This window comes from Candidatus Pantoea carbekii, assembly GCF_000971765.1.
GTDB lineage: Bacteria > Pseudomonadota > Gammaproteobacteria > Enterobacterales > Enterobacteriaceae > Pantoea_A > Pantoea_A carbekii.
Window position 1 is genome coordinate 461,374 of sequence record NZ_CP010907.1, and the last position, 57,671, is coordinate 519,044.

40 protein-coding genes and 4 tRNA genes (1 of these 44 running past the window's edge) are annotated in these 57,671 nt (G+C 29.3%); 16 read left to right on the plus strand and 28 right to left on the minus strand.

Features of this window, described 5'->3' with window-relative positions:
• A protein-coding gene (gene rne, locus BMSBPS_RS04565; protein WP_046201116.1) for a ribonuclease E crosses the window boundary here: on the plus strand, positions 1-713 show its 3' end. It extends 2,374 nt beyond the left edge of the window; only the last 713 of its 3,087 coding nucleotides appear in the window; the start codon falls outside the window, past its left edge; it ends in the stop codon at positions 711-713.
• Between the two features lie 271 nt (positions 714-984).
• On the opposite strand, the gene murJ is transcribed toward rne, so the two are convergent.
• A complete protein-coding gene (murJ, locus tag BMSBPS_RS01615) occupies positions 985-2,523 on the minus strand; it encodes a murein biosynthesis integral membrane protein MurJ (protein WP_044170021.1) in 1,539 nt (512 codons plus the stop codon).
• A gap of 680 nt (positions 2,524-3,203) precedes the next feature.
• Here murJ and pyrC point away from each other — a divergent pair.
• Positions 3,204-4,244: a dihydroorotase gene (gene pyrC / locus BMSBPS_RS01620; protein ID WP_022564685.1), complete on the plus strand. Its 1,041-nt coding sequence runs from the start codon at positions 3,204-3,206 to the stop codon at positions 4,242-4,244.
• Between the two features lie 789 nt (positions 4,245-5,033).
• Entirely contained in the window at positions 5,034-5,288 is a 255-nt protein-coding gene (bssS, locus tag BMSBPS_RS01625) for a biofilm formation regulator BssS (RefSeq protein ID WP_022564686.1), read from the plus strand.
• 209 nt (positions 5,289-5,497) lie between these two features.
• Here the strand turns inward: bssS and trhO are convergent, their stop codons facing one another.
• The 6 genes from trhO to uvrC form a co-directional block, all read right to left on the minus strand.
• Complete coding sequence (gene trhO, locus BMSBPS_RS01630; RefSeq protein ID WP_082085723.1) at positions 5,498-6,445, minus strand: oxygen-dependent tRNA uridine(34) hydroxylase TrhO; 948 nt, start codon at positions 6,443-6,445, stop codon at positions 5,498-5,500.
• 405 nt (positions 6,446-6,850) lie between these two features.
• Positions 6,851-6,934, minus strand: a tRNA-Leu gene (locus BMSBPS_RS01635).
• Positions 6,935-6,952: 18 nt separating this feature from the next.
• Positions 6,953-7,023 (minus strand) — tRNA-Cys (locus BMSBPS_RS01640).
• Between the two features lie 31 nt (positions 7,024-7,054).
• Positions 7,055-7,127, minus strand: a tRNA-Gly gene (locus BMSBPS_RS01645).
• A 236-nt stretch (positions 7,128-7,363) separates the two neighbouring features.
• A complete protein-coding gene (pgsA, locus tag BMSBPS_RS01650) occupies positions 7,364-7,930 on the minus strand; it encodes a CDP-diacylglycerol--glycerol-3-phosphate 3-phosphatidyltransferase (protein WP_046201117.1) in 567 nt (188 codons plus the stop codon).
• Positions 7,931-8,012: 82 nt separating this feature from the next.
• A complete protein-coding gene (gene uvrC, locus BMSBPS_RS01655) occupies positions 8,013-9,863 on the minus strand; it encodes an excinuclease ABC subunit UvrC (protein ID WP_046201118.1) in 1,851 nt (616 codons plus the stop codon).
• A gap of 884 nt (positions 9,864-10,747) precedes the next feature.
• On the opposite strand from uvrC, the gene BMSBPS_RS01660 reads away from it, so the two are divergent.
• Positions 10,748-10,972 carry a DUF2594 family protein gene (locus BMSBPS_RS01660; RefSeq protein WP_022564690.1) on the plus strand — a complete coding sequence of 75 codons (225 nt, stop codon included), beginning with the start codon at positions 10,748-10,750 and terminating at the stop codon, positions 10,970-10,972.
• A gap of 1,154 nt (positions 10,973-12,126) precedes the next feature.
• Here the strand turns inward: BMSBPS_RS01660 and BMSBPS_RS01665 are convergent.
• Positions 12,127-12,214, minus strand: a tRNA-Ser gene (locus tag BMSBPS_RS01665).
• A 361-nt stretch (positions 12,215-12,575) separates the two neighbouring features.
• Here BMSBPS_RS01665 and yccA point away from each other — a divergent pair.
• The 7 genes from yccA (at position 12,576) to BMSBPS_RS01700 (ending at position 20,961) form a co-directional block, all read left to right on the plus strand.
• Positions 12,576-13,226, plus strand: a complete 651-nt coding sequence (yccA, locus tag BMSBPS_RS01670; protein ID WP_022564692.1) for an FtsH protease modulator YccA — start codon at positions 12,576-12,578, stop codon at positions 13,224-13,226.
• 79 nt (positions 13,227-13,305) lie between these two features.
• A complete protein-coding gene (locus BMSBPS_RS01675; RefSeq protein WP_022564693.1) occupies positions 13,306-13,635 on the plus strand; it encodes a TusE/DsrC/DsvC family sulfur relay protein in 330 nt (109 codons plus the stop codon).
• Between the two features lie 283 nt (positions 13,636-13,918).
• The gene (gene hspQ / locus BMSBPS_RS01680; RefSeq protein ID WP_022564694.1) at positions 13,919-14,236 is read left to right on the plus strand and encodes a heat shock protein HspQ; all 318 of its coding nucleotides are present in this window, start codon (positions 13,919-13,921) and stop codon (positions 14,234-14,236) included.
• A gap of 1,467 nt (positions 14,237-15,703) precedes the next feature.
• Positions 15,704-16,777, plus strand: a complete 1,074-nt coding sequence (gene ompA / locus BMSBPS_RS01685) for a porin OmpA (RefSeq protein ID WP_046201119.1) — start codon at positions 15,704-15,706, stop codon at positions 16,775-16,777.
• A gap of 300 nt (positions 16,778-17,077) precedes the next feature.
• Positions 17,078-18,844: an AAA family ATPase gene (locus BMSBPS_RS01690; RefSeq protein WP_070097429.1), complete on the plus strand. Its 1,767-nt coding sequence runs from the start codon at positions 17,078-17,080 to the stop codon at positions 18,842-18,844.
• A gap of 74 nt (positions 18,845-18,918) precedes the next feature.
• Positions 18,919-19,437 (plus strand): bifunctional 3-hydroxydecanoyl-ACP dehydratase/trans-2-decenoyl-ACP isomerase, encoded by a 519-nt coding sequence (gene fabA / locus BMSBPS_RS01695; RefSeq protein WP_022564697.1) that lies wholly within the window; start codon positions 18,919-18,921, stop codon positions 19,435-19,437.
• 888 nt (positions 19,438-20,325) lie between these two features.
• The gene (locus BMSBPS_RS01700) at positions 20,326-20,961 is read left to right on the plus strand and encodes an MBL fold metallo-hydrolase (protein WP_022564698.1); all 636 of its coding nucleotides are present in this window, start codon (positions 20,326-20,328) and stop codon (positions 20,959-20,961) included.
• Between the two features lie 58 nt (positions 20,962-21,019).
• Here the strand turns inward: BMSBPS_RS01700 and BMSBPS_RS01705 are convergent, their stop codons facing one another.
• Entirely contained in the window at positions 21,020-22,210 is a 1,191-nt protein-coding gene (locus BMSBPS_RS01705) for an amino acid aminotransferase (RefSeq protein WP_046201120.1), read from the minus strand.
• 213 nt (positions 22,211-22,423) lie between these two features.
• Positions 22,424-23,821 carry an asparagine--tRNA ligase gene (asnS, locus tag BMSBPS_RS01710; RefSeq protein WP_022564700.1) on the minus strand — a complete coding sequence of 466 codons (1,398 nt, stop codon included), beginning with the start codon at positions 23,819-23,821 and terminating at the stop codon, positions 22,424-22,426.
• 619 nt (positions 23,822-24,440) lie between these two features.
• Between asnS and pyrD the strand changes: the two genes are divergently transcribed.
• Entirely contained in the window at positions 24,441-25,451 is a 1,011-nt protein-coding gene (gene pyrD / locus BMSBPS_RS01715) for a quinone-dependent dihydroorotate dehydrogenase (protein WP_022564701.1), read from the plus strand.
• 81 nt (positions 25,452-25,532) lie between these two features.
• On the opposite strand, the gene BMSBPS_RS01720 is transcribed toward pyrD, so the two are convergent.
• The 13 genes from BMSBPS_RS01720 to lrp form a co-directional block, all read right to left on the minus strand.
• Positions 25,533-25,772 (minus strand): 2Fe-2S iron-sulfur cluster-binding protein, encoded by a 240-nt coding sequence (locus BMSBPS_RS01720; RefSeq protein WP_022564702.1) that lies wholly within the window; start codon positions 25,770-25,772, stop codon positions 25,533-25,535.
• Between the two features lie 213 nt (positions 25,773-25,985).
• Positions 25,986-26,741: a 3-deoxy-manno-octulosonate cytidylyltransferase gene (kdsB, locus tag BMSBPS_RS01725; protein WP_022564703.1), complete on the minus strand. Its 756-nt coding sequence runs from the start codon at positions 26,739-26,741 to the stop codon at positions 25,986-25,988.
• Positions 26,742-27,028: 287 nt separating this feature from the next.
• On the minus strand, positions 27,029-28,045 hold the full coding sequence (lpxK, locus tag BMSBPS_RS01730) for a tetraacyldisaccharide 4'-kinase (protein ID WP_046201121.1): 1,017 nt from the start codon (positions 28,043-28,045) through the stop codon (positions 27,029-27,031).
• Entirely contained in the window at positions 28,045-29,796 is a 1,752-nt protein-coding gene (gene msbA / locus BMSBPS_RS01735; protein ID WP_022564705.1) for a lipid A ABC transporter ATP-binding protein/permease MsbA, read from the minus strand. The genes lpxK and msbA overlap by 1 nt, the downstream gene beginning before the upstream one ends.
• Before the next feature lie 581 nt (positions 29,797-30,377).
• Entirely contained in the window at positions 30,378-30,662 is a 285-nt protein-coding gene (gene ihfB, locus BMSBPS_RS01740; protein WP_022564706.1) for an integration host factor subunit beta, read from the minus strand.
• 93 nt (positions 30,663-30,755) lie between these two features.
• A complete protein-coding gene (gene rpsA, locus BMSBPS_RS01745; RefSeq protein WP_022564707.1) occupies positions 30,756-32,435 on the minus strand; it encodes a 30S ribosomal protein S1 in 1,680 nt (559 codons plus the stop codon).
• A 124-nt stretch (positions 32,436-32,559) separates the two neighbouring features.
• A complete protein-coding gene (gene cmk, locus BMSBPS_RS01750; protein ID WP_022564708.1) occupies positions 32,560-33,240 on the minus strand; it encodes a (d)CMP kinase in 681 nt (226 codons plus the stop codon).
• 157 nt (positions 33,241-33,397) lie between these two features.
• Positions 33,398-34,684 (minus strand): 3-phosphoshikimate 1-carboxyvinyltransferase, encoded by a 1,287-nt coding sequence (gene aroA, locus BMSBPS_RS01755; RefSeq protein WP_022564709.1) that lies wholly within the window; start codon positions 34,682-34,684, stop codon positions 33,398-33,400.
• Between the two features lie 81 nt (positions 34,685-34,765).
• The gene (serC, locus tag BMSBPS_RS01760) at positions 34,766-35,851 is read right to left on the minus strand and encodes a 3-phosphoserine/phosphohydroxythreonine transaminase (protein WP_046201122.1); all 1,086 of its coding nucleotides are present in this window, start codon (positions 35,849-35,851) and stop codon (positions 34,766-34,768) included.
• A gap of 349 nt (positions 35,852-36,200) precedes the next feature.
• Positions 36,201-37,490, minus strand: coding sequence for a serine--tRNA ligase (gene serS / locus BMSBPS_RS01765; RefSeq protein ID WP_022564711.1), 1,290 nt, complete (start codon positions 37,488-37,490; stop codon positions 36,201-36,203).
• Positions 37,491-37,942: 452 nt separating this feature from the next.
• Positions 37,943-38,578, minus strand: a complete 636-nt coding sequence (gene lolA, locus BMSBPS_RS01770) for an outer membrane lipoprotein chaperone LolA (protein ID WP_022564712.1) — start codon at positions 38,576-38,578, stop codon at positions 37,943-37,945.
• A 277-nt stretch (positions 38,579-38,855) separates the two neighbouring features.
• Positions 38,856-41,660: a DNA translocase FtsK gene (locus tag BMSBPS_RS04800; protein WP_200895190.1), complete on the minus strand. Its 2,805-nt coding sequence runs from the start codon at positions 41,658-41,660 to the stop codon at positions 38,856-38,858.
• A 133-nt stretch (positions 41,661-41,793) separates the two neighbouring features.
• The gene (gene lrp / locus BMSBPS_RS01780; RefSeq protein ID WP_022564714.1) at positions 41,794-42,291 is read right to left on the minus strand and encodes a leucine-responsive transcriptional regulator Lrp; all 498 of its coding nucleotides are present in this window, start codon (positions 42,289-42,291) and stop codon (positions 41,794-41,796) included.
• Between the two features lie 475 nt (positions 42,292-42,766).
• Here lrp and trxB point away from each other — a divergent pair, with 475 nt between their 5' ends.
• Complete coding sequence (trxB, locus tag BMSBPS_RS01785; RefSeq protein WP_022564715.1) at positions 42,767-43,735, plus strand: thioredoxin-disulfide reductase; 969 nt, start codon at positions 42,767-42,769, stop codon at positions 43,733-43,735.
• A 710-nt stretch (positions 43,736-44,445) separates the two neighbouring features.
• Entirely contained in the window at positions 44,446-44,664 is a 219-nt protein-coding gene (infA, locus tag BMSBPS_RS01790; RefSeq protein WP_022564716.1) for a translation initiation factor IF-1, read from the plus strand.
• A gap of 105 nt (positions 44,665-44,769) precedes the next feature.
• Here the strand turns inward: infA and clpA are convergent, their stop codons facing one another.
• A complete protein-coding gene (clpA, locus tag BMSBPS_RS01795) occupies positions 44,770-47,010 on the minus strand; it encodes an ATP-dependent Clp protease ATP-binding subunit ClpA (protein ID WP_022564717.1) in 2,241 nt (746 codons plus the stop codon).
• 713 nt (positions 47,011-47,723) lie between these two features.
• Here clpA and moeA point away from each other — a divergent pair.
• Entirely contained in the window at positions 47,724-48,959 is a 1,236-nt protein-coding gene (moeA, locus tag BMSBPS_RS01800; protein WP_044170026.1) for a molybdopterin molybdotransferase MoeA, read from the plus strand.
• 4 nt (positions 48,960-48,963) lie between these two features.
• Entirely contained in the window at positions 48,964-49,710 is a 747-nt protein-coding gene (locus BMSBPS_RS01805; RefSeq protein WP_022564719.1) for a molybdopterin-synthase adenylyltransferase MoeB, read from the plus strand.
• A 698-nt stretch (positions 49,711-50,408) separates the two neighbouring features.
• Here BMSBPS_RS01805 and BMSBPS_RS01810 read toward each other — a convergent pair.
• The 4 genes from BMSBPS_RS01810 to ybiB form a co-directional block, all read right to left on the minus strand.
• Positions 50,409-50,810, minus strand: a complete 402-nt coding sequence (locus BMSBPS_RS01810; RefSeq protein ID WP_022564720.1) for an H-NS family histone-like protein — start codon at positions 50,808-50,810, stop codon at positions 50,409-50,411.
• Between the two features lie 2,442 nt (positions 50,811-53,252).
• A complete protein-coding gene (mntR, locus tag BMSBPS_RS01815; protein ID WP_022564721.1) occupies positions 53,253-53,708 on the minus strand; it encodes a manganese-binding transcriptional regulator MntR in 456 nt (151 codons plus the stop codon).
• A 483-nt stretch (positions 53,709-54,191) separates the two neighbouring features.
• The gene (gene ompX, locus BMSBPS_RS01820) at positions 54,192-54,710 is read right to left on the minus strand and encodes an outer membrane protein OmpX (protein WP_022564722.1); all 519 of its coding nucleotides are present in this window, start codon (positions 54,708-54,710) and stop codon (positions 54,192-54,194) included.
• A gap of 1,892 nt (positions 54,711-56,602) precedes the next feature.
• Complete coding sequence (gene ybiB / locus BMSBPS_RS01825; RefSeq protein ID WP_022564723.1) at positions 56,603-57,571, minus strand: DNA-binding protein YbiB; 969 nt, start codon at positions 57,569-57,571, stop codon at positions 56,603-56,605.
• Positions 57,572-57,671: the final 100 nt, after the last annotated feature.

Sequence of the window (57,671 nt, forward strand, 5' to 3'; positions counted from 1 at the left end):
ATCTTCGCATTAGTGGACATCGTCGCCGTAACTATTATGGCTATTATTATAACCAAAAAGAGAATCATTCAATTTCTACGATGTCCTTAGAAACTGCTTCTGCTTTATCTGAAATTGCGTCAGCGAAAATCTTGATTCATTATTCCATTAATCAATGTTTAGCAAAAACGGCATTAGTAAAAAATTCCTCGATACAAGAAGTAGTTAATCGCGTTAATAAAAAATATGCATTAATTAATTCAACTACTGCATTAACATCTACTAATAGAATAGTACATAAAGCACAGCTAAAAATTAAGGCAAAAAAAATACAATCTAATTTTGCAAATGTAGTATTAGATAACAAAAATCTAATATTAACTAATTTAGCTGAATCTAATGCTAATGTAATTATTTCGAAAGTTAACACTCAAATTGAAATTGAAAATCTTTTTTGTTTTATTAGATCTCCTATGCAGGAAAAAATTGCTGTTAGTAAATCAAATGCACCTTTTCAATTATTTGATGTAAGAATGTACTTTAATCATTATGCTTGTGCACCTACTACTAGAGTGACTAGTCCTGTTGTTTGGACATCAGAACCAATGCGCTATAGTATTTGTAATTGGGTACGTGTTCCCTTTAATTTTGAAGGACGAGGTTCCGCCGGAGGCCATAGTGCTACTCATCATGTTACTGCACCAATTAGTAAGCCAGAAAGTATAAATTATTAATAAAAAATATATTATACAAAACAACTAAGCAGGCTTTATGTATTCGAGCCTGCTGCAGTTTTTAAGAAGTTAATATTTAACATTGAGAAAAAGCAATTAAATTTAAATCTGTTTAATTAAATACAACTAAAAAATTTAATTTAATAAGTATAGTAGAACTAGTAATATGATTAATTTAAATTAATAATAATAGCCATTGGGACATAAAATTTAATAATGTACTATTATTTTTAATAATGCAATTTTCATACTTTAAAATTATAGTCTATTTCTACATAGACGTACGATAAATAAAATCTTTTGTGCGGAAACCTAGTATAGCTAAGGTTGAAAAATAAACACTAATACCAACAATACACACTATTGCTAATCGTAGTAAACGCCAAGTCATTTGTCCTTCTTGCCAAGAAGGTATAAATTGTAATATGCCCAATAAAACTAAAGCCATAACTATTACTGCTATGACTAACTGTTTTAAAAATCTGAACCAACCGGCTTGCGGTCGAAAAATATTTTTTCTACGTAATTCCCAATAAAGTAGCATCGCATTAAAACAGGCAGCTAAACCAATTGAAAGTGAGAGACCTATATGTTTTAGTGGCATGATCAATGCTAAGTTCATGATTTGTGTTGCTATAAACGTAATAATAGCAGTTTTCGCTGGTGTTTTGATATCCTGTCTAGAATAAAAACCTGGCGCAAGAACTTTCACTACGATTATACCGATCAATCCGACTGAATAAGCAATTAGTGCACTTTGTGTCATTATAACATCAAAAGAAGTAAATTTACCGTATTGAAATAACGTTATAATCAGTGGACCCGATAAAATTGCTAATGCAACTGCACTAGGTAAAACTAATAGAAAGCACAGGCGTAACCCCCAATCTATTAAACGAGAATATTCGTTATTATTCCCGTTAGCAAAACTTTTTGCTAATGAAGGTAATAAGATAGTACTTAATGTAACACCTAAAACCCCACAGGGAAATTCCATTATTCGGTCAGCATAATACATCCAGGACAGTGAACCTGATATAAGAAAAGAGGCGAAAATCGTATTAATAGTTAACGAAATCTGTGTAATAGACGTGCCTAGTATAGCTGAGCCCATCTGACGTATCACTCGCCAAACGCCAGTATTATATAAATTAATACGCGGTAGTACTAACATATCAATTTTTTTGAGGTATGGTAGCTGGAAAAAAAGTTGCAAAATACCACCAACTAAAACTGCCCAAGCTAGTGCCATGATCGGTGGATAAAAATATGATGAAAGAAAGAATGTAAAATCAATTATGCTAATATTAAGAAATATTGGAGTAAATGCTGGTATTGAAAAATAGTTCCAGATATTGAGAATAGATCCCGCTAATGAAGCCAGAGAAATAAATAAAATGTAAGGAAATGTTATACGTAGTAAAGAACTAGTTAAATTAAATTTATCCGCAGTATCAACAAATCCAGGAGCTGTGATCATAATAATCTGTGGTGCAATAATGATTCCTAATATACTAACTAGGGTAAGTACTGAAATCAATAATCCAGAAATAGATGCAATGAATAAGCGAGTTGCTTTATTTCCTTTTTTGCTTTTATATTCAGTTAAAATTGGTATAAAAGCTTGTGAAAATGCGCCTTCAGCAAAGATACGGCGTAGTAAATTAGGTAGTTTAAAAGCTACAAGAAAAGCATCTGTTGCTATACTGGCTCCAAAAAAATAAGCAATAGTTGTATCACGCATAAATCCTAATACGCGGGAACACAAAGTTATTGAGCTAATCGCAACTAGAGGTTTCAGTAGATTCATAATTAAGAGGTATTCCTGCAAATATATTTGTAATACAGAAGTAATATATCGATTATCAAATATCTAGTTATTTAACTCAATATACATAACAATTAGATTCTTAATTTTTGATTTAATTTGTATAATTTAAAGCAATGTTATATTCATTAACAATGTTAATAATTAATTAAATTAAAATTATATAATATACTATAATCAATAATGTTAGTACGTATTGATACGTTAATTCCAGGATAATTATTAGGCATTCTCAGTGTTAACCTTTAAAATTTGCTGTACATGTTTTTTAAACATATAGCAAATATATTATAAATCTCTGTTTATTATTAACATGATGATACATATTAATAATAATAAATATTTTATTTACAATAAATAGATTATTTAATTCACACTTACTAGCTATATACAAAAAATTTTATGTGTTCTGTTTGTAAGTATTGTTTTATTATTTAAGTTATAATAGTATTAATGTATATTTTTTATATGAGCATTTTCTTCCAGAAGGTAACAAATTAGCACATTTTTTGAGTTTAAAATTTTTATTTAAAATAATACAATACTAAAATAGTATATGGCATTTAAATTTATTGGAAATAGGTATATGCTATGTCTGCATAACCTTTTAATATTATTGACAATTATTAACATTGCATCTAAAAAATAGACTGTCATCTAAAATGATAGATCAGCCTCAAGAAATTATTATCCGTCGTCCTGATGATTGGCATGTTCATCTACGAGATGGCGATGTGCTTGCTGCTGTTTTGCCTTATACTAGTGCTATCAATAGTCGTGCAATTATTATGCCAAATTTATTACCGCCTGTAAGTAATATAAAAACTGCAATAGAATATCGTGATCGTATTTTAAGTTTAGTGCCTAAAGGACATACTTTTACGCCTTTAATGACATGTTATCTTACTGATTCGCTTAGTCCTAATGAACTTGAGGAAGGTTATAGAAACGGCATTTTTATAGCTGCTAAACTTTATCCAGCGCAGAGTACTACTAATTCTAACCATGGTGTTACTGATATTACTTTAATCACAAAAATACTAGAGCGTATGCAAAAAATTGGTATGCCAATATTGATACACGGTGAAGTTGTTGATTTGAGTGTTGATATTTTTGATCGCGAAGCTCGTTTTATTGAGACTATTTTGGAACCTATTCGTAATAGTTTTCCGGGTTTAAAAGTAATTATGGAACATATTACCACTAAAGAAGCTGCTGAATATATAGCTTCAGGCAATGAATTATTAGGTGCAACAATTACACCACAACATTTGATGTTTAATCGTAATGATATGCTAGTAGGTGGTATACGTCCACATCTTTATTGTTTACCAGTTTTAAAACGCAATATTCATCAAAATGCATTACGCAAATTAGTTGCTAGCGGTCATTGCCGTGTATTTCTTGGTAGTGATACAGCGCCTCATCTACGTTCTTTCAAAGAAACTAGTTGTGGGTGTGCAGGTATATTCAGTGCTCCTAATGCGTTAGTGGCGTATGCTACTATATTTGAGGAATTAAATGCATTGAATTATTTTGAAAGTTTTTGTTCGGAGAATGGTCCGAATTTTTATGGTTTACCATTAAATAGCGGGACATTAAGATTAATACGTAAACCATGGAAAGTAAAAAAAAATTTATTAAATAATACATTAGTTCCTTTTCTTTCTGGTCAAATTTTGAATTGGTGTGTTATAACATAGTGTTTATTGTTTTATGAAAGAATACAATTTCCAAATTCATGCTATCTTATATAAGAATTGTTGATCGCTTAAGAGTAACTATGTTGAAATTTAATTCAAATCCATTTAGATTCATAGAGAAGAGGTGTGATTGTATGTATGATATATACACCTTTGTAGATTAGTACAGCAGAAATAAAAAATATCAGCACAGCATATATAATTGAAAAAATTAATTTAAATAACTTGCTGTTGGTCAATTTATTTTCTGTTTGTTATGTTGATTTCATATGTAAATATGTTTTTGATGAAGGTATTTTGTCTTTTTTGTAGGTGATATTCACAGTGTTAGTGATACATTTAGATGATATTTATGACAAAATTTAATTAATATCAGCAAATAATGATCTTGCCAGTATTTTCTTTGTATTTTTTGTTTTATATTAGGTATGCATATATTTTAAAATGTATTTGTAAATATATATTAAAAAAAATTATTTCCTATTTATAAATTGCATTTAGTTAAAATTTAATTTTTAATATGTTCAAAGTGTTAATTATTTTATAATTGGCTTAGTAATTTGTTATCTATTATTAGATATAGATTATTAGTAATTCTTTTATATTAGTAAACTAATATAAATTAATACATGACATTTTAAAATATATGTTACTGTATATTTTTTGTATATGCTATTAATATGATATCCATTTTTTCTTTGTGTTACAATGTTCTTATTATTACATATATGACAACCGCATTAAACCTTGGGGAGTACTGTGTTTAACGGGTAATTTAAGGAGGTTGTAATGGATCAAAATAATGATGTTATTCAAGCTCATCCGTTAGTTGGATGGGATATTAGTACTGTAGATAGTTATGATGCTATGATGATTCGTCTTCATTCGTTATCATCACATGATCAAAGAAGAGAAGAAGCTGATATCGGTCCAACTTATTGGTTGACTACAGACGTAGCGAGACAGTTTATTTCAATACTTGAGGCTGGTATTGCAAAAATAGAATCTACAGAACATTATTTACATGATAATCGTAAGCATTAATTTAGCATAGAATACTAAATAGCACTGTATGAAAAAGGCACCTCAAAGTGCCTTTTTCATACAGTGCTATTTAGTATTCTATTTAAATCCACTTTCTAGATTTCAAATTAAATTTAATATAAAACACCACCTATCATTCTAAACAGACAAATAAATACAATTATATTAATTTGTATAATAAAATTCTTACATAATATTGATGACACTATTCAGACTATAGAAGTAATTTTTTGATAACATGGTAAACAACAACAACCATTATATTTTTGGGCACACACCAAACATTGAATAAATAATAAATGGCAGTTATTATTTTTACAATTTGTATAGACATCACAAGGTAAAGAACATTGATAACAATACGACAAAACATCATCGGAGATACGTTCACTCATCCGTTCATCGAAAACAAAATTCTTTCCTTTAAAACGCACGGGTAAACCTTTCTGCCATGCACTCCGTGTATAACCAATAATCCCTCCTTCAATATGATTAACATCATTAAACCCATTATATTTCATCCAAGCGGTTGCCTTTTCGCAACGAATTCCTCCCGTACAATACATTACTATTTTTTTATTTTTATAATGTTGTAACATATTGACTGCCATACGTAGCTGATTGCGAAATGTAGAAGCAGGTACAACAATAGCATTATCAAAATGGCCAATCATATATTCATAGTAGTTACGCATATCAACAAATAATATACTAGGATCGTCTAACATACTATTCACTTCTGAAGCACTAAGATATTTACCTACATTGCTTGGATCAAAATCTTTATCATCTATACCATCCGCAACAATACGATTTCGGACTTTTATACGTAAAACCCAAAACGATTTTCCATTATCTTCTAACGCAATATTCATTCGTAGATTATGAAGTGCTGGATCAAAAGTATATAAAATCTGCCTCATTGATTCATATAAATTCGCCGGTACACTAATCTGCGCATTAATTCCTTCAGAGGATATGTAGATCCGACCAAATACCCTATATTTATTTAAAAAAACATATAAAGAATCACGAAATACATTAGGATTAATAATCTGAAAGTATTTATAAAAAGAAACAGTAATGCGTGTTTCAGTTTCATCTAACATGCGCTGCTTCAATTTTTTATTACAAATAAGATTATGTAATACTGACATGATATCTATTCCTGCTTATCATTTCTAGATCTTATCTATGTACCTTAATTTTTGTGTTTTTATGTGATCAACTTTGTTTTTTGTGATGATTTTGATTAATAAATTACAATTATATATTCAATAAAAATTGAAACTTCTAATTTAAAACAAAATTTTATACTTAAAAAACAGCATTTAATCGAATATTATTTATCATATAATTCTGCTTATAATATATCAATTTTTAATAAATAAAATTGAAAAAAAATTTTGATTATATTTAAATAAAATCTAGTAAGATTATATGGAGTAATAACAATGTAACTTCAACGCAAAAAACTAAATAGAATCTAAAGTTTTTTAAAACTATATTCTTCTACCTAGAAAATTTAAAACACGTACTAACAAGTATTAAATATCCGTATATGCCCGAGGCGGGACTTGAACCCGCATAGCTATAAAGCTGAGGGATTTTAAGTCCCTTGTGTCTACCAATTTCACCACTCGGGCAAAATTATAAGAATGAATAGGCGCATCCCGGAATCGAACCGAGGTAAACGGATTTGCAATCCGCTGCATAACCACTCTGCCAACACGCCTTAGTGTTACATGAGATAAAATTTGAAATGAAGCGGGAAACGAGACTCGAACTCGCGACCGCGACCTTGGCAAGGTCGTGCTCTACCAACTGAGCTATTCCCGCACATAATATAAAAATTTATTATTGTATACGACTAAAACCACTGATTTATTTTAAAAAATTAAATGCACCTAAGATTATATCTTCTTGTATATATTTGATATTCTTATCCCAAAGCATTAAATTTCTTTATTCTGAAAAGAATCTCACTGTACTATTTTAGATAGTTTACTAATATCTAACAATGAGTCAACAAATTTATTCATAAATTTCAAAAATTATTATCTTTACCTTCTAATTCAGCGTATATTTCTAAAAAGTATAGTTAATAAATCATTACATACTGCTCTAAAATATCGAAACATCGACAAAAAAGTTAATGTTGTAGCAACGTAAAATATGATGACACCAATTACTATAAAAATAGTAGTAGGATGCCATAATAATACAAACAACGACAACATTTGTAATATTGTTTTTACCTTTGCAATCCATAAAACTGCTACGTTATTACGATATCCAATTACTGCCATCCACTGACGTAATGCTGAAATAATAATTTCACGAGTAATTATAATAGCTGTAGGCAATGTTATCCACCAAATATGAAAATATTCAACGATTACAACTAATGCTGCACTTACCATGATCTTATCAGCAACCGGATCTAAGAATGCACCAAAACGTGAAGTTTGTTTCCAACGTCGAGCTAGAAAACCATCTAACCAATCAGTAATAGCTGCAAGCATAAAAATTAATGCAGTAAGAAATGATGACCAATAAAATGGTAAATAAAATGTAAATACAAAAAAAGGAATCAAGAAAATTCGAAACAAGGTAAGATAAATTGGAATGTTGAATTGCATATGCCATAATACCTTGTCTAAATATAGTGAAAGAAAGCAAAACATATATAATATTACTCAATTTATCTATTGATAATTTCAATTAAGACTTAAATGATGTATGTATTCTTTTCGCTAGAGCCAATGAGATGGTTGGAACTTGAGCAATATCCTCAATACTTGCACTCATCAACAATCGAAGCCCTCCCATATGCTTAAGCAAATACTGTCGACGTTTTGGGCCTATTCCTTTGATTTTTTCTAATAAACTACTATTTTTTACTTTTTCTTGTTTTTTTCGATGTCCGGAAATAGCGTGCTGATGCGCTTGATCTCGAATATATTGTATGAGATGTAGTACAGAAGAATGACATGGTAAACATAACCCCTTTGGTTTAGCTTCAAAAAATAGAGTTTCTAATCCTTTTTTTCCATTTCTATTACGAGCTTTTGCTACTGCTATCAGAAAAGGATGACCTTTATCACGAAATATATTTAATTTATTAAATGTTTGTTTTGCTTTTGAAAATTGACTTTTCCCTCCATCAATAATGATAACATCAGGAATATTATTTACTTTTATTTTATTATATCTACGATTTAATGCTTGCTCTATTGCTGCACAGTCATCACCTGGAGTAATATTTACAATATTGTAACGACGATAAGCAGATCGTAAAGGACCCTTTTCGTCAAATACTATACAAGATGCTATTGTTTGTTGTCCATTATTATGACTAACATCAAAACACTCTATGCGTTTAATAGCAGCAATCTTAAAAAAAGTACTCATTTCGACAAGACGCTTCTGAATAGTAAAATACTTTGCAAGATAACTTTTTAATGCACTAACAGAGTTAGTACGTGCTAATTTAAGATAATTTGCATTATTACCAGAAGGCTTTACTTGAATATTAATCTTACGACCTAATAAATGTTTTATTCTATTTATTAATAGATATCGTTGCGTTAAATTAAAGTCCAATAAAATGTCAGTTGGTAAATGATCAATATCATTACTTTGTAAATTAGAATCTCCTTGTAAATATAATTGACTAATAAAAGTATGCACAACATTATTAAGTTCGTTATCAAGTAATTTCGAAAAATAACTGCGACTACCTAATATTTTACCTTCACGAATAAATAATATATGTAAACACATTACACCGCAATCGTAAGCTACACTGATAACGTCAATATTAATACATTGATTAGATACAAATTGTTTTTCAGTAATATGGCTCAGTGCTTGTATTTGATCACGTAATCGTGCAGCTTCTTCAAAACGCAAAGTTGAACTATACATATGCATGCGTTTTAGTAAGTGAGCTATTATTTGATCATCTTTACCATAGAGAAATAAACGAACATAATCTATTTGCTGTATATATTCTTCTTGACTTACCAAACCATCTATACATGGGCCAAGACATCTACCTATTTGATATTGTAAGCATGGACGTGATCGGTTACGATAAACGCTATTTTCACACAATCGAATGGCAAATATTTGTTGTACAAAATTTAAAGTTTTACGTACTGCAGAAGTATTCGGGAAAGGTCCGAAATATTCACCTTTTAAATGTTTTTTACGGTAATGTATAGATAAACGAGGATGTTGATCATTGCTTAGGAAAATATAGGGATAAGACTTATCGTCTCGAAGCAAAATATTGTAACGCGGCTTATAAAGTTTAATATAATTATGTTCAAGCAATAGTGCTTCTATTTCAGTATGTGTTACAGTAACATCAATATTTTGAATATTTTTAACAAGAACTTCAATTCTCTTATTATCTACTTGTGTATAAAAATAGGTACTTAATCTTTTTTTGAGATTTTTTGATTTACCAACATAAATAACTGTACCTATTTTATCATACATACGATATACGCCCATTTGATTAGTTACGTTACTCAAAAAAGTTTTAAAATCAAAAGAATCATTCACTGCTAATTAAAACCTCTATTTGTTAGGATTATATCGTGATAATCATGATATAATTTAATTTGCAAGGATAATTAATATTATTTAATAAATATTGTTTAGACATTTTTGATATATAAAAATTTTTCATTAAAAATGTTCAAAATTATTAATTAGTTATTTTATATACATGTATCTTGGATGTAGAATACATGGATATAATTTTAAATACATATAAATATATTAATAATAATTATATATGAATTATTTAACATTGCATGTTATTATCGATGATAAATAATATCTAATTGATAGATATTATTTATCATCGATAATTAGATACATTTGTATTATTGATTATTTAGTAGAATATTATATTTTTAGACAGATGAAATTATCGAATTAAAAATTCGAATAAATATCTAAATCAATACACATAATTTTAATCATAGGGTTATATATTGATATATTTAAAATATTAAAAATAATTGCTACTTAATATTAATTTATGTAACTAGAGTTGATAATTAAATTATCATAAATAAAATAAGTAAAACACAATAAAAATTGTTACCGAAAGATTTATAGATTGCAATTTATAAAAAATTTTATCACTAACCAAATAAATTCAAATCATTAGTAAATATTAAAAGTTTAATCTTGTATATTTTATAGAAAAATATATAGTGTTTTTGTTAATAAACGATATATATTCATGGAATTTTAATTTATTAAAATTATCTATTTTAGACTTTTAAAGATAGATATTATAAATTTTATAGTTCCTTATTTTAAAAAAAATAATTAATTTTATTAATAAATATTGAATATGTATTTTTAAAGATATTTTTTGTAAAATTTACATCACGTAAAAATATTTTTTTAACGCTTTATACCGGGATTAAAAGATGGGTAATCAAAATTTTTTAACTTCACAAGAAATAAAAAAATTAGGAAATGAAATTGCATGTCTTAAAATGATAGTAACATTTATGCTAAAAATGATGGGGCAAGCTGATGCAGGTAAAGTAATAATTAGTATGGAACGATATATACAAATGTTAGATGATAAAGTACAGGCAGAAATATTTAGGAACACTATTATGCAAATAAAAGCTGCTTATTCTCAATAATATATAATGAGTTAATTATTTTATCAAATCCAAGATGTTAATTATTTATTTAAAATTATTAATTAATAAGATATTAAATAGATTCTAATAACTATACCAAATAAATTCATTATGTTACAGTTTGATTTTTATCAACTAAACATCAATCAATATGATTATTGACTGAGATTTAAAGAGACAAATAATTTTTTTACAGAATGATACATAATAACTTTCATGTATATTGAGTAGACTTTTAATATAAAAATATGCATATCAAAAAATTTTGATAATTAAATTTTAAAAATATAAAAATGATAGTACTAATAATATTAGTAGATTAAATATCCAAATTAATGGGGTTATAAAAACATATTACATTAACTAAAAATAGATTTGTATTTAAAAGAAATTGATCACAATTACAAAATTTTTAAATCTTAAAATTTAGTATTGACTATTGTATTATGAATAGTAAAATGTTTTTGTTTCTTTGTTAACAATTCAAAATTTGCATTAATATTAAATGAACATCTAATCTTAAAACATAAATCAGTAAAACAATAATTGCATACGTAATGATTAAATCATGTTAATGCCAAGTTAATTTGAAAATTTTATTAAAATGATATTACTTTAATTTTCAGCTTATTTGATGTACTTAGATCAGCATATCAGATAAGCAAATAACAATCATTCCTATTATACTACCAATATCAATAGTAAAATACAAATATGTCGATAATATTGTTCAGCTAACCAAAATTGCGCATGCTTAAATCTATAAAATATCATCAATTTATTTTAATTACGAAGAATTAAATATTAACTCAAAAATCTTATTAAATTATATAAATTTAAAATAATAGATTTATCAATGATTAAGTGTGTATCAAAACTACTGTCTTTAAAATCTATCGTTAATTAAAAGTTATGTAGCTTTGACGTGATATAGTGCTATAATAACTGTATGTTTGCTAGAATTTTAAAAGGGAAATGGAAAAATAAAATTTTAAATATTTCAGTGCAAATTATAATGAATTTTTTTTAACTGACTTAAATATGAACATTGAAAAAAATAAAGTGAATTTAGCAAAATTCTGTAAAATTGATAATTTTTTAAATTGCGCTTTATGCAAAATTATTTTGCGATTTTAAATATTTTTAGATATTTTTGGCGGAGGAAGAGAGATTCGAACTCTCGGATGGTTTCCCATCGACGGTTTTCAAGACCGTTGCCTTAAACCGCTCGGCCACTCCTCCAACAACTATTATTAGTATAAACACATAGAATTATATTGTAAATATTACATTGATGTATTTTCTTTAAAAAATTTATGCTTTTTTTATTAGATTGTTATTTGACTATGTCTGTAATATTATTATATATAGGATAACAAAATTTTTTCACAATGCAATTATTCATGTAAAGAAAAGTAAAAATCTTTGCTGTCCTAAGACTACCGCGTACGCTAACTTGACTTACGCTTAGTGATTAATAATATTTAATATTATTCGATAATATTTAATATTATTGTGTTCAACAATTATCTATTGAATGATATTCTATATACCTAAGTTTATTAATATAGAATTTCATCACTGACATATAGGATCATCAATAATGGACAGAATTATTAGCTCATTAAAACACCAAGCATTAATTAGCCATCATAAGGTATTACGTAATACCTACTTTTTATTAGGGCTAACTCTAGCTTTTTCATCTGCTACTGCAACGTTGAGTACAATATACCATTTACCTTCGCCCGGTTTTATACTTATGATAGCGGGGTTTTATGGCTTAATGTTTCTTACATATCGTTTAGCAAATCATCCAGCGGGTATCTTAGCCACCTTTGCGTTTACTGGTTTTCTAGGTTATTGTTTAGGACCTATTCTGAATTCATTTTTGTATTCAGGCATGGGAGACGTAATTGCTATGGCTCTAGGAGGTACTGCTCTAATATTCTTCTGTTGTTCTGCTTATGTATTAACAACACGCCGTGATATGTCATTTCTAAGTGGTACAATGCTAGTGGGTTGCGTATTATTATTAATAGGCACGCTTGTTAATATGTTTTTGCAATTAACTGTACTACATCTAACTATTAGTGCACTATTTATCTTATTCTCTACAGGTGCCATTTTATGGGAAACTAGTAATATCATTCATGGTGGTGAAACTAATTACATTCGTGCTACAGTAAGTCTTTATGTATCTTTATATAATATTTTTGTCAGTTTGCTAGGTTTAGCTGCTAATAAAGATTAATGATAATTTTTTATAAAATATATTATTTTAAGGAGTTGAAAATTCAAACAATGTATTTTCATGAAAATGAGGTATAGCCGTGATTTCTGGCGACAAAGAAATTTTTTTTGATACAGAAGGCTATTTAAAAAATAGTGCAGATTGGACTGAAACTGTAGCACAATTCATTGCTGAAACACAAGAAAACATGCTGATAAGCGAGGCACATTGGGAAATCATCTACTTTATACGCGAATTTTATGAGAAATTTAATACATCGCCTACAGTGCGTATGCTAGTAAAATACCTAGAAAAAAAACATGGACAAGAAAAAGGAAGTAGCAAATACTTATTTCGTTTATTTCCTAAAGGTCCAGCAAAACAAGCCGTTAAAATTGCTGGTTTACCAAGGACGGTCAGATGTTTATAATTAATCACTAATGACGAGTATCAATCATAGTTATTTTATTCATTTTCAATCAATAAAATAGTACGCATTTTTATTTTTATACCAATGATGATGTTGCATATGTGATTTGTGCAATCTACAAAGTAACTTTTATTGCACTATCGTCTATAGTGCATTTAATTAGATATTTGATAATATTTGGGAGGTTTTTATTCATTGCTTATTTGCTTAAAATGTGGCTTAAAAGCGCTGTCTTTTTTTTCTAATCATAGAAATCAGAAGACAGATTTAGGAGGTCACAATAATGATTGCTAGTAAATTTGGCATTGGACAGCAAGTGCGACATCGTCTCTCTGGAGTGCTTGGTGTAATTGTAGATGTAGATCCAGAGTATTCGTTAGATGAACCTAAGCTTGAAGAAATGGGTGCATCTGAATCGTTACGCACTGCTCCATGGTACCATGTTGTCATGGAAGATGAGGAGGGAGAGCAAGTACATACTTATATAGCTGAAATTCAATTAACCATTGAAACTTCATTCGAACACCCTGAACAACCTTCTATGGATGAACTAGCCGCTTCAATTAGGAAACAACTAAAGATGCTTCGTTTACGCCATTAAAATTTACGATTATAATTAATTTGTTATGATTTAATATTTTTAAAAAATATTAATTTCAAAATTTTTTTATTTTTTTTGTTACTGTTACTGCCAATCATTGTAGTAACAATCATTGTAGTAAATAGTAAAATATTATGCAAATATACTTTGCGCTAAATAATTTTAAAATTATATTTTTGATTATCTTCTTAGAATAGATAAAATATGATATAATTAAATACCTAATTATATTCAGGTGAAATTTAAATTTTATAAAAATGATCAAATCATCTATTATTAAGGATGTTAGTTTGTTTATTCAATTATAAAAAACTAATAAATTACCAATTTGTTAGTAAATAATTAAATATACTCTGTATTCCTTAGCATAAAATGTATAAAAAATTTTGATATGGGAATAACATAAATTCAATTCTATGAAATATCTTAAAAGATCACTTAATTTATCCAAATTTAATTGAATGTAAATATGCTGCATACACTGAACACTGTTAGATTTTTTATAATACTTACTGACCATAATAAATCAATTAAATACTATCTAATTTTCAAATCATATTAAATATTCTGAACCATTTTAATGTAAAAATATAAATTTTTCCTATAAACATACAATGCTATAGTTGTATATTTCGCAAACAAAAATATGATATTAACTTTAATGTTATAACAAACTATACATTGATCTATTTTGATGATTTTATCAAATTAATAAATTTTTGTAAAATTTTCATCTTTATAAGATATGCAATAACAATTAACCATCAAGATCTAAATGCATATTTTATTGAGTATGGTAAAAAATCTTAAAGATTTATAAAAAACTATAAATTTTACAAAAATATTTATATTCATGTACATTGCATCTCTTTCAATGATGCAAAAAAATTTTCATTACAATAAAGCATTAGCATACTAATTAGTTAATATGATATATTATACGTTTTAACATAATTACTATACAACCACATCAATAAAAAATAAATCATTTGAATAATTTTATCCACTATCAGTCAATAGTAGCTAAAATTAAAATAATAACGAAAAGTTATCCGAGGATAAATATAGTATTTACTATACTACACAAGATAATTATTGATAATTAATTAAAAGGCATATTATAACGAAATATTATAATTTATTGTTAAATTATAATATTTCGTTATAATTCTAAAAAATATTTAAATTAAATAAGTACTTTTATACATAAAGAGTACTATATATTAAGTAACATATATAAAAATTCAATTTTGGATTTTAAAAATATTAAGTACATGTTTTTTTATAATCTAGAATTATATATTACTTGTAACTTTTCAATCTCGTTGTAGACTTTATGTCGCTAGGGAGCCCATAATAATATGCAGTTTTTTGCAGAGTAATCAGTGAGGATTTTGACCGAGTAAAATACTATAATCAAGAGCTTCCTTTTTGCTCATTTTTCTATGATAACGAGGCATAACAATAATGAAAAAAACAGCTATCGCAATGGCAGTGGTATTGGCTGGTTTCGCTACGGTAGTGCAGGCCACCCCTAGAGATAATACCTGGTATAATGGTGTTGCAATGGGCTGGTCTAATTACCATGATATTAATTTTTATGGTAACCATTACCGCCCAAACCAAGGTCCAAGCACCAAATGTCATCCTGGACTACGTGGATTTTTAGGTTACCAAGCTAACCCACATCTTGGATTTGAATTAGGCTATGATTGGTTAGGTCGTATGGCAAATAAAGGAGTTATAGTTAACGGCTCATTTAAAGCACATGGTTTACAGCTAACAACTAAATTAAGCCGTCGAATTAGTCCTCATGCGGATTTATATGCTCGTTTAGGCTTTATGCTATGGACTGCTGATTCTATGCAACACCATTCATATATGGAGTTTGTTAACAATCGTGATAATGGAATTGCTCCATTAGCTGCTATTGGCGTTGAATACGCAATTACTAAAAATTTCGCTACTCGCTTAGATTACCAATGGGTTAACAATATAGGTGATGCTTATACTATCGGTATGCGTCCTGACAATGGTCTATTAAGTATTGGTGTTTCGTACCGTTTCTTTCAAAATCAACCTACGCGACCAGCTGTTTCACCCACTATTATATCATCGACCCCGGTTGTTAAAACTGAGCGTTTTACTTTGAAGTCTGATGTTTTATTTGATTTCAATAGTGCTACCTTGAAATTACAAGGTCAACAAATTCTGGATAAACTGTATCAAGAATTAAAATCTATGGATACCAAGGATGACTCCGTTGTCGTTTTGGGTTTTACCGATCGTATGGGTTCCAAAAAATATAATCAAAAATTATCCGAACAACGTGCACATTCTGTTATCGAATACCTTGTTTTAAAAGGAATTCCAACTGACAAAATTTCTGTGCATGGTATGGGAAAATCTAATCCAGTCACTGGCAATACTTGTAATAATGTGAAAGGACATAAGGCATTAATCAATTGTCTAGCACCGGATCGTCGCGTTGAAATAAAAATAAAGGGTTTTAAACAAGTGATTACTAAAACACAAGTTTAAAAGACTTAATATTATTCAAAATTATCAACAAGCCCCGTTTTAGCGGGGTTTTTCATTATTAAAGAATGAAATTCGAATAATATAAATTACCCTATCAATTTTTATATTAACTATAATTTACTTTTTAAATAACGAAATAAATTTATAATTAATTTTTAAAATGATTGATTATTTCAGTTTATAAGAATTAAACATATGCTCTGTTCACTGATTTTCTAGAGACAATTTTATTTTCCAACAATAGCAGTATGAAGTTAAATTCTATATAATCAGATTTTTTTAAATCTAAATACGAAAATCTTGACTATTACTCAACTTATGTGGCGAATGCTACAACCTGATAGTACTTGCTATCAATCTATATTTTCGCATCTTTCATTACAAGATAGTAATGAGAGTTTTGCTGCCGTTCAGCCACGTCTTATGAAGGCTTTAGCACATTTGCATTACAAAAACCACATTAATCTTCCGATTTTATTATTACATAGCCAAGAAAATAATAATTATCTAAGTTGGATTGCATCGGCATCAAAACTTTTTCAACATACAGAAATCGCTCTGTACGGTGGAAATTATCGTATTATAGATAACAAAATTAATTTGTTACCTCCCAATAATTCTAAAGATTCCTTTACTAGTCAAGGTGGTATATTTTATACAAATTGGATTGAATCCGAACAACTCTTTGGCTGTGTACGTCAATATAAAAATGCGCTTAAACTTGAACCAGGCCTAATCCATCGTGCGAATGGGGGAACGTTAATTTTATCATTAAATATTTTGTTAGCACAGCCTCTGCTGTGGCGACGTCTACGTAAATGCCTTGAGCAAGGTCGTTTTGATTGGTACACACAAGAACAAAATCCGCCATTACCTGTATTTATTCCACCATTACCTTTAGCAGTTCGACTTATATTATGCGGCGATCGAAATGCATTGGCTAGTTTTGAAGAATTAAATCCTGAAATTTATCAAATAGCTTCCTATAGTGAGTTTGAAGAAAATTTATTAATACTAAAAGATGATGATATGCGCTCTTGGTGTCGATGGATATTAGCACAAATAAAATTGCTTCATTTACCTCAACCAGAGATTAATTTTTGGCCAAAGCTTATTAACGAAGCAGTACGTATGACTGGTAATCAAAAAATATTACCTCTTTGCCCGTGTTGGTTACGCCGTCAAATCGAAGATATCATGCTAGACAGTAGCAGTAACTTACTAAACGCAAAAACTCTAACATCAGCAGTTAATATGCGTCTGTGGCAAGAAAGTTTTCTTACAGATCACATGCGTAACGAGATTTTATTTAAACAAATTAATATTCAAACTAACGGGAAGGTAATAGGGCAAATTAATAGTTTATCAACTGTTGACTTACGTGGTCATCCACGTTCGTGGGGCGAACCATCTCGTATTACTTGTGTTGTTTATCCTGGAGATGGAGAGTTAATTGATGTGGAGCATAAAGCAGAGCTAAGCGGTAATATTCATAGAAAAGGCGTCATGATTATGAAAGCCTATCTTATTTCCGAACTTGAGCTAGATGAGCCACTGCCTTTTTCTGCATCTTTAGTATTTGAACAATCTTATTCTGAAATAGATGGAGATAGTGCTTCATTAGCAGAATTATGTGTATTAATTAGTGCTCTATCTAATCAACCACTCGATCAACAAATTGCAGTAACTGGTTCAGTAGACCAATTTGGAAACATTCAAGCAGTAGGTGGCTTAAATCAAAAAATAGAAAGTTTCTTTGATATTTGCAATGCACGCTGCCTTACTGGAAAACAAGGCGTAATCTTACCAGCTAATAATGCAAATGATCTCAGTTTAAAAGAAGATGTTGTCAATGCTGTCCGAACACAACGATTTTTTATTTGGACAATTGATAGAATAGAAGAAGCATTATTGCTACTTACCGGGATTGCTTGGAAAAATACACAAGGAAAATCATTAGTAGATAATATTCGAAAACGTATTGCTCAATTTCAGGAACAAGAAAAATGCTATCATGCTCATCATTCACGTTGGTTAAAATGGTTTAATTTTATTAAATTATTTTAATTAGATTATTTTTTAATAGTATACAAATAGTTAATAAAATTTAAGCATGAAATATAAAAGGCATATTTTAAAAAATGGTAAACAAACGCGAATGTTATAAAAAAGAAGATTTGATAGCGTCAAGTCATAGCCAACTATTTAGTAAAAATGGCCCCCCCCTTCCTTCTGGTAATATGCTCATGATAGATCGTGTAATCAAGATGATCAAAGATGGAGGAAAATTTAGAAAAGGTTTTGTAGAGGCAGAATTAGATATTCATCCTAAATTATGGTTTTTTGATTGTCATTTTATTGGAGATCCAGTTATGCCAGGTTGTCTAGGTTTAGATGCAATGTGGCAATTAGTCGGTTTTTATTTAGGTTGGTTAGGTGCAGAAGGTAAGGGCCGTGCTCTAGGAGTGGGTGAAGTGAAATTTATTGGTCAAGTACTACCTACAGCAAAAAAAGTAACTTATAAAATTCATTTTAAACGTATTATCAATCGTAAACTAGTAGTGGGTGTAGCAGATGGTGAAGTTTTCGTTGATGGTAAACTTATTTATAATTCAAGCGATTTAAAAGTAGGATTATTTAAAGATATATCTTTTTTTTAAAATCTATCAATATATTAATATCACATACATCCGAAAATGTAAAATATTAATATATTGACATATTAATTTTTTAATTCCATTGCATATTTAACATATAAAAATATCAGGTAGTTATTCGTCTGTTTGGTATATTACTATATTATATAATAACAATTAACATATCTGCTGTGGAGACAATTTTAAAGGGATGGGCATATTGCAAAAATCATATTCTCAAACTAGTTAAATCATAAAGATTAATATTAATTAAATTTAATCTCAGAAATATAATTCTGTACTTCTGCTATCTTATTAGGAATAATTTTATTAAAGATATTTAATATTATAAAAAATACTATTAATAATTAACAAGACAAAAAAATCTATATGATTTAAATGGTGAGTATATTTTTTATATAGTTAAAATTTATTATATTTAACATGCTAATTTTTATAGCGCATACATATACTATATTAAAAATACACTAAAATATAACAAATTATTTGAGATGTAATAGCATTACATGGCTTGTTAGATAAATAGGTAAAGATGTAGTAATGGTAATATTTTTATTCTTAAACTAATAGCAAGTATTAGTTAATTTTTAATTTGATCTAAATAGAAAAACTTAAATAAAGTTAGCACATCACATAGCAAATATTTGACACATTTTATCAGTTAGAATATAATACAAACTGCATGTACTGTAAATATATACGTGCATATGTATGAAAATTTTCATAATATTTTTAATATTAAGTTAGTGTCTGCATTTCATTACAGCAAGAAATATGTAAAACTAAATTTTCTCTAATATGAAAAATTCGTTTAAAATCTTAAATATTAAGCCTAAACTAGAACGTAGTATCTGATCATTCTTATGAAATAACTAGAAGTTATGGAGCAATATGAATTATCAAATTATTCAAGTAACATCCTTCGCTCAAAATTGTTCAGTATTATGGGATGAATTATATCTTGAGAAGGCAGCATTAGTAGATCCAGGTGGCGATACAGAGACCATTATGGCTACACTTTCGAAGCATACATTAATACCATCGCAAATATTGTTGACACATGGCCATCTCGATCATGTTGGTTCTGCTGGTGAATTAGCAAAATATTACAAAATACCTATTTTAGGTCCTCATCCACTTGATGCATTTTTATTAAATAGTTTGTCAACACAAAGCAGTAAATTTGGCTTGAAAGAAGAGTGTTCAATATTAAAACCAGATCGATGGCTTAAAGAAGGTGACAGAGTACAAATTGGTAATATTACATTAAATGTACTACACTGTCCTGGACATACGCCAGGACATATCGTATTTTTCTCTCATATAGATCGTTTATTAATTTCTGGCGATGTAATTTTTAAAGGTAGCATAGGGCGAACTGATTTTCCCAAAAGTAGCTATCGAGATCTTATAAAATCCATTAAAAGTAAATTGATGCCACTGGGCGATGATATTACATTCTTACCAGGACATGGTGCAATATCAACATTAGGTTATGAACGTATAAATAATATTTTTCTTCAATAAAATACTAAAGAGAAGTATAGCTATATTCTATAATTTCAATTAATTGATAGTGATATTTTTACAAAACGGCTATGATGGCTTCACATAAAGTAGACATATTATTTGATGTCATTCCTGCCATGTTTATACGACCGGAATCTACAATATAGATACCAAATTTTTCACGTAACTGCAATACTTGATATTCACTGAATCCACTAAAAGAAAACATACCATTTTGGTTAATAATAAAGCTAAAATCTTTTTTAACACCCTTTCGTAATAGAGTATTAACAAACAAGTATCGCATGCGTTGAATACGTTCACGCATATTCTTTAATTCTTTTTCCCAAATATTACGTAATGCGTTATTACCCAAAATTATTGTCACTACTGCTGCACCATGTGATGGTGGATTAGAATAGTTAGCACGAATGTGATACTTTACTTGGCTAAATACTGTCGTGGCAACTTTACTATTAGGTGCAACTAAAGTTAATGCTCCTACCCTTTCATTGTAAAGCCCAAAATTTTTAGAATAAGAACTAGCTACAATTAATTCTGGATTTGTATCTCCAAAAATACGTATTCCTTCTGCGTCTTTTTTAAGATCACGGGCGAATCCTTGATAAGCAAAATCAAACAGAGGCAACCATCCATTTTTCTCAGATAATTTTGCTAATTGCATCCATTGTTCAACTGTAGGATCAGCTCCTGTTGGATTATGACAACAAGCATGAAATAATACTACATTACCAGATTGAACCTTTTGGAGTGATTTGAACATATTTTCAAAATCTAGTCTATAGTGGTTTTTGTCATAATATTGATAACTGCAAACTTCTAACCCTGCTGAATTAAACACATTTTTATGATTTGGCCAACTAGGATCACTTATCCAGATGCGTTTTACATTGACTTGATTTGCAAGAAAATCGGCAGCTATACGTAATGCACCAGTACCTCCTGGCATTTGTGCTGTACGAGTACGACCTGAAGTAATAAGGGTACTGTTTTTTCCAAAAATCATCTCCTGAGTGAAATTAGCAAAATTAGATAGGCCCTCAATATTAAGATAATTTTTAGTAGATTCATTTTCTAATAAATATAACTCAGCCTGTTTCACACTATCCAAAATAGGTGTTTTACCAGTCTCATCTTTATATACACCAATTCCTAAATTAACTTTATTTTTTCTTTTATCAGTGTAATACAGATCAGCTAATCCTAAAATAGGATCGGAAAGTGCATCAGAAATCAATTCAAACATGAGTAGGTCCGTCGTTAGAAGTTTTAACAAAACGCGCTACTGGTTTAATGTCAAACAATAGATTTGCTAAACAATAAAATGAAAATAAAACATATAAACACATCAATGATATTATAGGAGAGAAATAAGCATTATAACAATAGAGCATATAAAAAATGGCTATTTATTTTCAAATAGCCTTATTATACTATATATGTCTTTTAAAATAAAATATTAATAATTTGCATTGCGGGGAGTACGTGGAAACGGGATAACATCTCTTATATTTTTTATACCAGTAACATAAGAAACTAATCGGTCAAATCCTAAACCAAATCCAGCATGCGGGACAGTGCCGTATCGCCGTAAATCACGATACCACCAATACTTATCTTTATCAAGGCCTGTTTCTATCAGACGCGAATCTAATACTGCTAGGCGTTCTTCACGCTGTGAACCGCCAATAATTTCTCCTATACCAGGTACCAAAATATCCATTGCTGCAACCGTTTGATTATCTTCATTCAAACGCATATAAAACGCTTTAATATGCTTTGGGTAATTTTTTACTACTACAGGTGCCTTGAAATATTTTTCAGTTAAATAACGTTCGTGTTCAGAAGACAGATCATCACCCCAATGTAATTTATCTTCAAAATTCTCGCCGCTTTTTAATAGAATTTTAATGGCATCAGCATAGTTTAAATGAATAAAATCAGTTTTAATAAACTGTTCTAGACGAGAAATAACTGCTTTATCAATGTATTTATTAAAGAACATTAAGTCGTCATAACGTTCTGCTAACACAACTTTGAATGCGTTTTTTAGCATAACTTCAGCCAATGATGATATGTCATTTAATGTTGCAAATGCGACCTCTAATTCTAACATCCAAAATTCTGACAAATGTCTAGTAGTATTTGAATTTTCTGCTCTAAAGGTTGGACCAAAAGTATAAATTTTAGATAATGCACAAGCATAGGTCTCAGCATTTAACTGTCCTGATACGGTTAAAAAAGTTTCTTTACCAAAGAAATCTTGAGAAAAGTCGATTTGACCTTGAAAGTTGCGTGGCATATTTTCAAAATTTAATGTTGACACACGAAACATTTCACCAGCACCTTCAGTATCTAATGTAGTAATCAAGGGTGTAGCAATCCAAAGATAACCATTTTCATTCAAAAAATGATGTAATGCATGTGCTAAAACATGGCGAACACGTGTAACTGCACCTATTAGATTGGTACGTGGACGTAGATGAGCTACTTCTCTCAAATATTCAATGGTATGGCGTTTAGCTGATATTGGATAAGTATCAGGATTTTCGACCCAACCAACTATATGAACCTTATCAGCTTTTATTTCAAATTCTTGACCTTGACCAAGAGATTTGATTAATTCACCATTAACAATTACAGCACAGCCAGCTGTTAAACGTAGTATTTCGTTCTGATAATTATTTAAAAAGTTATTAACTATAACTTGTATGGATTCAAAACAGGAACCATCATAAACAGTTAAAAAAGAAATACCAGATTTAGAGTCTCTTCGAGTGCGTATCCAACCATGTATAACAACTTCAGTACCAATAGCGATATAACCCTTTATAATATTTGCTATTACCACTTTCATATTAATTCCTTTTGGTGAAAATAATTTCGCCTTGCTGTTTTAATTGAATCAGGTTAGTTATCGTAATGAAATTTTTTAACTAACTATATAACTTATTTATTAAAGCTGTATATGCAAATTCTTTTGACAAGCGTGCTTAATGGTTAAGAAACAGTTAAAAAAATAACATATTTATGTTATATAAAGTTTTTATAGAAAAAATAGTGAGTCTCAAAAAAATTTTATTTTAAAAATGCAAAAGTTGTTTTTAATAAATTTTACGGTAATTACTAGAACGCAATTAGAACTAATTTAGTTTAAACCAAACAGTTAATTTAATATTAAAATCGAGTGATTATTAGAAAGCCATAACTTGAATATTAACCGATATTATAAGTTGATAAGATATATAATGTATAAAGTAAGTATAAGATCATTAATCTGAAGGACATACATCATATATTGCTAAAATTTACTAAATACAAACATTGGAAGATCAATAGTTTGATTTTAATTTAAGATAGTTTTTATATGTACTACAAGTACTCAATATTTTGCTAAAATTATAATTTTTATTAATACGTTACTAAAATTATATTCAAAAGCTCACTGTATAAAACGAAAATTATTAGGAACATACATGTTATACTCTATAATTCGACCGTTTTTATTTAAATTTGATCCAGAATATATAAATAAAGTTATTTTAAAAAAATTGCAATATATTCATAAAACACGATTTAAAAAACTATTGTATAAAACATTTAAATCAAAACCAGTCAATTGTATGGGTCTAAATTTTCCTAATGCTCTAGGGCTTGCCGCAGGATTTGATAAAAATGCTGAATACATTGATGTTTTAAATGCTATGGGATTTGGATTTATTGAAGTTGGAACAGTAACGCCGAAACCGCAATTGGGTAATCAGAAGCCTCGCATTTTTCGTTTAGTTAAAGCTGAAGGAATTATTAATCGTATGGGATTTAATAATAATGGTATTGATAATCTCGTAGAAAACATTAATAAATCTCATTTTAAAGGTATTTTAGGAATTAATATTGGAAAAAATCAAGAAACTCCGATCGAAAAAGCAAAAGATGATTATTTAACTTGTATGAAGAAAATTTATACAAAAGCCAGTTATATCGCTATTAATATTTCTTCACCTAACACACCAAAATTGCGCATGTTGCAATATGGTGAAGCACTAGATGATTTGCTTTTAGCAATTAAACTAAAACAAAAAGAACTTCAAAAGTACTATGTTAGATATACACCAGTAGTTGTAAAAATTTCTCCTGATCTTTATCAAGAAGAAGTTATACAGATTGCAGATAGTTTAATACGTCATAATATAGACGGTGTGATTGCTACGAATACTACTGTAAATCGCACGTTTGTAATAGGATTAAAACATGCAGAAGAAATCGGTGGGTTAAGTGGTCGTCCAATACAACTACGCAGCACTCAAATTATTCAGTGTCTCTCTAAAGAATTACGAGGCCAGTTACCCATTATTGGAGCCGGTGGTATCGATTCACTCATTTCTGCACGTGAAAAAATTAACGCAGGGGCAACACTAATCCAAATTTATTCTGGTCTTATTTATAAAGGGCCATCTCTAATTAGTGATATTGTTTGCTACCTTTAATGTTTTAAGTCGTGCATTTTTTATTACATTTATACAAATATGTATTTAATTATTAAATCATAAAAAGTTTCTAAATTTAATTTAGACTAATGTGACGTTACTAACAGGGATGCAACTACAACTTAAAATTGAATCACCGGCTAAATTTATTTGATTTTTTTTTATTGTTTTTACAATTCCGCACACAAGTATAATTTTACAACTCCCACAAATACCAGAACGACATGAATAGGGTATACAAAAACCCTGCATTTCCAGTTGTTCTAGTAATATTTGCGTATTATTACCAGAAAATTTATAACCTTGATAATTAATAATCATTGTAGTATAAATGCTTTTCTTTATAATTATTTTTTTTATTACTATGTTATAGATTAACACTATTCACGTATTATAGCACTATTGTAGCATCTATATTGAGAGCTTTCAAACTTAAGAAAACTTTTTTAATTTATATTATTTTTATATACAAAAAAGTCTGTTTATTAATATAAAGTATTTTATATATTAGTAAAGTAAATGGATTTTAAAATATTATTTTGCAATCATTGCGATGCGTGCACGTTCCAGGTCTTCTGGAGTATCGACGCTTATGTTTAAAATATTTTTTCTCAATACATCAACATGAATTTTCTCTCCATACCAAATTGTACGAAGCTGCTCTAATAATTCAATATGTTCTAATGCACACGGCGTCCAAGCGGTATAGCGATAAATAAAATGTACAGGATATGCGTAAATACCAATATGCTGCAATAGTACATTGATAATGTGCTCGCCTGATTCTGCTGACCGCGGGTGATTGAAGGGAATAATAGCACGTGAAAAATACAGCGCATAACCACGAATGTCCCTGACCACTTTTACTACATTAGGATTTAGGGCTTTTTCTATATTATCAATGTACATAGCTAATGTAGTTATGTTAGTATTAAAACGTTCTAAATTAGCCGCTACTCGATTCAAACAGTAAGGTGGAATCATCGGTTCATCACATTGTAAATTTACAATAATAGTATTATTAGAAAACCGATACTTTTTAACTACCTCGCATATACGTTCTGTTCCTGATTGATGCGATAAACTTGTCATGCATACCTCTCCACCTGCAGAACGAACAGCACAAGCTATATCAGGATGATCTGTTGCAATAATTACACGATCTGCATCTGATTGTTGTGCTAATTGCATCATATGGACGACCATTGGTTTTCCGTGAATATCTACCAATGGTTTTGATGCTAAACGTGTTGATGCAAATCGGGCTGGAATGATTACAACAAAACTCATCGATCAATTTCTTTTAAAGAAAGAGTATGTGCATTTACTTGCAGTAAGACTGGAATAAAATTATATATTAGATTGTCTATCATATTTATAAAGCAAGCCTTTTTATTTTTTACTATAGTAAAATTTCCCTTTGTAAATAAAAACCAAGAATTTTAAGTAAATCATGATGATCTATATTTTGCTTTTTGATATAATATTACATATTTTATTTAATTCTTTCTTTCATAAGAATTATTTTTAGTACAGCTATTATTTAATCTATAATTCTATTATTTTTTCAATTTTTTTTATTCATTGTTATTAATTGAACTGTGTAAATTGTGATGTGATGTACAAAGTTTAGTAATATCATCTAATAACGTACATACTGCAGAACCTTGAAGATGTACGTTAACGGGTAAATACCACCAATTAGGTCGTGCAAAATTACGACACTTTACTGCGTCTTTTTCTGTCATTAATAAACATTGATTTTCTTTAATAAGATTACACAATTCAGACTCATTATAAATATAGTGATCAGCAAAAGCAAATTTTGCTACTACATCGATACCTTCATTTGTCAACATTTCAAAAAAACGACATGGATAGCCAATTCCTGCTATAGCAACAATAAAAGATAATTTATTTAGTGATATAATTTGCCCTGTCCTTAAATTAACTGCCTGACATGGTTTTAAAGTCATAGAAATTTCATGTTCTTCTGCCTTACCACCGTTTATAATAATAGTGTGTACGGTAGAAAGACGTGAGGCGCGCTCACGCATTGGACCTGCTGGCAACCAACAACCGTTACCAAATCGACGTATACCATCTATTACAACAATCTCATGATCACGATATAATCCATAATGCTGCAGACCATCATCACAAATAATGAGATCAAGATTATATAATTTTAACAAAGCATTTACTGCAATATGACGCTGTGGTGCTACTGATACTACTACATTTGTTCTCCAGGCAATCATTACTGGCTCATCGCCTGCTTCTACTGTAGATGTTTCATTAGTTACTAATAATGGATAACATTTAGCTTTACCTCCGTAACCACGCGATACAACACCCACATGTAAACCGCGTTGTTTCAATGCTTCTACAAGCCAAATGACGACCGGTGTTTTGCCATTACCTCCTACAGTGAGATTGCCTACTATCACTATAGGACAAGGAGCTCGCCAAATTTTACGCCATCCAATCTGAAAACTTAATCTAATTAACCAAGAAATCATTCCGTATATCAAACTAAACGGCCATAAGATTAACCATAATATTGACTCACCACTCCAAATACGTTCTATCATTATTGACCAAATTGTAATTTGTAAAGTTGTGAATATATACCCTTATGTGCTAATAACAAATTATGTGTACCACGTTCAACGATACACCCCTCTTCAAGAACTACAATTTCATCAGCTTTCTCTACTGTAGATAGACGATGTGCAATAATTAATGAAGTACGATTTTTTTGAAGTGTATCTAATGCTAATTGGATAACATGTTCTGATTCAGAATCTAAAGCAGATGTGGCTTCATCAAGAATTAAAATAGGACTGTTACGTAGTAAGGCGCGTGCGATAGCAATTCGTTGACGTTGCCCACCAGAAAGTAAAATGCCGTTCTCACCAATTATTGTATCTAAACCTTCAGGCATTTTTTTGATAAAATCCATGGCATGTGCCATAGTTGCAGCATGTTCAATTTCTTCTCGCGTATATTGACCTTGACGTGCATAAGCAATATTATTAGCAACTGTATCATTAAAGAGATGAACATTTTGCGAAACTAAAGCAACTTGATTGCGTAGCGAATGCAGTCTATATTCACGTAAATCAAGACCATCAAGTAAAATTTGACCTTGACTAACATCGTAAAAACGTGTCAACAGACTTGCTATAGTGGATTTACCACAACCTGATCGACCTACTAGCGCTACTGTCTTTCCTGATTGCAAGACAAGATTAATATTCAATAATACTGGTATATCAAGACCAGGATAGGTAAAAGTTACGTTACGAAATTCAATGTCACCTTTTGCACGGTTCATTTCATATTTACCATTATCTATCTCTTGATCGCTGTCTAAGATATTAAATAATGTTTGACATGCTTCCATACCACGCTGGAATTGTGCGTTCACATTAGTCAATGATTTTACGGGTCGCATTAGAGCGATCATTGAGGAAAACATAACTGTAATAATACCTGCACTAAGTGTCTCGATTACTTTTGGAAAACTCGCAGCGTAGAGTACAAAAACCAGAGCTAATGATGCAATAAGTTGAATGATTGAATCAGAAATTGATGCTGTAGATACAAGTTTCATACTCTGTTGACGCATCTTATTGCTAATTTGCCAAAAACGTTTTACTTCTGTTTCTTGTCCACCAAAAATTAAGACCTCTTTATGTCCTCGTAACATTTGTTCGGCAGTAGTCGTAACTTGCCCCATAATATTTTGCATATTTTGACTAATAATGCGAAAACGTTTAGAAACAATACGAATTGCAAAAGAAAGTATAGGTGCTAATAAAATTAAAACTAGCGACAATAACCAACTATAATAAAGCATCATTATGAATAGACTGATAATTAAAGCTCCTTCACGTACTACTATTACTAATGCATGAGAAGACGAAGAAGCTACTTGTTCTGAATCATAAGTAATGCGCGATAATAATGTTCCTGTTGATTGTTGATCGAAAAATGCAACTGGCATGCCCATAATATGCCTGAAAAGACGACGGCGCATATTCATCACTACATTTCCGGATACCCAAGACATACAGTAATTAGATATATAAGTTGTCACTCCACGAATTAATATCAGACCAACAATAGCTAATGGCATATACAGTATAACTGATTTATTAGCTTTACTAAATCCATCATCTAACAAGGGTTTTAATAAAGATAGCATCAAAGTATCACCAGCAGCATTAAATATAAGTGCCAAAGCAGATATAAATAAGCCCATTTTATGTGGCGTAATCATCGGCCAAAGTCGTCGAAATATTTGCCATGTTGAAAGATTTTTATTTCGATATATCATTCATATTACACTATTTAAAGTAATTTCTTTTTTTTGTAAAACGCTTTTATCAAATGATATTGATGAATCTACAAACAGTGATTTATCATTTGTAATGAGTGAGGACCATTCTCATAATATTCTTGAATGTTATTTAACTATATATTTTTTGAAAATTCCTTCTCCGATGAAATATTATAATACATTTTAATAAATGTCTTGATGGTCTAATTTAAATAAAACATATAAAATATATAGTATTGCAAGATTAAAAAATAAATTTCACAAGTATATTTTTATTATATTAATATAAATTCCTTATCTTATTCTTTATAAAATAAAAATGTACTATTAAAAACAGAAAATTTTACAGATTTAGTAGAAAAATTATTTCACTCTTTTGAGTTTAGATAAGTTCAATTTAATTATGTTCATTTAATAAATTAAATAATCAACTTGAATAACAAAGAGATATCTATATATTAGATAATATCTACCAAATTAGGCCTATGTAAAAAATACGTCTCTTAGACTCAAATACATATAGGCAAAAACATTTAGTTAGCATTTCGTTTTTGCCCTTTTACATAATTTGTTAATTATTAGCAATAAATATTAGCCCTATCACGTAATTCTTTACCTGGTTTAAAATGAGGCACATATTTACCTTCCAATTGGACTTTATCACCTGTTTTTGGATTACGACCTAGTCTAGGAGAACGATAACGAAGAGTAAAGCTTCCAAACCCTCGAATTTCAATACGCTCACCTTGGGACAATTTATTAGCCATATTCTCTATCATTTCTTTAACTGCAATCTCAACAACCCTTGAAGGGATATGAGTATGTTGAGAGACCAGCCTTTCGATTAACTCTGACTTAGTCATATAAGCTCCAATATATATTTAAACCAAAATTCAACCGAAAATTGCAAAATAAAGACCATATATACTGTTTACTAAATACGGTCTTTATATCAATCACTCGACTTTAGCTGCTTTAAATGCTTCAACCATAGCATTAGAAAAGGAGTTGTCTTCCTGTTTAGGATTAACCGCCGCCATATTAATAGCTTCTTTTTCATCAATTTGATCTTTAGCACGCATAGATAGTATAACAAGGCGATTTTTACGATCTACTCCTGTAAATTTAGCTTCAATTTTATCGCCAACACTCAAAGTCAGTGTTATGTCTTCAATACGATCAACGGTAATTTCAGAAGCACGTAAGTAGCCTTCAACACCATTCATTAATTCCAATGTAGCGCCTTTGGAATCAATAGCAGTAACTCTACCAATTACGGTACTACCTTTTTTATTAAAGGTAAGATAATTATTGAAAGGATCTTCAACTAATTGCTTTATACCTAACGAGATACGCTCGCGTTCTGCATCAACTTGTAGTACTACTGCAATGATTTCATCACCTTTTTTGTATTCGCGTACAGCATCTTCACCTGTCATGCTCCAAGACACATCAGACAAATGCACTAAACCATCGATGCCACCCTCCAGTCCAATAAAGATACCGAAATCCGTAATAGATTTAATTTTACCTTCAACACGATCACCTTTGGTATGTGTTTCTGCAAAAAGTTGCCAGGGATTGAATTTACACTGTTTTAGACCTAAGGAGATACGACGGCGTTCTTCATCGATATCTAAAACCATTACTTCTACTACATCACCGACAATTACGACTTTGGAAGGATGAATATTCTTATTTGTCCAGTCCATTTCAGAAACGTGTACTAGTCCTTCAACGCCTTCTTCAATTTCTACGAAACAACCATAGTCAGTTAAATTAGTTACTCGTCCATTCAGCTTCGTGCTTTCTGGATATCTTTTGGCAATAGCAACCCACGGATCTTCTCCTAATTGTTTTAGTCCAAGTGATACACGAGTACGTTCTCGATCAAATTTTAATACTTTAACGGTAATTTCATCTCCTACATTAACAATTTCACTAGGATGCTTAACGCGTTTCCAAGCCATATCAGTAATATGTAACAATCCATCAACACCACCTAAATCTACAAAGGCTCCATAGTCAGTGAGATTTTTAACAATACCTTTAACTTGTATTCCTTCCTGAAGGTTTTCCATTAAATAATCACGTTCAGCGCTATTTTCGGATTCTATAACTGCACGACGAGAAACTACCACATTATTTCGTTTTTGATCCAATTTAATTACTTTAAATTCGAGCTCTTTACCTTCTAAATGCAGTGTGTCGCGAACTGGACGTACGTCAACTAATGAACCAGGGAGAAAGGCGCGAATACCATTTAGTTCCACTGTAAACCCGCCTTTTACTTTACCATTAATGATACCTATCACAGTTTCAGTACTTTGGTATGCTTTTTCAAGTATGATCCAAGCTTCATGACGTTTAGCTTTTTCACGAGATAATAACGTTTCACCAAAACCGTCTTCTACTGCTTCTAAAGCAACATCAACTTCGTCTCCTATCTTAATTTCCAATTGTCCCGCTGCGTTTTTAAACTGCTCTATAGAAATACTAGATTCAGATTTTAGACCAGCATCAACTAACACAAAATCTTTATCAATAGCAATTACAACACCACGAACAATAGAACCAGGACGAGTTTCAATCTGTTGTAATGATTCTTCAAAAAGTTGAGCAAAAGATTCATTCATATTAATAATCTTAAAATTCTTAGTTTAACATCTACCTAACATCATTGTCGGATAGGGTTGCTTAACATTCCTAGTACTGTTTCCTTAGTATAGGTCTACAAAATAGCTTTCTGTTCTATACGAATTAAAGAACTAACTTATTTTTAATATAATTCATTACTTTATTAATTAATTGCTCCTTAGTCATGGCCGTAGAATCTAACAACCAAGCATTTTCTGCAGGTAAAAGTGGTGCAATAGCGCGATTATAATCGCGCTTATCACGTTCTTCCATATCGGCTAGTAAGCTTTTAAAATTAATATTACAACCTCTTTTTTTCAATTGTAACATGCGACGGTAAACTCTTTCTTTTAAACTAGCATTGAGAAAAATTTTAATACATGCATCAGGAAAAACGACTGTTCCAACATCACGTCCATCCGCAATTAATCCTGGTTGTTTTCTAAAAATATGTTGATAGTGTAACAAAATTTTTCTCAAACGTGGAAATAATGCTATTAATGATGCTGTATGACTTATTGACTGTGTACGAATTTCTTCTGTCACATCCTTTTCTTCAAAAATAACTTGCATTTCACCTTCATTTAACAAAAAACGCACATTAAGATTCATAGCTACGCCTGTTAGCATTTCTTCAGATACAATATTAATATTGCGACGTAACGCTGCTAAAGCTAATACGCGATAAATTGCACCAGAATCCAGAAAATGCCACTGTAAAGACCCTGCAATAGCTCTACATAAAGTTCCCTTACCTGAACCACTAGGTCCATCAATAGTAATTACTGGAGGAACTGTTATCATGCTTTCTCTCTTAATCACTATATGAACATTCTTTAGTTGCTATCTACTAAATTAGTAAATTTATTGATAGCTCTAATTACATACATTCTTTCCATACATATGCCTGAGGTTATTAAAAATAAAAATGTAAAAAACAATACAAACATTAACTAAAAAATTATATATATTGACTAATACTTTTAAATTTTTTAAAATAATCTGGAAAAGTTTTTTTTGTACAACTCGGATCAAGAATAGTTACTGGCATGTTAGATAAAGCTACTAATGAAAAACACATTGCTATACGATGGTCATTATAAGTTTTAATATGTGCTCGATGAAATTGAACAGGTGGTGTGATACGTATAAAATCACTTCCTTCCTCTACTTCTGCACCAACTTTACGTAATTCTGTTGACATTGCTAACAGCCGATCAGTTTCTTTAACACGCCAGTTATGTATATTGCGTATTAATGTAGTACCTTGTGCGAATAAAGCTGTAGTAGCAATCGTCATTGCAGCATCAGGCATATGATTCATATCCATATTTATACTTTTAAGCTTATTACGTGTACATATAATATCATGATTGCTTCGTTCAATTATTGCACCCATTTCTTCTAATACATCGGCAAACAAAACATCACCTTGTATGCTATTATAACCAATGCCGGTCACTCGTACAGTACCTCCTTTAATTGCAGCTGCTGCAAGAAAATAAGAAGCAGATGAAGCATCTCCTTCTATCAAGAAATGTCCTGGAGAACGATATTGTTGTTGACCTTTGACTATAAAACGTTGGTAATTTTGATTTTCAACCTTAACATTAAAAGAACGCATGAGATACAAGGTCATATCAATATAAGGTTTAGACACTAGATTACCCTTAATAGTAATAATAGTATCTTTCTGTGCTAAAGGAGCACACATTAATAATGCAGTAAGGAATTGACTAGAAATACTTCCATCTATACTAATTTGCCCTCCAATAAAACCGCCATAGAGATGTAAGGGCGGATAACCTCTGTGTGCTAGATAATCAATTTTTGCACCACCTTGACGTAATGCATCTACTAGATGATGTATTGGACGATCGTGCATACGAGGTTCACCAGTTAATATTACTGATTGCTGTCCTAAAGAAAATATTGCAACAAGAGGACGCATTGCTGTCCCTGCATTGCCTAAGAAAAGTTCGCTCAACGATATAGATTGTAATGGACCTGAGTTACCAACAATTTTACAAATAGTATTATCATGCGAAAGTGTATAATTAATTTTCATAGCCTTTAAAGCATGTAACATATATTTAACATCATCACTATTAAGTAAATTAGTTAGTTGTGTAGTTCCACTTGCTAGAGCAGATAGCAACAGTGCACGGTTAGAAATACTTTTTGAACCTGGAAGATTTATCGTTCCATCAATATGAGCAATCGGCTCTAGAATTAATGAGTCCTGCATCAAACTACATCTCCATAAAAACAAAATACTAACATCTTAATGGAGCATTATATTAAGATAATGTGGTTAAGGTAAAAGCTATCAACCATAGTATCTTTCAAATTCAACCATAAAATCAGTTAGCGCTTTTACACCTTCTAAAGGCATTGCATTATAAATAGAAGCGCGCATACCGCCAACTACACGATGCCCTTTAAGTGCGTGTAATCCTTCTTTAAGAGACTCTTCTAAAAATATTTTATCCATAGAAGAATCTGTTAAACGAAATGGTACATTCATATAAGAACGATTTTTAATGTCTACATCATTGTAATACAAACAACTATTATCAATAGTATTGTACAACAGAGTGGCTTTAACCTGATTTAATTTTTCTATTTCTGCTAAACCTCCCTTTTCTTTTAACCATTGAAATACTAAACCAGAAAGATACCAAGCAAAAGTTGGTGGAGTATTAAACATAGAATAATTTTCAGATAATACTGCATAGTTTAAAATTGACGGTACCCAAGACTGTGTACTCTTAAGTAGGTCATCACGTATGACAACTACAGTTAAACCAGCTGGCCCAATATTTTTTTGTGCACTAGCATAGAACATAGCGTAGCTACTTACGTTAATAGGGTAAGATAGAATTGTCGAAGAGAGATCAGCAACGATAATTTTTTCATCAAAATTAGGTTCTTCCTTAATTGCAAGACCTTCAATAGTTTCATTTTGACAAAAGTGAACGTACGCACAATCATTGCTTAAATGCCATTCACACATAGGCAATAATGAATATTTGCCCGCTCGCTTAGATTGAATATTTATAACATTAGTATAACAGAATTTTTTTGCTTCTTCGATAGCACTTTTTGCCCAATATCCACTATCAATATAGTCTGCTTTTGTATTATTGCCTAATAAGTTACCTGGAACTGCAGCAAACTGCCCACGTGCACCACCTTGACAGAATAAAACTTTATAGTTAGATGGCACATCAAGTAACTCACGAAAATTTTCCTCTGTTTCTGAAGCTAATGCAATAAATTCTTTGCTTCGGTGGCTAATTTCCATTACTGAAGTACCTAATCCTTTCCAATTTCTTAGTTCTTGTTCTGCACGATACATTACTTCCACCGGAAGCATAGCTGGGCCAGAACTAAAATTATAAATTTGACTCATTTTTACCACACTATTGTTAAAAATTATTTTTTTAATTGTTTTTAAAAATTCTAATTATCAATCTAATATTTATTTATATTCAAATAATGTTATCAATTTTCTATTGATAACATAAAAAGCAAATATAATCAATCGGATACAAATAAAATATTTTAAAAAAATAAGCAAGTATTCAATTTTTTAGAATTTAAATTTTAACTTTCTATTTTAAAAGATGAAAAAATAAATTGAAATATATTTATAGATCAACGCATAACCTATAATCTTAGAGGTTCTGTTAAAAAATATGTTTTTAAAATTTCGGCAGATATAAAATATTCTACATTATATTAAAGAATAAAACTTAATTTTAACCGATAAAACTTAATCCACCCATATAAGAACGTAGTACTTTTGGAACTTCAATTTTTCCATCAGCATGTTGATAGTTTTCCAATACTGCTGCTAATGTACGACCAACTGCAAGACCTGACCCATTCAATGTATGTACTAAGCATAATTTTTTGTCAATGTATCGACGGTAACGAGCCTGCATGCGACGAGCTTGAAAATCTCTCATGTTAGAACATGATGAAATTTCACGATACGTGTTTTGTGCTGGCAGCCAAACTTCTAAATCATAAGTTTTAGCAGCCCCAAATGCCATATCACCTGTACATAATAAAACTTTTCGGTAAGGTAGATTTAACAATTGTAAAACCTGTTCTGCATCAGTAACAAGTTCTTCTAGTGCATGCATAGAGTTATTGGGCGCAACAATATTTACCATCTCAACTTTATCAAATTGATGCATACGAATAAGACCTCGCGTATCTCGTCCGTAAGAACCTGTTTCAGCTCGAAAACATGGAGTATGTGCTGCAAATTTAATAGGCAGATCTTTTTCTTCTAATATTTTCTCTCGTACTAGATTAGTCAAAGGTACTTCTGCTGTGGGAATGAGTGCATAGCTACTATCATGAATATCTTTTATAGATTTGACATGAAAAAGATCGTCATCAAATTTAGGTAACTGACCAGTTCCGTAAAACGCTTCTTGGTTAAGTATATATGGTACATAAGTTTCAAGATAACCATGTTTTTGAGTATGTAGATCAAGCATAAACTGACTTAACGCGCGATGCAAATGAGCAATTTCACCTTTCATTACAATAAAACGTGAACAAGTTAGCTTTACTGCTGTTGCAAAATCCAACCCTCTTAATCCTTCACCTAATTGTATATGGTCTTTTATTGGGAAATTGAACATGCGTTTCTGACCCCAACAACTTATTTCTTTATTTTCTGTATTATCTTTACCAATCGGCACATCATCTGCAGGCAAATTAGGCAATAAAAGAACAAAATCACGGATTTCATTTTTTAAAGAATCCAACTCTTTTTTATATGTATCTAAACATTTTCCTAGCATATTTACTTTTTGATATATTGGCTCAATGTTACAGCCACGTGCTTTAGTTTGACCAATTGTTCTGGATAATGAATTGCGTTCAGCTTGTAAATTTTCAGTTTCCACCTGCACAGTTCTACGACGTTCTTCAAGATAACGCAGCATTTCTAAATCTAATTTGAACCCTCGGTGTGCTAATTTTTCTGCAACTATATCTGGTTGATTTCGCAATATATTTGGATCAAGCATACTTATCCTATTTAATTTTAATAATTTAAGTCAATACAGATGAAGCATCTATATTCAAATTGAATATTTTTATATCATACAACATGTATAATGTTTATTATCTTATCAAATTAATTTAGGTTGGTTAATTTGTAACGTTCATGTTGATTTGCTAATTAATTTGTAAAATTTTGTTTTTTAAGATTAATTCAATATGAGTAGTGTTGATCGATTTTTATGATATACTTCGATATATCAAATATCTCTATACTTAAGAAACACTCATTGGAAGATAAAATATGCAAGATAAAGTATATAAATTTTTATTGATGTAATATTTAAAACTTTCTATTTTTATAAAAAGAAATTTTGAAAATTAGTTAATTTGAAAAACTTTTCAAATCATACTTTACAACGATAAATTACAAAAAATTTGGATATTATGATACTATGCGGTTTTTTATAATAATAAATTATTCGCTGAAATGATCAGAATTGTATTCACGTTGATCATCTACAGTTACCCATTTTGGAAATTTAATAATAAATTTATCAGAATTAATTTCACCATTATTCTGATTGTCAAATTGGTAGCTATTACACTGTCCATCTTGTTCAATAGTACTAAATTTTCGAATGATTCCTAGAGACGTTACAGTTATGGTGAATTTCTTCAGATTAGTGTCATTAGCTTTCGGTATTACTTCAAACTGATCGCCTTGTTGTTTTATTGTATAATTTTTCCAATCACTTTTTTTATTGCGAGTAAATAATATAAATGGCGTATTATCAATCATGTTTTGTAAAAAATTTACGCTCACCTGAGAAATATAAGGATTATAAAACCAAAGATTTTTACCATCAGAGATAATGAAATTTTCGTCAGGTAACTGTATATGCCAATTAAACAAATTTGGATGTTTAACCCATAGTTCGCCTTTTCCATTGTGTATATTCACACCATTAGTATCAGTGACTGTTTGGCTAAAAAAAACGTGAAAACTATTCACTTGGTTTAAACGATACTGTAAATTATTTGAAGCATCTGCTAGAGCTATTTTGCTACTACATCCGATTAAAAAACTACAAATTATAATAAGTAATTTCATTGATTAAAATTTTTATTATCTATTAATATAATCACTTCTAACATTATATCATAATTGCATTCTCGCTCACAATAAACATTAGCATTAAAAGAAATATTCATATGAAATATTTCTTTTTTTTATGATAGATAAAAAGATTTACCATTATTATTAACAAATAGATTTTTCAAAAAAAACTCTACACTTTTTAAGTGTGTAACATTAATGCTTTTTGCTTTTTTAAAAAATTTAAACATATATTTTAAAAATGCATCTCAATTTATCATTATTTGTAATTTTATAACTCTAAATTTAATCTTTTATGATCCTTATTATCATGAATACCATCGATATATTTTAATGAACGACGCATTTTCCAATCTTGTACTACAGCATGAACTTCTTGATCACAAATAAATGCACCATGTACACGTAATGGAGTTGACGAATTTGGCGGTATATAAAGCATATCTCCAATGCCTAACAACGATTCTGCACCTCCTTGATCTAGGATAGTACGTGAGTCGATTTTGCTAGAGACAGTAAATGCTATACGTGTTGGAATGTTTGCTTTAATGGAACCAGTAATTACATCTACTGACGGACGTTGAGTAGCTAATACTAAATGAATACCTGCAGCCCGTGCTTTCTGTGATAATCGCAGAATAAATTTCTCTATTTTTTTTCCTACGACCATCATTAAATCGGCGAATTCATCTATAATAACTACAATGTAGGGTAGCTTCTCATGCATTGGTTGCTGTGTATCCATACTAGTAGTAGTAGATGATTTGTTGTAGTATGGATTTGAAATAGAATTAGTTACATTAATTGATTGTTTTATTTTTTCGTTATAATTTAATAAATGCCGCACTCCAAGAACAGACATTAATTTATATCGACGTTCCATTTCACTAACAATCCAGCATAATACATTAACCGCTTCTGTCATATCAGTTACAACTTCAGTTAAGAGATGAGGTATACCTTCATAGATTGAAAGTTCCAACATTTTTGGATCTATCATTATAAAACGTACTTCTTCTGGAGTTGATTTATATAACATACTAATTATCATGGCATTAATGGCTACAGACTTACCTGAACCTGTAGTACCAGCAACTAACAGATGAGGCATTTTCGCTAAATCTGCTACTACTGGTTGACCAGCAATATCTTTGCCTAAAACTATAGAAATCGGTGAAGGATTTTTATAAAATGTAGTACTATTTAATATTTCTCGCAAATACACTGTTTGGCGATACTTATTTGGCAATTCTAAACCTACATATGGTTTTCCAGCAATTACTTCTACTATACGTAAAGAAATTGTCGATAATGATCGTGCTAAATCCCGAGATAAATTTGAGATACGTGCAACTTTCACACCAGGTGCTAAATCAAGTTCGAATCTAGTAATTACAGGACCTACCGAAATACTTACAACTTTTGCTTTTATGCGGTAATCAGCTAATCGGGCCTCAATAAGACGTGCAGTTTTTTTAAGTATAAATCTATCGATAGGTTCTTCTACTGATTTTGGTAGTGTCAACAAATCAAGTGTTGGAAAAGATTTTGATATAGATGATTTTATTGTATTCATTGATATTTTTTTGTTAAAAATATTATGCGTATTTACTTGTTCAGACGATTGATTTGTTTTATTTAACCACAATAAAGTTTGTGATAACTTTTCCCTTGGATTTAATTGATTTATTTCTTCAATAGGAGAAATATTTTTAAATGTTACTAATTTATTGTACGTAAAAAGTGTTGGATTAGTACTGTGTCGTGCCAAATTATTCATCGGTAAAATTGTGTACGGTAAAACAGTATTAGCAGAAAAAGGTTGTAAATTAATTAAAGACATTTGCTTAAAATATGATGGATATCTGGGATAGAACATTTCTTGCGATCGTATACTTTGTTGTAAAACAGTTGATAGCGAGTACAAAATATTTTTTAATTTTGCTTTTTTTTTAGTATTTTTTTTACTGATATTTTTTGATAATCGTCTAATATAATAAGCAATTAACTGACTACGTATAAGCAATTTTATTTTTTTAATATAAAATTTATTAGTAACATATTTAATTAAAATATTTTTTAAAAATCCTTTGAAATTTAAATTAATTAGTATTATATCTTTTATTTTCTTCATCTTGAATAAAAAATTTGTTTTTATAGTAGATGGTAATATAAAAAATTGATCATCATTGTTATTCAAAGAATGCTTTCTCAAAGCATGATGCTTGTTGCTTTTAAAGCAAGCTGAAGGCGTAGTTTTGATTGGTACTTTGAAGCAAGATGTTAGTGAGCACGTTCTTTTCGTATGTTTAATCGATTTAAATTTTAAAGAACTACGGTTAGAAAAAATATTAGTTTTCTTTTTAAGAAAACTAATATTTTGAAATGTATTATTCTTTTTTTGTTTTTTTTGATATTTTTTACTTTTTTGTATATTTTTACCATATAATCGATAACTGAAACATACTAACATATTAAGTATTAAACTATAAATTTTATTTGCAATAGCTAACCAAGAATATCCAGAATATAATGTAATACCTGCTGCCCATAAAAACAAAAGTGCTAATAAACTACCAGTTATGTTCAAGCGTAAAACCATTGCATTACTAATGAAATTACCAATTATCCCCCCAGAAGGAAAATACAAAATATCATTAAAGATCAATGTAGCTAAACTACAGCTAGTAATAATCAATACAATTATACCAATGCAACGCAACCCAATAGAAAAATAATCAATATAACCTTTTCTATTGCGATTTTTAAAAAGAACCCAGCCTAATTCAATGAGCACCAAAGGGACTACATACGCTATGATGCCAAAAATAATTAATAGCACATTAGCTAACCATACACCAAAACTTCCACCTAAGTTACAAATAGATTGACTATTAAAACTTGTTTTATAACAACTAATATTGGAAGGACTAAAACTTATTAATGATACTATCATGTAAATAATACATAGTACAAAAATAATGCATAATACTTCCAGTAATCGATTACTGCTGCTTAAAGGTTTCCATGAAAGACTTCTATCTTTTTTTCTGTATTTTTTATATTCCTGGTTCAAAAGTGTTCTCCAGGTGATAATGAAGTAATAGCAATCATACTGAAAATACCTATTAATTTCGTCAATAATTAAAATGGATAAATGTGTTACAATAGATAGCTCTAAGTTTCTTAAAAACTTTAAATTTATCTGACTATCGAGTTTTGATGACTAATCGGCTACTATGTTTCACTTCTTCCATCACTACGTAAGTACGAGTATCGTTTACACCTGGCAAATGTAGTAAAGTTTCACCTAATAATTTGCGATATGCTGACATATCTGAAACGCGTGTTTTTAATAAATAATCAAAATCACCTGAAACAAGATGACATTCTTGCGTTTCCTCGAGTTTTTGTACCGCAGCATTAAATTTTTCAAATACATCCACTGCATTACGATTCAAAGTTATTTCAACAAATACTAGCAATGAGGCATCAAGATAATGTGGGTTGAGCTGCGCAGTATAACCTAAAATAAAACCTTGTCGCTCTAAGCGACGTACGCGTTCAAGACAAGGTGTTGGAGATAATCCAATGCGTTTTGACAGTTCTACATTAGAAATACGTCCATCTTTTTGCAATTCATTTAAAATATTTCTATCGATACGATCTAAATCTTTAGTGAAACGTTTTTTTTTGTAATCTCCCATTATGATGCTCTCTCTTGATTATTTTTTTAATGGTTTTTTATGTTACATTGAAAAACTAATTTTCAATTTCTCAATGAGGTGAAATTATAAAATTATATAAAATTTTGAATAGCTAATACCTATCAAATATATTTTATTTTGCTATATCATGTGACATTATGAATATTTCCTTAACTTATTTAATAATTTACAATATTGAAAATATAACAAGAGCATCACAAATTTATTCTTTTAATATATTAACTAGATTATATTTTAGGATCTAGATAGTAAGAGTAAAATGTTTGTAATTTTAATAAAAATTGAGCTTTGACATCTTATATTTCAAATAAAATATATTATATTGCAATCATACCGCATTATATAGATTGAAGTATAATTGATAAAAATTTTTAATATGTTTGTACAGTTTATTAGATTTTTTTATTTCATTATAATTATAAATTATTTTATATGACACAAAATTAAGGTAAACATGAAAACTTTCAAAAATAGCAGGTTGCTTATTTTAGGATCCGGTCCAGCAGGTTATACCGCAGCAATTTATGCAGCACGTGCTAACTTGAAACCATTATTAATTACGGGACTACAAAAAGGTGGCCAACTCACTACAACAAATGAAATAGAAAACTGGCCAGGTAACCCGTACGATTTAACAGGTCCATCTTTAATGGAACGTATGTACGAACATGCCAAGAAATTTAACACCGAAATTCTTGTTGACCATATCCACACAGTGAATTTACAGAGTCGTCCATTTCGTTTGTTTGGTGATAATTATATGTATATTACAGATGCACTGATTATTGCAACAGGTGCTTCAGCACGTTATTTAGGTTTACCATCAGAAGAATTTTTTAAAGGTAAAGGAGTATCAGCTTGTGCAACATGCGATGGATTTTTCTACCGAAATAAACAGGTGGCAGTAATCGGTGGAGGCAATACGGCAATAGAAGAATCGCTCTATTTAGCTAACATTGCTTCCATAGTATATTTAATTCACCGTCGTGACAATTTTCGCGCAGAGAAAATTCTTATCGATCGTTTAATGGAAAAAGTGAAGACAGGTAACATAGTATTATATACTAGTCAAAAACTAGAAGAAGTAATCGGGAACGAAATGGGTGTAACAGGATTAAAACTTTTATCTACTAAAAATCAAGAAAATAAATATATTGAAGTCAGCGGATTGTTTGTTGCAATAGGTCATAATCCTAATAGTAAAATATTTGAAGATCAACTAGCACTAGAAAATGGCTATATTAAAGTAAAAGGGGGTTGTAAGGGTAATATAACACAAACTAGTGTGCCAGGTGTATTCGCAGCTGGTGACGTCATAGATCATGTTTATCGTCAGGCAATCACTTCATCTGCTACTGGCTGTATGGCCGCGTTAGATGCAGAACGTTATCTTGATAGCATAACTAGTAGCAATAGCAATTAAAATTTAATATAAATAATTACATTAAATTAAAACAATACAATGTCGATTGTATTTTTAAGATACACATAAATTATCAATGTATATCAATCGCTTGATTATTCTACTAAATTATATTACTGAGATATTTTTTGAAATGTTTGATAATTTTTTATATGATTATAACTCTGTAATTACTTAATATGGATGAAAATTAAAAATAATAACAATAAAAATTATTTATATTATTAGATAAATATTTTATTACATTATCTTTAATATCTATTAAATTACTATGCTATATAAAAAAAATGATATATTTAACAGTTAATTATCTAATAAAAATTCCACATGAATAAGATTGATATTTGTAAAGTACGATAATAGATTTCTTTAGTCTAAGTTAGAAAATAATCATTTTCTATAAATATTTCAATATGTTGAATAAGGATAATTAATAAAGTGATCTATCAATATGCTATAATTGACGTTTATTGAGCCGATTTAAGTTGATCTGTACTTATATTTATAACATATACATTCATGTCAATAAATAAAACATATTGTGCATTTATGTCTCTTGAGCTTCTTCTTACAAAGAAATTTAAATTTAAATAAATATTTAATTTTACTCGACATATTAGAATAAGCTGTAAGAACTCTGTACATGAATCACAAAATCCGGCATTATCTTACTTAATTCAAATAGTTTGGTTATTCACCTAGAGGATTCAATGGCTAAAGAAGATAATATTGAAATGCAAGGTACCGTGCTGGATACACTACCTAATACTATGTTTCGTGTAGAACTTGAAAATAAACATATAGTTACTGCTCATATCTCGGGCAAAATGCGTAAAAATTATATTCGCATTTTAACAGGGGACAAGGTAACTGTCGAGTTAACTCCGTACGATCTTAGCAAGGGTCGAATTGTCTTCCGCAGTCGCTAGTTTTCGTTCGTACACATTCTTGTTGACTTTCCTAAAAGACCGAGCGCACAAACCTTCGGTTTTTTAGGATTCTAAAATATACGCATACCATCCGTATGGTTTTATTTAAAATAAATATGTTAATTGATTTTTATTTTTATCTAAATCTATTGATACAGAACCACCTTTTACTAATGAACCAAATAGTAATTCGTTTGCGAGCGGTTGTTTCAAATTTTCTTGCACTATACGTGACATGGGGCGTGCTCCCATAGTTCTATCATAACCCATTTCAGCCAACCAACTACGAGCATTTTGACTTACTTGTAAAAAAACACCTTTTTTATTAAGCTGAGACTGTAATTCTACGATAAACTTATCTACAACTTGATAAATGACTTCTATTGAAAGATGCTCAAACCAGATAATACTATCAAAACGGTTACGAAATTCAGGCAGGAAAATTTTTTTAATCTCTGCTATTGTATCTACGCTACAATTTTGCTTAACTAATCCAATAGAATTGCGTTCAGCTTCATATGCTCCAGCATTAGTAGTCATTACAAGTACTACATTGCGAAAATCAGCTTTCCGACCATTATTATCTGTTAATATACCATAATCCATAACTTGTAGCATTAAATTAAAAATATCCGGATGAGCTTTTTCAATTTCATCTAATAATAACACTGAATATGGATTTTTAATTATAGCATCAGTAAGGTATCCTCCATTATCGAAACCAATATAACCCGGAGATGTACCAATTAGGCGACTAATACTATGACGTTCCATATATTCAGACATATCAAAACGCAATAATTTCATATCTAGTGCCTTTGACAACTGTACTGTCACTTCAGTTTTTCCTACGCCTGTCGGACCAGCAAATAGAAACGATCCAACTGGTTTATATTCTTGTCTAAGACCGGCACGACTTACCTTGATAGCTTCAGTTAATGCTTCAATAGCTTTATCTTGACCAAATACTAATTTTTTTAATCGACTACTTAAATTTTTTAGTCTATCACGATCACTAGCTGATACACTTTGCTGTGGGACACGCGCAATATGTGCTACTACTCTTTCAATATCCGAAACATGAATAATTTTTCTACGTCGAGTAGCCGGTAGTAAACGTGAACACGCGCCTGCTTCATCAATAATATCTATTGCTTTATCAGGTAAATAACGCCCGTTAATATATTTTACTGCTAATTCTACAGCTGCACGTAATGATTTTGAAGTATAACGTACATTATGATGCGTTTCATATTTTGATTTTAAGCCATTAAGAATTTGTACTGTCTCTTCTAGAGAAGGTTCAAGAATATCAATTTTTTGAAAACGACGAGCTAATACTCTATCTTTTTCAAAAAGATTTCGAAATTCTTGATAAGTGGTGGATCCAATTATGCGAATTTTACCACTAGACAGTAATGGTTTAATAAAATTTGCTATATCTAGTTGACTACCTGATGCCGAACCCGTTCCTATAATAGTATGAATTTCATCAATAAACAAAATACTTTGTTTATCAAATTCCATTTGTTTTAATAGAATTTTAAAACGTTTTTCAAAATCACCACGGTATTTAGTACCTGATAATAATGCTCCTATATCAAGAGAATATACAATACATTTTTGCATTACTTCTTGTATCTCATTACGCACTATACGCCAAGCAAGTCCTTCAGCAATTGCAGTTTTACCTACACCAGATTCACCTACTAGTAATGGATTATTTTTACGACGACGGCATAATACTTGAATAGTACGTTCTAATTCTTTATCGCGAACGATTAACGGATCAATATGGTCAATATGAGCAAGGTGATTAAGATTAGTTGTAAACTTTTCTATATACTTTTCCATCTTTACTTGTTTTTTTTTAATAAAGCGTTTTGTATCACTACACAATGAATTTAACTTATTGTTAATTTTACCAGGAAACACAAGATTAGCTATATCAAAAGGGTTTACTTCATGTTTTTTAAGCAAATAAGCAGCTTGTGATTCTTGTTCGCTGAAAATTGCAATTAGTACATTTGCTCCGGAAACTTCTTTGCTTCCGGATGTACGAACGTTAAAAATTGCTCTCTGTAATACACGTTGAAAACCGAGTGTTGGTTGTGTATTACATTCTTTGTTAGTTGCTGGGAACAATGGTGTAGTATGCTCAATAAAAATTTCAAGTTCGTGTCGCATAGTCATAATATCCACTGTACAGGCTTCTAAAACTTTTTTAACCGATGGATTATTTAGTAAAACTAATAATAAATGCTCGATTGTCATAAATTCATGGCGATGCTGACACGCGCTAGCGAAAGCTATATTTAAAGTGAGTTCCAATTCTTGACTGAGCATTATGTATTTACTCCAAAGTATTCCATAGCATCTGTATTTTTTAATTTATCTAAAAATAATGTTAAGTTTTTTCTAGTTGTATATCTATAGAATAGACAAAACAAAACGAGTTTTTATTTATTGCATCTAAAAATAACGTATATTGTCTACTGTAATATTGATTGAATAATATATAAATAAATATCATATCGTTAGACATTTTAAATGTTCAATGTTGTATTAATCATTCAATGTTGTTTTTTGTGATGCTGAGGATGTGTTTTTTGAAAACTCCATTGGAGATATATAACTATGCTGCTAAAAATATTTTTTAATTTTTCTTTATTTAGATGTCAGAGTATGCGGATTAATGTAAAGAGATATTTATATATTATTTTGTTTATAAAAATTAAACAATATCTAAATCCATTTTCTGTTTTTAATAAAATCGGATTATTACTAATTTATAAGTAGTAATGTATCTTTAGATTAATTGCTACATTCCGCATCTCATTGAAATTTCAATAATTTAATTTTTAATCGAATATACAGTAGAATATTTCTGTTCATCGTATAAGTATAGAAATACCATTCTCTGTTAATTTATATTAATTAACAACATCAAAGAAAGAATAAAATATAGAAAATAATAACGTTTTAAATATATTAAATTTGTTGTATTTAATTGTACTATTAATATAGTACAATAAGATCTTATTTAAATTAAGAAAATCATGAAATATTTTAATTCAAAGCTCCTTTCTTTTAAAGAAGCACAGCAAAAAATGCAAGAACAGTTAATACCTGTTAGTGATTATCTAGAGCTTTCGCTTTTTCAAGCTTTAGGACGCATTACTGCCCAACCCATTTTTTCACCATCAAATAAGCCGTCTTTTGATAACTCAGCAATGGACGGTTATGCAGTTCGCATGAATGATATTACCATAAATCGTGTTATGCCTATTGCAGGTACAATTTTTGCTGGTATTCCTTTTACTGGGAAATGGCCAAATGGAAGTGTTCTTCGTATTATGACTGGTGCAAAAATTCCTACTACATGCAATGTGGTAGTAATGCAAGAACACATAGAACACTGTAATAATGGTATTGTTATTACTCAACCAGTATATGTTGGCCAAAATATTCGTCGTATGGGTGAAGAAATTAAGATAAATAGTAAAGTATTATCAAGTGGTACACGGCTTGGCATTGCTGAACTATCATTGCTAGCTTCACTGGGTATTAAAAAAATACATGTATTACGTAAACTTCGTGTAGCTATTCTCTCTATCGGTAATGAACTTCAAACTTTGGGTAAATCACTATTAGAAGGTAAAATTTATGATATTAATCGTTTTACATTAATGTTCATGTTGAATCAGCTTGGTTGTGAAGTAATCGATCTTGGAATTGTTGAAGATAATATGCAAGATTTATGTGAAGCATTTAATACAGGTAATAGCGTAGCAGATGTAGTAATTACGAGCGGTGGTGTATCAGTTGGTGAAATGGATTTTACTAAAAAAATACTGGAAAATTTAGGTACCATCATCTTGTGGAAATTAGCGATTAAACCTGGAAAACCATTTTTATTTGGCCAATTAAAAAACAGTTTGTTTTGTGGGCTACCTGGAAATACAGTCTCCGCTACGGTAACTTTTTATCATTTAGTACAACCTATGTTACTTAGACTTATGGGTCAAACTGACCGGATTTACCCTCTACGTCAAAAAGCTCGTGCTATAGATTTTTTGAAAAAATCGCCAGGACGTCTTGAATTTCAGCGTGGTATTCTGAGTTGTGCAAAGGATGGTGTACTAGAAGTGTCTAGTACGGGTCTGCAAGATTCGCATATTTTTAGCTCATTTGTTATAGGAGATTGTTTTATTGTTTTAGAATGTGAACGTGGCAATGTATATCCCGGTGAATGGGTAGAAATTGAATATTTCAATAACTTGTTTAGGAGATAGTGCTATGGAATTAACTGATGAAGAAATATTACGCTATAATAGACAAATTGTAGTACCTGGTTTTAACTTCAAAGCTCAAGAAAAATTAAAGTTTTCACACGTATTAGTAGTAGGAATTGGTGGACTGGGTTGTGCTGCTTTACCCTATTTAGTTTCATCGGGCATTGGTCATATTACTTTATTAGATTTTGATACCGTTAGCCTAACTAATTTACATCGTCAAATTTTGCACAGTCAGACAGATATTAGATTACCTAAAATAGTTTCAGCCGCACAGAAGCTAACATTGATTAATCCTGATTGTAAACTAGAGCTTATTAATGGAAAATTAGATGATAATAAATTTGCAGTATTAATTGCTCGACACCATGTAATATTAGATTGTACTGATAACATAATTACACGTGAACAGATTAACAGATTATGTTTTCAGAATAAAATACCATTAGTTTCTGGTGCAGCAATTTGGATGCAAGGTCAACTAAGCGTATTCACTTGGAAATTAGGTGAGCCATGCTATCATTGTATTAGTCGTCTATTTGGTGAACAGCATTTAAGCTGCACTGAAACTGGTGTTATAGCTCCCTTAGTTGGTGTAATAGGTACAATGCAAGCTATGGAAACTATAAAAGTACTCACAGAATTTGGAACACCAGCTAGTTCATGCATGTTAATTTACGATGCTATGCATGCTAAATTTCTTACAGTAAAAGTTATGCAAGACAAAAATTGTGAAGTTTGTACTAATTGAGGAGTAAATGAAGTAAATTAATATTTTTAATAACGGAAGATGTTAAAAATATTTTTCTTTAAAATATGAGAAATAATTATTTCTATAAAAAATAGATTTAAATTTTTTTCATTAAACAATAATATCTAAGAAATTAGATAAAATATCAGTATTATGATGAAGAATATTTTGCAAATTATTTTAATATTGAAATAAATTGTTAAAATTTTCTAAAAGTGTATATTATCTAGCCGTCAATATTAGTTCTAACATATTTTATAATAGATAAAATATTAATTTTTTTATTTTAAGAAAAAACCTCATCATATTTTACATATTAGATTTTTTTATTTTTTTTATAAAAAAGATTTAATTTTTAAAAATTATTATTTATAATATCTTCTACTAAGTAAAAATGTTGTTTTTTTTAAAAAAATTATTTTTCTGAAATTTACTTATTTAGTAGAGATAAAAAATATGAATTCTAGAGTATTATTTATAATATATTATAAAACATCTAACTTCTTTCTTTAAAAGAAATTAATATTACTAAGATAACTAAAAATATTAGAGAAATCATGTGCGCATTTTTTTAAATTAAACTAGATTCTATATATATTTACATATAATAAATTTATATTTTATTTATTGAAAATATTAAAAGAAAAAAGTCGGATTTAAATATTATTTCCGACTTTTAATTACTATTATTGTGCAAATTATTTAATTAAAAAATCGTCTAAACTTTTTCCTATTTCCATTGCTTTTTTGATTGCAGCAGGAGTTCGACCTTGACCAGTCCAGGATTTTTTTTCACCATTTTCATCAATATAAAAGTATCTTGCAGGACGTGGAGGACGTTTGATTCGTTTTTTGCTAGTTTCTAACATTCCGAGTAATTCATTTGGATCGATGCCATCAGCTAATAGCATTTCGCGATATTTAGAAAGTTTTTCTTCTTTTTCACGATTTTGAGCTTCTTCTGCTTCTACTTCTTCGCGACGTTCTTTCACTACTATAGTTAATTTTTCCAAGATTTCTTCTAAATCGGCTAAAGTTAGTTCACGTGCATGTGCACGCAATGTACGAATATTATTTAAAATCTTAAATGCATCACTCATCATAATGTCCTTTTTTAAAATTTTTTTTAAAATAGTAATCAGATTACCTAATTAATATAAAAAAATAAATTAATTTAAAAAACTTAATTGTTATTAATAATATAAAATATTTTATTGCATTTTTAAAAATGCAATAAAATATTTTATATTTAAAAGAAAATAAATATTGATAAATTTTAGCACTTATACAAAGTGAAATTAATTTTTATTTAACATAAAAATGATGAATATTTATTTCAAATGAAATTTGAAGTATGAATCAAAATCAAAAATTAAAATTATTTAATAATAAGATATTCATCTTATAAATATTTTATATCATATAAATACGGTTAAAATTTTTTAAAACATGAAAATCAATAAAAAAGCTAGCTTGAATGCTAGCCTATAAGTAACTTAACAACTAAATATTACAAATTTTCTACTTTTGACTTTTAAAGTATGTTAGTATATTTTATCAGATAACCAATATGTAAATAATGCTCAATTCATTCTAACGAATAATTGTAATTTCTTGCACATATTGAATAACAAAACATGCTCTTCTAAGCCCAATAATTGAAAAAATTACTTAATAATTCGCCAAAGAATGAAATTAAAATTGAAAATATGAAAGAGATAAAAAAGTTAGCAATCTATATAGAAAATATTGTTGCTTGGATAAATAATCCACTAAGACGTCTAAGAACATTTCTATAATACTCAGTAAGTAACTAGTGATGCTCCTTACTGAAAACTTCTATACATTAATATACCTAATAAAAACAATTACCCAATATATATTCATTTGAGCGTCAATACCTTCTGGCCTTACATAATTGAATGTACAACTAGCAACTAAACGTCTAGTACAAGAAAATCAACATCATTATCATGCTGCGCCGTCTAATACAACTGATTAATTAATTTCTAAAAAAGTCATTAATAATTAATATTAAAATAATGGTTTTAAAAGTAGTAAAAAATAAAGCAACGTTATCATTCACATTTACTTTTCTTAACCTAGTTGGCGTAAACTACATAATATTATTGACAACAGTTAAGTTTTGAATGAACATACATATATGGTTGTACCAATGAAAAAGTTTCAATAAAAAATAGTCTGCACAACTAACAAAAACGTGGGTAACATTTGTGTATATAAGATAATTAGTCTTTGTGTAGTTACAAGTGAACTTAGTTTTTTAGTTGTTAACATTGCAATAATAAATGCTTTTTCTGTTATTGAACGGCACGCGAGATTTTTCTTAATATTCAATAATATAAAATCATCTATTCAATATTGGGCAAAATTGCTGTTACAAATAGTACCATTGAAAAATTAATACTGTTAAAAGGATTTTGCTACTCGCTACCCTATGCTATGCTATCAAGATATGTAAAAATTAAAACCGAAAATGTAGCACTAGATAATTACACTAATTATTGATTAAATCTATGGTAAATGGTGTTAATAATGAGTATTCATACATAAATTAAGAATACTCTTTAAAATGGCGCCTGTATCATAACCCAAAATTAGGAAACTACTAAAGATAACGATCACTTTTGCGTCACTTTAACAAATAGTTTTATTTTGTATACACGCTACTATTGCAACTCAATTCTTTATTGAACGTAAGGTGTGTTTGCCAGTGCATATATAAAAATCGTTAACAGATAAAATATCAGCAAAAATAATGCGATGAAATTAAATTAGTCATTATAATATCTAACTTACATAGTTAAATATTATAATGACCGTAATCTACTATAACGCATGATGATTCTAACCATCAATTAAAATTAAATATATAGCGAACAGTATGCATTGAATTAAATTTTTATTTTTAGAAATATTAATGGCGTAACCAGTCAAGAATCATATGTAATGTATCATTTCAATGTTTTTATTGTACTATAATAGAGCGCGAAATACGATAAAGATGTTTTATGGTTTCTTGATTAACAATTAGTATATTTAATAAATAAGTAGATTCACAAAATATCGAGACAAATATTTCAGTTATAATTCAATATGTTATTAAAAATAGAACAGTATATGATGAACTATGGTTATATAACGTTGCTATAGTATTATTATTAATAATATATTGTTAAACCAGAATATTTATTTTGCAAAATAAATATTCTGGCGATTATTTTTTTGGATTGTCTGGTATGAAATCTTTTCAAGAAAAAGATGCTATCTAAATAAAAAATTTTTTAAAAATTAATAGATAAGTATTTGCAAATATATCGTAAATATCTATCCATAAAAATTAATCACCTCTAATTTAATAGACAGACACCTGCCTACATAAAATTAGTAGGCATATTTTTAATTTATTTTTTCCTTGAAACTTTTCTACAAACCAATAATTGTAGCTTAAAGTTATTTAAGAGAAAAAATAATTACATTTAATTAAAAATATTTAATAAAAAACAAACTAACACAAAATGTTATCTCTGATAAAATTTTTGAAAAGCAGCTAATGTTTCATCACTAACATGATGTTCTAGACCTTCAGAATCACGACGCGCGGTTTCAATGCTAATTCCTATAGATAATAAAAAAGTTTCTACAATATGATGCCGCATTCGATTTGCCTCAGCCAATTTCTCACCTTCAATCGTTAGAAAAACAGCACGATATGGCATCTGGTCAATCAATCCTGTAATGCTGAGACGTTTGAGCATTTTAGCTACTGTTGGTTGTGAAACACCAAGACGTACTGCCATATCAATCTGACGTGCTTCACCAAATTCACACATCAAATCAAAAATTAATTCTACGTAATCATCAATTAACTCACGACGATGCGCTTTACGCGCCTGTCGAAATCCTTCAATATGTTGGTCTATATTTTTAAGAGATTCCTGGGGGCATGTGATTACGATTTTTGCACGACAATCCATTCAATGTCCTCTTGATATATACAATATTGTTTGTATTTTGCAGTACAGAAGAACTATTTTTTGTACATAACTATACGAAAAGCAAAAATTCTGCATTTGCTGAAAAATGACTGGTTACGTATATTACTATTAATATCAATGCTATTGTTATCTTGTAGCAAAATGTGCTTAATGTTGTATATTAATGATTACATAATTATTTTATTGATATTATTTAAATAATAAAATTTTTGTTTATTTTAGTTTTTTGTTTTTTAAGATTTAGATTTACACAGAATATTATTTAATAATCTTTTAAATATAATTTCATATTTATATTTCTCTTTGAAATGATCAAGATCATTTCATATTGTATATTCTATTATTATTAATAATAATGTGTTTTTATTTTTAATAGTTTCGATGAGAAGGTAAGAAAATGAGATAAGACATATAAAAAGTGGCCCATGGTGGGCCGCTTTTTGATCTGTAATCTATAAAAATTTAAAAATGACAGCCTATACCAAAAATCCAAGAACCTATATCTATAGTACCAACACGGCTTTTTTCATAGCCAATATCTAGAGTGATATGCTTATGTGGGTTTAACTGGATACCTGCAGCATAAGAAAATCCGGTAGCACTTTTTTTCTGATTCAGATCGTAGCATTTAGTATCGTTAGCATGGGCTTTTCCATAGCCTAAACCTATAATACTATAGACACCTGCCCAATTATTTAGATGGTATAAGGGGCCAACAGTCACACCATAATATTGACCTTTATGATACATGCCATTGAATTTAATATAATTTCCTTCAATTTCTGTAAAAGAAGCAAGCCAACTTATTGGGTTATATTGCTGTTCATAATGGTATTTTAAATTAAAGCCAATAACTTGCTCCATAACACCTTGCATCTCACCTTTCGCAAAACCCAAATAAACGGTATTCTTTGCTACTGCTGAACCTGTGGACACAGCAAGTAAACAAGCTAGAGCTGAAAGACATGCAATTTTTTTCATAACCACCTCAAATCTAAAGATACTTTTTTCATAATCAGTTCAAATCTGAATTGAAATTCCTTTAATTCTTTCAAATAAAGAATAAAAAATCAGCAGTAAGAAATTCTATTTATATATATGTTTTCATAACTATAATGATTACATAAAGAAAATTTATCAAATTTAATTCATTCCTTTATTTGATTAAAAATAATTTTTTCTTTATTAAAATCTTAGTTTAACAAAACTCTTTAATGAAATTATTACAATTCTCTTACATTTTTTACTTAATTAAACTTATTAAAATTAATTTACTAGCTAGTAAGATATATTGTAATTTTAGTTGTACCTCCTTAATCACTGAATTTCTACCTATCATATTATATCAACTAATATAGTTAATTATAAAAGATAATTGTATAATTTACATACTTTAAATTATAATTACAAATCAATATTTTGCTTAACTTATAGTAATTTTTAAAAAAAGTATTTTTTTTTATATTTTTGAAATTAAATATACAAAATTATATGTATTAAAATATTGCATATCATATATATTGGTTATTTCAGTATGTTGTACTTGCAATGTTTTATTGATCTTGTTATTTGTCCTCTTCGGTTATAAGACATGTTATGTTTATATAGTAATTTTTTTAGTAAAATACTTATTATTAAATTATTTAACCTGGTATTCAGAAATTCTGATTAGGTATTAAATTCATATTAATTTAGTGAATACGAGACTTCATAGTACTAATCTGTTCTCTAATTTTATGTTTTAAAAAAAATGTCAAATTTCAATATGCCAGGATAATGTAATTATATAATACTTATGAATTTCTATATTGTAATTAGTCTGACAAAACATGTATAATAATAGTTTTTGTTTTCTTTGAAAATTATTTTTAAATAATAATAAAAATTTTTTACTATAAAATTATCAGATATTGTTTAAAAAGCATCAATAACACTATATTTGTCATTGAAAACGAATTACATTATGATAAATTAGCTAGCTGTCTTTTTTGCTAAAATGCAGTAATGTTTTAAGATTTATCATATATGCAAATTTCATGTTAAATATAATAAAGTATTGGAAAAAAATGCAGTTAATATATAAATGAAATTTTCATAAATAATCATATGTCTACATTAGAGATGATAATAAATCTAAATGCATAAGCTTGATATTTCTATTACTATCAATAATAGACCAGTATAAACGTCTTTTTCAAAACATTCCTCATATGTATAGGAAAATATGCATATTAATTAAATTTAATCTATATCATTAATATTATTACTAGAGATGTTAAGATTGTTCTTTAGTAAGATAGCACACTTATCATAACGATATGCAAACATCATAGTAAAATTAAAGTAACATAATTGTGTATATCTTATCTTGATATCTAAAAATTAAAAACTATGTTATTATATCTAACTTGAAATTTTTAACCTATTGATCTAAATAACTCATCCAATTGTATTATTTTTATTGCTATTTTACTAAAAATTTAATTATATTACCTTATATTCATTAAATTTTCCTATATTGCTTAAACTACTGCCATGTCAATATCTATGTGATTTTGGTTTTCAATAACATTATATATCAATCTGATCAACATTTTATTAATTATATAATATTATACTTTGAGATTTAAATTTAAAAAATTTATTTAAAAAAAATAGATATTCTATTTCATTTGAAATATTTCTGAACGTAACTTATAGTGTTGTTCAGATTATTTAATCATATTACTTCTGAATGTATTAATGATTAATTTAGCATAAGATTTACATGTATCTTAAATACACAATTATGAAGTATACAGTTATTATAACGTACAAAGATTTCATTAAAAATATTTTTTTTACATATAAAATTAAAAATATAAACTATATTATCAAATACCTACATGTTTTAAATGTGCTTGTGCCTGTTCTAAAGTTTTTGATTCTCCAGACGCAAGTAAACAGCATGCTAACTGCATACGCAATGATTGCGGTACCATGTGTTCACCGTTTATAACCTCTTTAACCCAGATAGCTGTATCACGTGGACTTTTACTTTTCGGAAGCGTGACTGGTAATGCCGGTTCATATTTACACAAGACAGCTGATATAGGACTAGTACCTTGAATAATGTTCATTTTTGAACAACATAATGGATTGGCATATACTTCTCCTTCTGTCCCAATAAGCAAAATAGCACTTGCTTCTATAGACTGAAGAAACTTTGTTATTCGAGAGATATATATTAGATGAGAAACACTGGTAATGCGCAAAGCAGCATGCTCGCTAAAAGGATTCACTAATTTTACTAGTGTATGTGCACTATTACGTACACCCATACGCCAACGTAAAAGTAACTGATTAGCTATAGGCTTACAAAGACGATCAATACTAATGAATACTAATTGTCCTTGATTTAATAGTAATTGCATTTCTTCTACTCCGCTTACTTCCTTAATACCCAATTCTGCTAATACTGCGTTTGTAGTAATTCGTGAGGGATCACTTTTAATGCCGTGTAGTAGTACAGGAAAACCTAGTTTTACTAATAATAAAGCCAGCAAAGGTGTTAGATTTGCTTGGCGACGTGCACCGTTATAACTAGGAATGATAATCGGCATAGGTCGGTTTAGTGGTGCTTGTAATTGTATTACATGTTGTTGCATCGCATAATAAAATCCGCGTATTTCTTCTACGCTTTCACTCTTAATGCGAAATGACATTAAAATACTTCCCAACTCTAAATCTGCTATTTCACCAGCTAAAATCGAACTATAAATCATAACAGCTGTATTATAATCAAGATCACGTACCCGATTGTACTTACAACCAATTTTTTTAATTATTTTTTTTATTTGCATTATAGACTTCCTAAGTTATCAATTGTATGCTGTCCTTAATATGCACCATCACTGATTTATAATAATTATCAATATGTTAATAAATGATTAATATATTCTT

Bases quoted from the DNA above. Each gene is read 5' to 3' on its own strand.
- mntR (WP_022564721.1), bottom strand. From the start codon at position 53,708: ATGGATTGTCGTGCAAAAATCGTAATCACATGCCCCCAGGAATCTCTT.
- trhO (WP_082085723.1), bottom strand. From the start codon at position 6,445: ATGTCAGTATTACATAATCTTATTTGTAATAAAAAATTGAAGCAGCGC.
- infA (WP_022564716.1), top strand. From the start codon at position 44,446: ATGGCTAAAGAAGATAATATTGAAATGCAAGGTACCGTGCTGGATACA.
- yccA (WP_022564692.1), top strand. From the start codon at position 12,576: ATGGACAGAATTATTAGCTCATTAAAACACCAAGCATTAATTAGCCAT.
- lrp (WP_022564714.1), bottom strand. From the start codon at position 42,291: ATGGGAGATTACAAAAAAAAACGTTTCACTAAAGATTTAGATCGTATC.
- aroA (WP_022564709.1), bottom strand. From the start codon at position 34,684: ATGCAGGACTCATTAATTCTAGAGCCGATTGCTCATATTGATGGAACG.
- kdsB (WP_022564703.1), bottom strand. From the start codon at position 26,741: ATGAGTTTTGTTGTAATCATTCCAGCCCGATTTGCATCAACACGTTTA.
- lpxK (WP_046201121.1), bottom strand. From the start codon at position 28,045: ATGATAGAACGTATTTGGAGTGGTGAGTCAATATTATGGTTAATCTTA.
- serC (WP_046201122.1), bottom strand. From the start codon at position 35,851: ATGAGTCAAATTTATAATTTTAGTTCTGGCCCAGCTATGCTTCCGGTG.
- ihfB (WP_022564706.1), bottom strand. From the start codon at position 30,662: ATGACTAAGTCAGAGTTAATCGAAAGGCTGGTCTCTCAACATACTCAT.
- ompA (WP_046201119.1), top strand. From the start codon at position 15,704: ATGAAAAAAACAGCTATCGCAATGGCAGTGGTATTGGCTGGTTTCGCT.
- msbA (WP_022564705.1), bottom strand. From the start codon at position 29,796: ATGATATATCGAAATAAAAATCTTTCAACATGGCAAATATTTCGACGA.
- rpsA (WP_022564707.1), bottom strand. From the start codon at position 32,435: ATGAATGAATCTTTTGCTCAACTTTTTGAAGAATCATTACAACAGATT.
- pgsA (WP_046201117.1), bottom strand. From the start codon at position 7,930: ATGCAATTCAACATTCCAATTTATCTTACCTTGTTTCGAATTTTCTTG.
- lolA (WP_022564712.1), bottom strand. From the start codon at position 38,578: ATGAAATTACTTATTATAATTTGTAGTTTTTTAATCGGATGTAGTAGC.
- serS (WP_022564711.1), bottom strand. From the start codon at position 37,490: ATGCTTGATCCAAATATATTGCGAAATCAACCAGATATAGTTGCAGAA.
- asnS (WP_022564700.1), bottom strand. From the start codon at position 23,821: ATGAAAGTGGTAATAGCAAATATTATAAAGGGTTATATCGCTATTGGT.
- BMSBPS_RS01660 (WP_022564690.1), top strand. From the start codon at position 10,748: ATGGGTAATCAAAATTTTTTAACTTCACAAGAAATAAAAAAATTAGGA.
- clpA (WP_022564717.1), bottom strand. From the start codon at position 47,010: ATGCTCAGTCAAGAATTGGAACTCACTTTAAATATAGCTTTCGCTAGC.
- murJ (WP_044170021.1), bottom strand. From the start codon at position 2,523: ATGAATCTACTGAAACCTCTAGTTGCGATTAGCTCAATAACTTTGTGT.
- BMSBPS_RS01705 (WP_046201120.1), bottom strand. From the start codon at position 22,210: ATGTTTGAATTGATTTCTGATGCACTTTCCGATCCTATTTTAGGATTA.
- fabA (WP_022564697.1), top strand. From the start codon at position 18,919: ATGGTAAACAAACGCGAATGTTATAAAAAAGAAGATTTGATAGCGTCA.
- hspQ (WP_022564694.1), top strand. From the start codon at position 13,919: ATGATTGCTAGTAAATTTGGCATTGGACAGCAAGTGCGACATCGTCTC.
- BMSBPS_RS01810 (WP_022564720.1), bottom strand. From the start codon at position 50,810: ATGAGTGATGCATTTAAGATTTTAAATAATATTCGTACATTGCGTGCA.
- trxB (WP_022564715.1), top strand. From the start codon at position 42,767: ATGAAAACTTTCAAAAATAGCAGGTTGCTTATTTTAGGATCCGGTCCA.
- BMSBPS_RS01805 (WP_022564719.1), top strand. From the start codon at position 48,964: ATGGAATTAACTGATGAAGAAATATTACGCTATAATAGACAAATTGTA.
- ompX (WP_022564722.1), bottom strand. From the start codon at position 54,710: ATGAAAAAAATTGCATGTCTTTCAGCTCTAGCTTGTTTACTTGCTGTG.
- BMSBPS_RS01700 (WP_022564698.1), top strand. From the start codon at position 20,326: ATGAATTATCAAATTATTCAAGTAACATCCTTCGCTCAAAATTGTTCA.
- bssS (WP_022564686.1), top strand. From the start codon at position 5,034: ATGGATCAAAATAATGATGTTATTCAAGCTCATCCGTTAGTTGGATGG.
- pyrC (WP_022564685.1), top strand. From the start codon at position 3,204: ATGATAGATCAGCCTCAAGAAATTATTATCCGTCGTCCTGATGATTGG.
- pyrD (WP_022564701.1), top strand. From the start codon at position 24,441: ATGTTATACTCTATAATTCGACCGTTTTTATTTAAATTTGATCCAGAA.
- cmk (WP_022564708.1), bottom strand. From the start codon at position 33,240: ATGATAACAGTTCCTCCAGTAATTACTATTGATGGACCTAGTGGTTCA.
- moeA (WP_044170026.1), top strand. From the start codon at position 47,724: ATGAAATATTTTAATTCAAAGCTCCTTTCTTTTAAAGAAGCACAGCAA.
- ybiB (WP_022564723.1), bottom strand. From the start codon at position 57,571: ATGCAAATAAAAAAAATAATTAAAAAAATTGGTTGTAAGTACAATCGG.
- BMSBPS_RS01720 (WP_022564702.1), bottom strand. From the start codon at position 25,772: ATGATTATTAATTATCAAGGTTATAAATTTTCTGGTAATAATACGCAA.